A 56,369-nucleotide genomic window follows, 5' to 3' on the forward strand; every position below is an offset into this window, starting at 1 on the left:
GGCGCTCCGGCACCGACAGCTTGAACGCCTTGCGGGATGAAGAGGAAAAGCTGCTCATGTCAGGCCTCCGCGCTGCGCCCCTTGAGCGCGAAAAGTCCCTGCGGCCGCTTCTGGATAAACAGCACGATCAGCACGAGGACGAAGATCTTGGCCAGCACCGCGCCGTAGAACGGCTCGATGAACTTGTTGATGATGCCGAGGCCGAACGCCCCGACGATGGTGCCGGCCAGCTGCCCCACCCCGCCGAGCACCACGACCATGAACGAATCGATGATGTACGCCTGCCCCAGGTCGGGGCCCACATTGCCGATCTGCGACAGCGCGCAGCCGCCCAGCCCGGCGATGCCGGCACCGAAGGCAAACGCGTAGCTGTCCACCTTCCACGTGCGCACGCCCACGCAGGCCGCCATGGTGCGGTTCTGCGTCGTGGCGCGCACGAACAGGCCCAGCCTCGTGCGGTTCAGCACGGCCCACGCCACGGCCACCACGGCCAGCGCGAACAGGATGATGACCACGCGGTTGTACGGGATCACCAGCCCTGCCATGGCATCGAAGCCGCCGCTCATCCACACCGGATTGGCGACTTCCACGTTCTGCGCACCGAAGATCGTGCGCACGGCCTGCATCAGCAGCAGGCTGATACCGAACGTGGCCAGCAGCGTTTCCAGCGGACGTCCATACAGGTGTCGCAGCACGATCCGCTCCAGCGCAAAGCCGACCACGCCGGCCGCCAGGAACGACGCCGGCAGCGCCGCCACCAGGTACCAGTCGAACGCATTCGGGGCATAGGCGCGGAACAGCGTCTGCACCACGTACGTGGCATAGGCGCCGATCATCAGGAATTCACCGTGCGCCATGTTGATGACGCCGATCAGCCCGTATGTGATCGCCAGGCCCAACGCGGCCAGCAGCAGCACGCTGCCCAGGCTCAGGCCCGCAAACAGGTTGCCCAGCAGTTCGGCGCGGCGCTGTTCGCTGCGCAGCTGGTCGATGGCCTTCTGGGCGGCCACGCGCACGTCTTCGTCGGCTTCCTTGTACTTGCCCGCTTCGTCCTTTTCCAGCAGCGGTATCAGCTTCTGGCGCGATTGCGGATTGCTGTCGGCGCCCAGGATGCGGATGGCATCGAGCCGGGCGTCGCGCGTGGCCTCGGTGCCCTGCGCCAGCACGGTATTGGCCCAGATCACGTCCAGGCGCGCCCGCAGCCCGGCGTCGGCCTCGGCCTTGCGGGCGGCTTCCACGGCGTCGCGCGACGCGTTCTCGGGCTGGTCGAACAGCGTGTTGATGGCCTGCGTGCGCACCGCGATATCCGGCGACTGCAGCAGCAGGCTGCTGGCGGCGCTATCCACGATGGTGCGCAGGCTGTTGTTCAGCGTCAGCGCTTCCAGCGCGTCGCTTTTCACGGCGACGGCCTTGCCGCTGATTGCATCGAGATACTTGTCACCGTCCTGACGCACCATGCCGACCGACGGCTCGTACTGCAGCGCATCGTCCTGCAGCGCCTTCAGGATCGGGCCAGCCTGCTCTGCCGGTGCCTGCGTCAGCTTGGTGAGCGCGGCGGTCTTGGCGTCGAAGTCGTCTTCGGCCAGCGGCTTCAGGTCGGCCTGCGTCAGCGGCGTGGCCGCCCAGAGCGGGGCAGCGGCCAGCAGCAACGCGGCAAACGTGGCGCACAGCCATGTTCGGATGGGTCGGTGCATTCAGGAGTCTTGTTTTGGCGCGATGGTTCGCGTCTTTGGATTGTTCGAAGTCACCCATTGTTTGCGCCCCTCTCCCGTGCATCGCGAGAGGGGTTGGGGGAGAGGGCCCGGCACGCCAAACGCTGGCGTCGCATCAGCCAAACGCCTGGCCTCTTCCCCCGCCCTCTTCCCGCAGGCGGGAGAGGGCGTCAAACGGCTTAGTTGCCGCCGACCTTGTCGGCCTTGCCTTCGTTACCCGCGATGAACGGGCTCCACGGTTGTGCGCGGATCGGCTTCGGCGTCTTCCAGACCACGTTGAACTGGCCGTCGCCCTTCACTTCGCCGATCATCACCGGCTTGTACAGGTGATGGTTGTCGCCCATGGTCAGCGTGAAGCCGTCCGGTGCCTTGAAGGTCTGGCCATACATGGCGGCGCGCACCTTGTCCACGTCGGTGGTGCCGGCCTTCTTCACGGCCTGGGCCCACATGTGGATACCCACGTAGGTGGCTTCCATCGGGTCGTTGGTCACGCGCTTGTCGCCGCCGGGCAGGTTGTTGGCCTTGACCCATGCCGCCCATTGCTTCTTGAAGGCGTCGTTCTCGCCGTTCTTGACCGACATGAAGTAGTTCCAGGCGGCCAGGTGGCCCACCAGCGGCTTGGTGTCGATGCCGCGCAGTTCTTCCTCACCCACCGAGAAGGCCACCACGGGCACGTCCTTGGCCTTCAGGCCGGCGTTGCCCAGTTCCTTGTAGAACGGCACGTTGGAATCGCCGTTGATCGTCGAGATCACGGCGGTCTTGCCGCCCTGCGAGAACTTCTTGATATTGGCGACGATGGTCTGGTAGTCGGCATGACCAAACGGGGTGTAGACCTCTTCGATGTCCTTGTCGGCCACGCCCTTGCTCTTCAGGAACGCGCGCAGGATCTTGTTGGTGGTGCGCGGGTACACGTAGTCGGTGCCCAGCAGGAAGAAGCGCTTGGCACCGCCGCCTTCCTTGCTCATCAGGTATTCCACGGCCGGGATGGCCTGCTGGTTCGGCGCGGCGCCCGTGTAGAACACGTTCTTGGACATTTCCTCGCCTTCGTACTGCACCGGGTAGAACAGCAGCGCATTGGTCTCTTCATAGACCGGCAGCACCGACTTGCGCGACACCGACGTCCAGCAGCCAAACGTGACGGCAACCTTGTCCTTGGTGATCAGCTGGCGTGCCTTCTCGGCGAACAGCGGCCAGTTGGAAGCGGGGTCCACCACCACCGGCTCAAGCTTGCGGCCCAGCACGCCGCCGCTCTTGTTGATCTCGTCGATCGTCATCAGCGCCACGTCCTTGAGCGATGTCTCGGAGATGGCCATGGTGCCCGACAGCGAATGCAGGATCCCGACCTTGATCGGTTCCTTCGTCTGCGCCATCAGCGGGCTGGTACCGATCATCGCTGCGGCGGCTACCGCCGACAGCTTCAGCATGTCACGTCGTTTCATTGCAGCTCCCATTTTGTCCAATTTGTCGTATGTGGTCAGGGACTACGCACCCCGGGTAACGCTTCTGCAACTAGCGTGCCAAGAATGGCGATACCCGCAAACCATTGCCAGGCAACGGCTGCGAGACAAATCGGATGGGACGGATGGGGAGCGCACCAGTAAGGTGCCAGGCTTGCGGAGTGCCCGGAACGGGCGTATGCACCGGCGTCGTGCATCGGCCCGATGCGGTGCATGGCGGGAAGGGATCGGTGCGCAGCGCACCAGAGGCAAGATTCCGGACGGGGACGCCGGTTCCCGCCCTCCCCGCCGCCGTCAGGGGGCCGCAGGGGAAAAACGCAATAAAAAACGGGGCCGCTGGCCCCGTTTCTTTCAGATACCGGTGACGACGGTCACTTGCTCATCCACGGCATCATGTTGGCGTTCATGTTGTGCATGATCCAGAGCGAGCCGGCCAGCACGATGAACAGGATCAGGGCCGTGAAGAGCAGAGCCATCACGTTCCACTTCTGGCCTTCCGAGCCGTCCAGGTGCAGGAAGTACTTCAGGTGCACGACGATCTGTACCACGGCCATGCCCAGGATGATCCAGAGCGTGGTGGCGCGGTCCATCGAGCCGTCCATCACGATCTTGAACGGGATCACGGTCAGGATCACCGCCAGCACGAAGCCGATCACATACGACTTGACGCTGCTGTGGCCGTGCGACGCGCCATGGGCGGCGCTTGCGTGTTGCTGTGCCATTTACATTGCTCCCATCAGGTAGACCACGGTGAACACACCGATCCAGACCACGTCCAGGAAGTGCCAGAACAGGCTGAGGCAGTTCAGGCGCTTGGCCACCACCGGGGTCAGGCCCTTCTTCGACAGCTGGTACATCAGCACGAGCATCCAGACCATGCCGCTTGCCACGTGCAGGCCGTGGGTGCCCACGAGCGTGAAGAACGACGACAGGAAGGCGCTGCGGCTCGGGCCGGCACCTTCATGGATCAGGTGCGCGAACTCGTTGATTTCCATCGCCATGAAGCCTGCACCCAGCAGGAACGTCACGGCCAGCCAGAACATCACGCGGCCACGCTGCTGGTTCTGCATCGACACCATGGCAAAGCCGTAGGTGATCGACGAGAACAGCAGGATTGCCGTTTCCACGAGCACGTAGTTGAGCTCGAACAGCTCCTTGCCCGTCGGGCCGCCCGCCACTTCGCCGCGCAGGACGGCGAACGCGGCGAACAGGCACGCGAACAAGATGCAGTCGCTCATCAGGTACAGCCAGAAACCGAAAATGGTGTTCTCGCTGGTGTCGTGATGGGCGTGGTCATGCGCCTCGTCGTGCGAGTGCGCATGCGCGGGGGCTTGCGCCCCAAAGCGGTCAAGAACTTCTGTCGACATCGTTATCAGCCCTGTGCAGCCACACGCTGCTGGTAGCGGGTTTCGATCTGCTCGACCTCGGAGGCCGGCACGTAGTAGTCGATGTGGTCATCGTTGGCGCGGCGGATGAACGCCACCACCATGCCCACCAGGCCAACGGCGGCCAGCCACCAGATATGCCAGGTCAGCGCGAAGCCCAGCGCCAGGCTCCAGGCACCCATGTAGAAGCCGGCAGCCGTGTTCTTCGGCATGTGGATCTGCGCGAAGCCGCTGGTCGGCAGCGTCTCGCCACGAGCCTTCATGTCGGCAAACGCGTCCAGGTCACGCACCACCGGGGTGTGCGCGAAGTTGTAGAACGGCGGCGGCGACGACACGGCCCATTCCAGCGTACGGCCACCCCACGGGTCGCCCGTCACGTCGGCCAGCTTCTTGCGGTCGCGGATCGACACAACGATCTGCAGCACCTGGAAGAAGATGCCCAGCGCCACGAACACCACGCCCACCACGGCCAGATGCAGCCAGGGCGTCCATTCCGGGTTGTTCGTGTGGTTCAGACGACGGGTCATGCCCATCAGGCCCAGCACGTACAGCGGCATGAAGGCGAAGTAGAAGCCAACGATCCAGCACCAGAAGGCGTACTTGCCCAGACGCTCGTTCAGCTTGAAGCCGAACGCCTTCGGCCACCAGTAGGTGATGCCGGCCAGGTAGCCGAACAGCACGCCGCCGATGATCACGTTGTGGAAGTGGGCGATCAGGAACAGGCTGTTATGCAGCACGAAGTCGGCTGCCGGCACGGCCATCAGCACGCCGGTCATGCCGCCGATCACGAACGTGATCATGAAGCCCAGCGTCCACAGCACCGGCGACGTGAACTGCACGCGGCCACGGTACATCGTGAACAGCCAGTTGAAGATCTTCACGCCCGTCGGGATCGAGATGATCATCGTCGTGATGCCGAAGAACGCATTCACGTTGGCGCCGGAGCCCATCGTGAAGAAGTGGTGCAGCCACACGATGAACGACAGCACCATGATCGCGCTCGTTGCGTACACCATCGACTTGTAGCCGAACAGCTTCTTGCCCGAGAACGTGGCGATGATTTCCGAGAAGATACCGAATGCCGGCAGCACCAGGATGTAGACCTCGGGGTGGCCCCAGATCCAGATCAGGTTCACGTACATCATGGCGTTACCGCCACCGTCGTTCGTGAAGAAGTGCATGTCGAAGTAACGGTCCAGACCCAGCAGGGCCAGCGACACCGTCAGCACCGGGAAGGCAGCCACGATCAGCACGTTCGTGCAGAAGATGGTCCACGTGAACACCGGCATGCGCATCAGGGTCATGCCCGGGGCGCGCATCTTCAGGATCGTCACCAGGAAGTTCACGCCGGTCAGCAACGTGCCCAACCCTGATATCTGCAAGGACCAGAGGTAGTAGTCCACCCCCACGCCCGGGCTGTAGTCCAGGCCCGACAGCGGCGGATAGGCCAGCCAGCCGGTACGGGCGAATTCACCAACCCCCAGCGAAACGTTGACCAGCAGTGCGCCGGCCACGAACAGCCAGAAGCTCAGCGTGTTCAGGAACGGGAATGCCACGTCGCGCGCGCCGATCTGCAGCGGCACCACGAGGTTCATCAGGCCCGTCATCAGCGGCATCGCCACGAAGAAGATCATGATCACGCCGTGGGCCGTGAACACCTGGTCATAGTGCTCGGGCGGCAGGAAGCCGGTGGCGCCATTGGTGGCAACCGCCAGCTGGGTACGCATCATGATGGCGTCGGCAAAGCCGCGCAGCAGCATGATCAGCGCCACCAGCGAGTACATCACGCCGATGCGCTTGTGGTCGACCGAGGTAATCCACTCGGACCACAGGTAGTTCCACTTCTTGAAATACGTGATCGCACCAAGCAGCGCCAGCCCGCCAAGGGCCACGCAGCTCAGCGTGATCATGATGATCGGCTCATGAAACGGAATCGCCGACAAACTCAATTTGCCAAACATCATTGCTCCTAGATTTGCGCGCCCACGGCCGGCTTGGCCGGCGTGGTCATGGATACACGCTCTTCGCCAAGCGTGTTACGCGACGTGCAGACCGGACCGCCATCGAAACCTTCGCGGGCCATGGCACGGCCGTCGTGCCCCATGTACTGATGCAGGACGCCGGTGAACAGGCCGTCTTCGACCTTGCCGAAGTAGGTCACCGGTTCTGCTTCGCTCGGCTTGGCCAGGACCTTGTAGTCCTCGGCGGCGAGCTGCTTGCTGGACGCGCGCACCTGCTCCACCCACTTGTCGAACTCGAAGTTCGACATGGCGATGGTCTTGAACTTCATGCCCGAGAAGCCGCCGCCGCTGTAATTGGCGGACATGCCGTCGTACGTACCGGCTTCATTGGCGATGAGGTGCAGCTTGGTCTCCATCCCGGCCATGGCGTACACCTGGCTGCCCAGCTGGGGGATGAAGAACGAATTCATGATCGAATCCGACGTGATCTTGAAGTTCACCGGCGTGTTCACCGGCAGCGCCAGCTGGTTGACCGTCGCGATCTTCAGTTCCGGATAGATGAACAGCCATTTCCAGTTCATTGCCACGGCCTCGACCTGCACCGGCTTGACGTTGGACTCAAGCGGCTTGTAGGGGTCGAGATCGTGCGACGACTTCCAGGTGATGATGCCCAGCGCGATGATGATCAGGCAGGGGATCAGCCAGACCACGACTTCGATCTTGGTCGAGTGCGACCAGTCGGGATCGTAGGTGGCCGACGTGTTGCTGGCGCGATACTTCCACGCGAACACGATCGTCAGGATGATCACGGGCACCACGACCAGCAGCATCAGCCAGGTGGCGATCAGGATGATGCCCTTGATGTCGACGCCGACTTGCCCTTTCGGGTTCATCAGCGCGAAGTCGCAGCCGGCCAGCAGGAGCAGGCCAAGGCAAGGCAGGTACCGCATCAGGCGCGGCATTGTTGATGTGTTCATGTCACGACGGTCTGGTTGCGCCACGCCTGTGCACAAGCGAGGCACTGCCGCCTGCTGCACGGGGCAACGGGCTGGCTGGGCTGGGAAAAACCGGGGACGTGTCCAAAGCTGGCGCAAGCGTTGATGGGGCGAGCAAGCGCCGGCGGACCATGCGGCCGGGCAACGCCATGAGCGCGGCTGGACAGCAACTGACGACTGCGTGCGCGAAACGCCGGGGGCGGAAGCGTGCGCTGAGGTAACCGACTGCCTGAACTGCGATCGTTCCCGGTTCGGAGCAGCCACCGGGACAAGCGTTGTGTCACGATGCTCACGCGATTTCCGCCTGCTTTTGACCCACCCACCAGCGCAGCGAGCACGGTCTCCGAGCGGATATCGCATTACTTAAAACATCGTTGGCCGCGAATGTACCGCAACGCAACATTGCGGGTAAACCCAAACACAACGGAAACACTGTTCTTTTAACCGGACAATGTTTTTGATGTCGCACAAAGGAAACAGATCACGCCGTGAACGTCTTTGTCATGCGATTCTTCTGGACAAAAGAAAGGGGCCGCGTTCTAGCGGCCCCTCCATCCTGCCCCGCCGCCACGCGTTACGAGTAGCGCCGGCTGATCGATTCCGCCACGCAGACCGGACGATCGCTGCCTTCGCGCTCGATCGTGACTTCCCACGTCGATTGCGCACCGACCAGGCCGTTCGGCATCGGGTCCAGGCGCTCGACCTTGAGCAGCTTCACCCGCGCACGCAGCTTGCTGCCGACCGGCACCGGCGAGGTGAACCGTACCCGGTTCAGCCCATAGTTGACGCCCATCTTCACGCCTTCCATATGGATCGCGTTCTGCATGAACTGCGGCAGCAGCGACAGCGTCAGGAAACCATGCGCCACCGGCGCGCCGAACGGCGATTCCCGTTTGGCACGCTCGACGTCGACGTGGATCCACTGGTGATCGCCGGTCGCCTCGGCAAACAGGTTCACCTGCTGCTGCGTGATCTCGGACCAGTCGCTGACGGCCACTTCCTGGCCCTGGAGGGATTCCAGTTCTTCCAGCGATGCAATGGTGCGCATATGACTTGTCTCCTGTTTGGTGTCGTCTGTCTTGTCGTCTGTCTTGTCGTCTTGCTTCGTTCCGTGTTGATCAGGCCGGACGGCGCTTGTACATGCCCATGCCCTTGACCGTGACCACCACCTCGCCCTTCTGGTTCGTGCCGACCCACTGCGTCAGCACCACGCCGCGGTCGGGCTTCGAACCCGAGGGACGCTTCTCCAGTACCTTCAGCACGGCGGTCAGCGTGTCGCCGGCATAGACCGGCTTGATCCAGCGGACTTCGTCCACGCCGGGCGATCCCATGCTGGTCGAGCGGTCGCCCATCGACTGTACCAGCAGGCGCATGATGATGCTGCAGGTCATCCAGCCGCTTGAAATCAGCCCGCCGTAGATGCTGCTTTCCGCGGCGGCCTTGTCGACATGGAACGGCTGGGGGTCGTACTGGCGTGCAAACGCGAGGATCTCCTCCTCGGTGACGTGGTAGCTGCCGAGCGGGATCTCGCTGCCGACGACATAGTCTTCGAAGTACATCTTGCTGGACATCGTGAGCTCCAAAGCAAAAAACCGCGCTCGGGGTCTCCGGCGCGGTTCAGGTCAAACGCTACGATCAGGCGGCTTCCTGGAAGCCCGGCTGGCTCGCGAAGCGGCCCAGGTGATGGTCCACGTCGCCAAACGTCGTGTTGATCAGTGTCAGCCGCTTGAACATGTGCGCGGCCGGCAGTTCGTCGGTCACACCCATGCCGCCGTGGATCTGCACGGCCTCCTGGCCAACCGAGCGAGCCGCCTGGCCCACACGCGCCTTGGCGGCAGACACGTAGCGGCGGCGTTCTTCCGACGTGGATTCCTCGAAGCGGGCAGCAGCCAGCAGCGTGATCGAGCGCGACTGCTCGGCATGGATGAACATCTCCACCATGCGGTGCTGCAGCGCCTGGAAGCGCGCGATGGGTACGCCGAACTGCTGACGCGTCTTGGCGTATTCGAGCGTGGCGGCGTTCAGCATGTCCATGACGCCCACGGCCTCGGCGCACAGCAGCACAGCGGCGTAGTCGGCCGTTGCCTCCAGCACGTCAAAGCCCTTGCCTTCGGCGCCCAGCAGCGTGGCCGGTGCGTCCGCAAACGTCACGTCGGCGGCGCGCAGGTTGTCGATCGTGCGGTAGTCCTTGACGCTGACGCCGGCACCGTTGGTATCGACCAGGAACAGCGAGATGCCGTCGCGATCGGACTGGGCGCCACTGGTGCGGGCCGACACCACCAGCTTGTCAGCCTGGGCGCCGTGGATCGCCACCACCTTGCGGCCGTTGAGCTTGCCGCCCTTGGCCGTCACCGTGACGTTGTTCAGCTCGTAGCGCGCCTGCGGCTCGTTGAACGCCGTGGCCAGCTTGACCTCGCCGCCCGCCACCTGTTCCAGCAGCGCCTCCTGGCCACCGGCCAGCTTCAGCGCATGCGCGGCCACCACGGTGGCGAAGTACGGTTCCACAACCAGGCCGCGGCCCAGTTCCTGCTGCACCACCATCATGTCGACGGCCGTGCCCGAGAAGCCGCCCTGCGCTTCCGGCACCGGCAGCGCGGTCAGGCCCAGTTCCACCAGGGCGCCCCAGGCCTGCTCGCCGTAGCCGGCGTCGGTCTTGATGTTCTTCTTGCGCGATTCGAAGTCGTAGCTCTTCTCGACAAAACGGCGAATCGCGTCGGCCAGTTGCTTCTGTTCGTCGCTGAGATTGAAGTTCATGTTGCGTGTCTCCTCACAGCCCCAGAATCATCTGGCTGATGATGTTCTTTTGAATTTCGTTGGAACCACCGTAGATCGACGTCTTGCGGTAGTTGAAGTAGTACGCGGCCAGCGGCGCGGCATCGTCGTAGCCGGTGACGGCATGGTCGTGCTCGCACTCGAGGTAGGCGGTGTCGAACGGTTGGGCGTACGGGCCCACGGCCTCCACCATCAGCTCGGTCAGCAACTGCTGGATCTCCGTGCCCTTGATCTTGAGCATCGACGCCTCGGGGCCAGGGCCCTTGCCAGCGGCTTCGCTCGACACCACGCGCAGCACCGTGATTTCCAGCGCCATCAGCTCGATTTCCAGCGCGGCCACCTTGGCGCCGAACACCGGATCGGCCAGCAGCGGCTTGCCGTTCTTCTGCTGCTGACGCGCCACGCGCTTCAGGAAGCCCAGTTCGCGCTTGGAATTGCCCACGCGGGCAATGCCGGTACGCTCGTGGCCCAGCAGGTACTTGGCGTAGGTCCAGCCGCGGTTCTCTTCGCCCACGCGGTTCTCGACCGGCACCTGCACGTTGTCGAAGAAGACTTCGTTCACCTCGTGCTCTTCGTCGAGCATGATGATCGGGCGCACGGTGATGCCCGGCGTCTTCATGTCGATCAGCAGGAACGAGATGCCTTCCTGCTTCTTGGCTTCGGGGTCGGTGCGCACCAGGCAGAAGATCATGTCGGCGTGCTGGCCCAGCGTGGTCCAGGTCTTCTGGCCGTTCACGATGTAGTGCTTGCCGTCCGACGTCAGTTCGGCGCGCGTCTTCAGCGACGCCAGGTCGGAACCCGAGCCGGGCTCGGAATAGCCCTGGCACCACCAGTCGGTGCAATCCAGGATACGCGGCAGGTAGTACGACTTCTGCTCGGCGTTGCCGTACTTCATGATCACGGGTGCGACCATCGCCACGCCGAACGGCAGCACGCCAGGCGCGCCGACGCGGGCATTTTCCTCGTCCCAGATATGGCGTTGCGTGGCGTTCCAGCCCGTACCGCCGAACTCCACCGGCCAGTGCGGCACCGACCAGCCCTTGCCGGCCAGGATCTTGTGCCAGCGCACCAGATCGTCGCGGTTGGGGCGGCGGTGATTGAGCACCTTTTCGCTGATTTCCGCCGGCAGGTTGGCTTCGAGCCAGCTGCGCACTTCCTGACGGAAGGCGTTGTCCGCCGCCGAGTAGTTGAGATCCATGCCCGTCTCCATAGGTGGTGCCGGCGGGCGCCGGCCGATTGTTTTACCTGCGCATCGCTGCGCTGGTAAAACCGGGCACAGGATGCTTGTTCAGTGGGCCGTCTGCTTCAATGCATCCGGCACGATGAGCGGAAAGGTGTCGATGCCCTCTTCAGCCAGCGCCTGCACATCCTCGGCGGTGGCCGAACCGCGAATCCCGCGTTCGGGCGCCTCCTCGTAATGCATGCGCCGCGCTTCCTCCACGAAGCGGTCTCCCACGTCCTCGGTCTGTGCCAGCACCTGCCGCACGGCCTTCAGGTAGTGCGCCTGCAGCGCCTGCATCATCTGCCGGGCTTCGGCCTTGCCTGGTTCGCCATCGCGGCCCTGCGTCGGCGCCGGCTTCGCGGTGGCACCCGAAAGGTTCAGGCGCGGCGCGCTGGGCAGGCGGCTGACCGCATGGTCGCCACAGACCGGGCATTGGACGAGGTCGCGTGAAATCTGCGATTGCGCATCTTCCTCCGAGGCAAACCAGCCCTCGAAACGATGGTCTTGCGCACAGCGCAAATCGAGCACCTTCATGATCTTTCCAGCCCGTCGGGGCAATGTTAGCCGTGAATCGAAATTTTGTGAACGGTCGTGCTAATTTTTTTGCAGCCGTTTTTGCCTGGCAGGATGCGTCGGAAACACAATCCGGCCAATGGCAGCCCATTTGGGCGCAGAGCCTTGAAAAATCAAGGGAAAACCCGTGGTCCGCGCCTCGGCAAGCTTAGCAGCAAAGCGGCGTTCTAGCCGGCCGCCCGCGCGCCCGGGAACGGCGGTTCGATCTGCTCGCCGGGTTGCCAGGCGCCGGAGGCGATCTTCTCCAGCCAGAACGCGCCGATGATCGTCTTCACGTCGGTAATGCGGCCCTGCCGCACCCAGTCGATCACCTGCCCGACGGGCGTGACGAACGTCTCCAGGAATTCGCCGTCGTCGAGCTTCGACTCCCCTGCCGTCAGGTCGCGCGCCAGGAACAGGTCGATAAACTCGGTCGAGTAGGAAATCACCGGATGGATGCGCGTCAGGTAGTCCCAGCGCGTGGCGGTATAGCCGGTTTCCTCCAGCAGTTCCCGCTTGCCGCAAACCAGCGCACCCTCTTCCGGGTCGAGCTTGCCGGCCGGGAATTCGAGCATGACTTCGCCCACCGGGTAGCGGAACTGGCGCTCCATCAGCACGGTGCCATCGTCGAACAGCGGAATCATCATGACCGCGCCGGGATGCAGCACGTACTCGCGCCCGGTCTGCTTGCCGTCGGGCAGGCGCACGATGTCTTGCTTGAGGGTCAGGAATTTGCCGCGGTGAATGGTCGCCGAAGCAACCGGCGTTTCGCGGAGATGGTCGTCCGAGACTTCGGATGACTGGGGGGAAGCGGGAGAAATCTTGTCGGTCATGCGCGCTCCGGGGATGACACGGGCCGGAGCAGGCAAGCCCTCAGGCCGTGCGATGTTTGACCAGGTATTGCCAGGTGAAGCCCGGGAAGGCGAACACCAGCATCATGCAGGCAGTGATGGCGTAGAACTGCCAGCCCTGCGGGAATGCGTTGCCAAGGCCCGCTTCCACCGCAAAGCCGGCGATGCCGGCCACCACGTACCAGACGAAGAGTTCCACAACCCGCAGCCACAGCGGCTTGCGGGCCCACTTCAGGCCCACCGCCGCAAACAGGCGCTGGTTGACGAACGGCAGGTTGGCACACACCAGTGCCAGCAGAATGACAAACCAACCGCCCGCCGAGGAACTCATTTCGTCACCTTGTTACGTTACGAAGCCAGCGTGGCGCGGATGGCCTCGAAGCAGAGGTTCATCAGTGCCGCCGGGAACAGGCCCAGCAGGATCACGGCCAGGCCGTTCAGGCTCAGAATCGAACGCACGCCAACCGACGCTTCCAGCGGCTCTTCGCCAGCCGGTGCATCGAAGTACATCAGCTTCACGATGCGCAGGTAGTAGAACGCGCCGATCAGCGAGAACACCACCGCCACCACCGCCAGCCAGCTCATGCCGGCCTTGACCACAGCCGACAGCACGGCCAGCTTGGCGTAGAAGCCGACGGTGGGCGGAATACCGGCCATCGAGAACATCATCACCAGCATCAGCAGTGCAAACCACGGATGACGGCGCGACATGCCCTTCAGGTCGTCCAGCGTCTCGGCCTCGAAGCCCTTGCGCGTGCGGATCAGGATCAGGCCGAACGTGCCGAGCGTGGTCAGCATGTAGGTGATCGAGTAGAACATCGACGCGCTGTAAGCGTTGGCCGCGCCATCCGCCTTGTTCGCCACCACGCCGGACAGCATGCCCAGCAGGATGAAGCCCATGTGCGAGATGGTCGAGTACGCCAGCATCCGCTTCAGGTTTGTCTGCACGATGGCGGTCAGGTTCCCGATCGCCAGCGATACGATCGACAGCACCACCAGCATCATCTGCCAGTCGCCGGCCAGCGGCAGCAGGCCTTCCACCAGCAGGCGCATGATCAGCGCGAACGCGGCAACCTTCGGGCCGGCGGCGATCAGCAGCGTCACTGCAGTCGGCGAACCCTGGTAGATGTCCGGAATCCACATGTGGAACGGTGCAGCGCCAAGCTTGAACGACACGCCCGCAACGATGAACACCACGCCGAAGGCCAGCATCGTCGTGTTGACGCGGCCCGACTCCACCACGCGGAAGACTTCGCCCAGGTTCAGCGAGCCGGTGGCGCCGTACATCATCGACATGCCGTAGAGCAGGAAGCCCGAGGCCAGCGCACCCAGCACGAAGTACTTGATGGCCGATTCCGACGTCACACGCGAATCACGGCGCAGCGCCACCAGTGCATACGACGACAGCGACAGCAGTTCCAGGCCCAGGTACAGGGTCAGGAAGTTGTTGCCGGTGATCATCACGAGCTGGCCGCCAAGCGTGAACAGCGCGAGCATGTAGAACTCGCCCGCGAACATGTCGCGGTTGCTCAGGTAGGTACGCGTGTAGATCAGCGTCAGGAACATGCCCAGCGAGCAGAACGCCGACAGCACGTTGGCCATCGGATCCACGACCACCAGGTTGGCGAACACGTAGTGCGTTTCGCCGTTGGCGGCGTCCAGCGCAAACCAGAAGGTCAGCACCAGCGTCGTCAGCAGTGCCAGCGGGTATGCCACGCTGGTGCGGCCCTTGCCGCGCGCTAGGTCGATCCAGTTGATCGCCGCAATGGCGATCGCCAGGAAAATGATTGGCGCCACCGGGGCCAGGCTAGAGGACGATTGCATGTTGATTTCTCTCCCCCGCTTACAGCTTGGACTGTGCCACGTGGGACAGCAGGTTCACCACCGAGGCGTGCATCACATCGGTGAAGGGTTTCGGGTACAGGCCCATGTACAGCGTCAGGATGGCCAGCAGGCCGAACATCAGGAATTCGCGCTTGTTCAGGTCCACCAGTTCGCGCACATGCTGATGCACGATGTCGCCAAAGATCACGCGCTTGACCATCCACAGCGAGTACGCCGCGCCCAGGATCAGTGCCGTTGCAGCCAGCAGGCCAATCCAGAAGTTGAACTTGACCGAAGCCAGGATGACCATGAACTCGCCGACGAAACCCGAGGTTGCCGGCAGGCCGCAGTTGGCCATGGCGAAGAACACCGAGAACGCGGCGAACTTCGGCATCACGTTCACCACACCGCCGTAATCGGCGATCTGGCGCGAGTGCACGCGGTCGTACAGCACGCCGATGCCAAGGAACATGGCACCCGACACGAAGCCGTGCGAGATCATCTGGATGATGCCGCCTTCAACGCCCATGTCGTTGAAGATGAAGAAGCCCAGCGTCACGAAACCCATGTGGGCAATCGACGAGTACGCCACCAGCTTCTTCATGTCCGACTGGACCAGCGCCACCAGGCCGATGTAGATCACCGCGACCAGCGAGATCGTGATGATGAACGGTGCCATGTAGTGGCTGGCGTCCGGGGCGATCGGCAGCGAGAACCGCAGGAAACCGTAGGCACCCAGCTTCAGCATGATCGCGGCCAGCACGACGGAACCACCGGTCGGTGCTTCCACGTGGGCGTCCGGCAGCCAGGTGTGCACCGGCCACATCGGCACCTTCACGGCAAAGGCCATGAAGAAGGCCACGAAGATCGCGATCTGCTCTTCGAACGACAGCTTGGCCTGGTGCCAGCTCAGGATGTCGAAGGTACCGGTCTTGTTGTACAGGTACAGCAGCGCAACCAGCGTCAGCAGCGAGCCCAGCAGCGTGTAGAGGAAGAACTTGAACGCAGCGTACACGCGGTTCGGGCCGCCCCAGACACCGATGATGATGTACATCGGGATCAGCGTGGCTTCGAAGAACACGTAGAACAGCATGCCGTCCAGCGCGCAGAACACGCCGACCATCAGGCCCGACAGGATCAGGAACGCGGCCATGTACTCGGCCACGCGCTCGGTGATCACTTCCCAGGCCGAGATCACGACGATCACGGTGATGAACGACGTCAGCACGACGAACCACATCGAGATGCCGTCAACACCCAGGTGATAGGCAATGTTGAAGCGCTCGATCCAGTTCGCCTGTTCGACGAACTGCATCGCAGCCGTCGAGGTGTCGAAGTGGAAGACCAGCGGCAGCGTCACGACGAAGCTGGCGATGGCACCGAACAGCGACATCCAGCGCACGAAGCACTTGCTGTTGTCGGAGCCGAACATCAATACCAGCAGGCCGAAGAAGATAGGCAGCCAGATTGCGAGAGACAGAACCATTTCTTTGTTTTCCTTACTCGGTGCCTATCACTTGGTGCCTATCACGCCAGTGATCGTCAGCGTCAAAAGCACCAGCATGCCGATGATCATCGCGAAAGCGTAATGGTAGATGTAACCGGACTGCAGGTAACGGCTGGCCGCGGCGAACGATGCCACCACACGGGCCGAACCATTGACGAACAGGCCGTCGATGAAGCTCTGGTCACCGCCCTTCCACAGGCCGGTACCCAGCAGACGCGCGCCACGGGCAAACACCGCCTCGTTGATCGCATCCATGTAGTACTTGTTCTCGAGCAGGTTGTAGAGACCCGAGAAGCGTTGCTTGATCGCGGCAGGGATGTCCGGGCGCTTCATGTAGAAGAACCACGACAGCACCACACCGGCGATTGCCAGCCACAGCACCGGGGTCGTCAGCGAGTGAATCGCCATGGGCACCCAGCCGTGGAACGCTTCCTTCAGTTCTTCCATGGCGTGGTGGTTCTCGCCGACGAAGATCACGTCCTTGAATGCCAGGCCATGCTTGAAGAAGTCACCGAACAGCATCGGCTCGATGGCGATGGCGCCAACGATCACCGACGGGATGGCCAGCAGCACCAGCGGCAGCGTCACCACCCACGGCGTCTCGTGCGGCTTCTGGCCCGGGGCCAGACCGTGATGGTGGTCGTCGCCGTGCGATTCCTCTTCTTCCTCGTGATGGTCGTGATGCGCGTGCGGCTTGCCGAAACGCTCTTCACCGTGGAACACCAGGAAGTACATGCGGAACGAGTAGAAGGCGGTCACGAACACACCGGCCAGCACCGCGAAGTACGCGAAGCCCGAACCCGCCAGGTGCGACTCGGCCACGGCCTCGATGATCGAGTCCTTGGAATAGAAGCCCGAGAAGAACGGCGTGCCGATCAGCGCCAGCGAACCCACCAGCGACGTGATCCACGTGATCGGCATGTACTTGCGCAGGCCGCCCATGTTGCGGATGTCCTGGTCGTGGTGCATGCCGATGATGACCGAACCGGCGGCCAGGAACAGCAGCGCCTTGAAGAATGCGTGGGTCATCAGGTGGAACACGGCCACCGAGTAGGCAGAGGCACCCAGCGCCACGGTCATGTAGCCCAGCTGCGACAGCGTGGAGTACGCCACCACACGCTTGATGTCGTTCTGGATGATGCCCAGGAAACCCATGAACAGTGCCGTGATCGCGCCGATGATCATCACGAACGACAGTGCCGTATCCGACAGTTCGAACAGCGGCGACATGCGCGACACCATGAAGATGCCGGCGGTCACCATGGTTGCCGCGTGGATCAGCGCCGAGATCGGGGTCGGGCCTTCCATCGAGTCGGGCAGCCACACGTGCAGCGGGAACTGCGCCGACTTGCCCATCGCGCCGATGAACAGGCAGATGCAGGCCACGGTGATCATCAGCCAGTCGGTGCCCGGGAAGATCACGGCTGCCAGTTGCTCGCGCTGCGAGAACACGTCCGTGTAGTTCATGCTGCCGCTGTATGCGAGCAGCAGGCCGATACCGAGGATGAAGCCGAAGTCACCCACGCGGTTGACCAGGAACGCCTTCAGGTTGGCGAAGATCGCGGTCGGACGCGTGTACCAGAAGCCGATCAGCAGGTACGACACCAGGCCCACGGCTTCCCAGCCGAAGAACAGCTGCAGGAAGTTGTTGCTCATCACCAGCATCAGCATCGAGAAGGTGAAAAGCGAGATGTAGGCGAAGAACCGGTTGTAGCCAGGGTCCCCTTCCATGTAGCCGACGGTGTAGATGTGCACCATCAGCGAGACGAAGGTCACCACGACCATCATCATCGCGGTGAGGGAATCGACCAGGAAGCCGACTTCCATCTTCAGCGAGCCGATGGTCATCCACTCGTACACGGTGGCGTTGTAGCCGGCGCCGTTCATGACGTCGAGCAGCACCATCACCGACAGGACGAACGAGACAGCGACACCGAGGATCGTTGCCGAGTGGGCCATGATCCGGCCGCCGCGCGTCTCGGAGGAGAACGTGCCGAAGAACTTGGTACCGAACAGACCGGCTATCGCGGCACCGGCGAGCGGTGCCAGCGCGATCGCCAGCAGCAGGTTGGGGTTGAGCGTGGTTGCCATAGGACGCTTATTGGTGTGCGGTCGGGATGCAGTCTTGGTTCATGTCGTGAGCGTTCATGTCAGCCCTTGAGGGTATCCATGTCGTCCACATTGATCGTGTCCAGGTTACGGAACAGCACGACCAGGATTGCCAGACCGATTGCCGACTCGGCGGCGGCCACCGTAAGGATGAAGAAAACGAAAACCTGTCCGGCCAGGTCGCCCATGTAGTGCGAGAAGGCGACGAAATTCATGTTCACCGCAAGCAGCATCAGTTCGAGCGCCATCAGCAGCACGATGACGTTCTTGCGGTTCAGGAAGATGCCAACGATGCTGATCGCGAACAGGATGGCACCGAGGACGAGAAAGTGAGCGAGAGACAGCACAGCGGGTTCTCCGGGCTTAGTTCTTGTTGGCGGACGCAGCAGCATCCGCTTCGGCCCGGCCCTCGGCCGGCATCTTCACCATGCGCACGCGCTCGTCGCGGCGTACACGCAGCTGGGCACCAACGTCCTGCGCCTTGACGTCCTTGCGGCGGCGCAGCGTCAGGGCCACGGCGGCCACGATCGCCACCAAAAGGATGATGCCGGCCACTTCGAAGGCGTACACGTAGTCGGTGTAGATCAGCTTGCCCAGTGCGGCGGTGTTCGAATAGTTCGGGTCCTGCGCGCCCGGCGGCAGCACGGCGTTGGTGGTGCCGATGAAGTTGCGCACCAGCACGATGGCCATTTCGGCGATGATCAGCGCGCCAACGATCGATGCCATCGGCACGTATGTCCAGAAGTCGCGGCGCAGGTGCTCGATATCGATATCGATCATCATCACCACGAACAGGAACAGCACCATCACGGCGCCTACGTAGACCAGCACTAGCAGGATGGCGAGGAACTCGGCCTTCAGGATCATCCAGATCGCCGCGGCGGTGAAGAACGCCAGGACGAGGAACAGTGCGGAGTGCACCGGGTTCTTTGCCGTGATGACTTTCAGTGCGGAGAGCACCAGCACCAGGGCAAAGGCATAGAAGATGGCTGTCGTGAGTTCCATGGTCCCTATCGGATCCTCTTTGGGCCGCGCCGGTCCGGACTGCCCTTCGGGGCGTCCGCGCCTTGCGCGACTTGCTTCTCTTGGTTGTGCCCCTTGCGGGGCCACTTCAAATTCGTTGCCGGGAGCAGCACACCGCGTGCCCTGCTCCCGTCCCGCCGTGACGCTTAGCGGTACTTCGCGTCCGCGGCCTTGGCTGCGGCGATCTGCGGCTCGTAGCGGTCGCCCACTGCCAGCAGCATGTCCTTGGTGAAGTACAGGTCACCGCGCTTTTCGCCGTGGTATTCGAAGATATGCGTTTCGACGACCGCGTCGACCGGGCAGGCTTCTTCGCAGAAGCCGCAGAAAATGCACTTGGTCAGATCGATGTCGTAGCGCGTGGTACGGCGGGTGCCGTCGTTACGCACATCCGATTCGATCGTGATGGCCAGGGCCGGGCACACCGCTTCGCACAGCTTGCACGCGATGCAGCGCTCTTCCCCGTTCGGGTAGCGGCGCAGTGCGTGCAGGCCGCGGAAACGCGGCGACATCGGCGTCTTCTCTTCCGGGAACTGGACAGTCACCTTCCGGGCGAAGAGATAGCGGCCGGTAAGTGCCATGCCCTTGAAGAGTTCCTTCAGGAGCAGGCTGTTGAAGAAGTCCTTGATGGCGAGCAGCATGACGATTGCTTCCTAAGTATTTCCGCGCGGTGCGCCCTGCCCGTTCGGGCGGCGCACCATCGCCTGGCCTCTTAGTGCCAGATGTTCCACGGCGACTTGATCCAGATCGCCACAATGATCAGCCACGCCACGGTCAGCGGAATGAAGATCTTCCAGCCCAGACGCATGATCTGGTCATACCGGTAACGCGGGAACGACGCACGGATCCAGATGAATACCGACAGCAGCAGGAAAACCTTGATCACCAGCCAGAAGAAGCCCGGGATCGCATTCGTGATCGCGCTCGAGAACGGCGGCGCCCAGCCACCGAGGAACATCAGCGAGGTCATCGTCGAGATGATGATCATGTTGATGTACTCGGCCAGGAAGAACAGCGCGAACGTCATGCCCGAATATTCGATCATGTGACCGGCCACGATTTCCGACTCGCCTTCCACCACGTCGAACGGATGGCGGTTGGTTTCCGCCACGCCCGAGATGAAGTACACGGCGAACATCGGCAGCAGCGGCAGCCAGTTCCACGACAGGATGTTGATGCCCATGTTCGCGAAATAGCCAACGTTCTGGCTGTTCACGATCGTCGACAGGTTCAGGCTGCCGGCCACCATCAGCACGGTCACCAGCGCGAAGCCCATCGCGATTTCATACGACACCATCTGCGCAGCGGCACGCATCGCGCCGATGAACGCATACTTCGAGTTCGATGCCCAGCCTGCCAGGATCACGCCGTACACGCCCACCGAGCTGATGGCCATCACGTACAGCAGACCGGCGTTGACGTCCGCCATCACCACTTCGGGCTGGAACGGGATCACGGCCCAGACGGCCACTGCCGGTACCAGCACCATCAGCGGCGCAACCAGATACATCATCCGGTTGATCTGCGACGGGAACATCACTTCCTTGAGCAGCAGCTTCAGCACGTCGGCGATCGGCTGCAGCAGGCCCAGCGGACCCACGCGGTTCGGGCCGATACGGACGTGCATCCAGCCGATCAGCTTGCGCTCCCACAGAATCAGGTAGGCCACGCACAGGAGCACCGGCACCACAATGACCACGGCACGGATCAGGATCCAGATCAGCGTCCAAGCGCTGCCGAAGATGGCCTGGCCCTGCGAGGTAATGAGATCGATCATGTTGCTATCTCGCTCTTCTTATACGGTGGCCGTTGCGGCGGCACCCTGGCCGGCCGACAGGTCGATGGCTTTCTCAACGGTGACGGTGCCGAACAGCGCGCCCAGCGTTGCAGCGGCCACGGTGGCGGCCGGCACGCGCACGGCGTTGGCCGGCAGCGTCTTTTCCAGCGCCGCGGGCAGCACCACGCTGGCACCGTCCTGCGTCACGCGCACCGGGTCGCCCGCCTGCACGCCCAGCTTGGCGAACAGTTCCGACGACAGGCCCACCGTCATCGCGCGGCGCGCGGCAGCGGTCAGCTGCAGCGAGTCGGCACGACGTACGATCGGGTCGGCGTGGTAGATCGGCACATCGGCGATACGCTCGATACCGTTGGCGGCGGCCGCCGTCACGCGGATCGCGGCGTCGGTGGCGTTGTTCAGCTGATCCGGGGCCAGCTTGACCAGCGCGGCGTCGCGCACGGCTTCAGCGGTCTCGAAGTCGAAGCCCGCCACGTCGAGCAGATTGCCCAGCACGCGCAGCACCTTCCAGCCCGGACGCGACTCACCCAGCGCGCGCACCACGCCGTTGAAGCTCTGGGCACGGCCCTCGGCGTTCACGAACGTGCCGGCAGTCTCGGTGAACGGCGTGATCGGCAGGATCACGTCGGCGTATTGCATGGCGGCTTCCGAGCGGAACGGCGACAGCACCACGACCGTACCAGCCTGCTGCAGCGCGGCCACGGCCTTGCGCGCATCGGCGGTATCGAACTCGACTTCGGCGTTCAGCACGACGTAGGCCTTGCGCGGCGCTTCGAACATCGCCTGGGCATTGGCACCGCCCTGCTGCGGCAGCGCGCCGGCGATGTAGCCGCCGACGGTGTTGGCCGCTTCGGTCAGGAAGCCCAGCGTGGCGCCCGTTTCCGTGGCGATCCACTGAGCCAGCGCATGCAGCGCCGAGAATTGCGGGTGACGCACGGCTTCGTTACCGAGGAACACGGCACGGCGCTCGCCCGACAGCAGCGCATCGGCCACCGTCCTGGCGGCATCGCCACCGTCGAAGCCATCGGTACCGGCCGGAGCGGCCACGCCCTTGGCGGCGGCCACGGCACGGGCCACACCAGCCAGTGCGGCGGTCCAGCCCGAAGGCGCCACGTCGATACGTGCGGCCAGCGGCATCAGCAGGTCTTCACCGCCGGTGCCGATCACGGCCACGCGGGCGCCCTTCTTGACAGCCTGACGCAGGCGCGAAGCCAGCAGCGGCTGGTCCTTGCGCAGCGAGGCGCCAATCACCAGCGCGCGTTGCAGCGTGGTGACGTCGGCAACCGGCATGCCCAGCCACGGCGCGCCCTTCAGCGCGGCCGAAAAATCAGTCTGACGCAGGCGGAAGTCGACGTTGTCGCTACCCAGGCCGCGTACCAGCTTGCCCAGCAGGAACAGTTCTTCCAGCGTGCTGTGCGGGCTGGCGATGGCAGCGATCTGGTCGGCGCCGTGATCACGCTTGATGCTCGCCAGGCCATTGGCCACGTACTCGAGCGCGGTCTGCCAGTCCGTTTCCATCCACTGGCCACCCTGCTTGAGCATCGGGCGGGTCAGACGGTCGGCGCTGTTCACACCTTCGTACGAGAAGCGGTCCTTGTCGGAGATCCAGCACTCGTTGACGTCTTCGTTTTCCAGCGGCACCACGCGCATCACGCGCTGGTTCTTGGTCTGGACCACGAGGTTGGCGCCCACGCCGTCATGCGGCGACACCGACTTGCGGCGGCCCAGTTCCCACGTACGTGCCGAATAACGGAACGGCTTGCTGGTCAGCGCGCCAACCGGGCACAGGTCGATCATGTTGCCGGACAGCTCCGAATCCACGGTCTGGCCGACGAACGTCGTGATTTCCGAGTGCTCGCCGCGGTTCAGCATGCCCAGCTCCATCACGCCGGCCACTTCCTGGCCAAAGCGCACGCAGCGGGTGCAGTGGATGCAGCGGGTCATCTCCTCCATGGAGATCAGCGGGCCCACGTTCTTGTGGAACACCACGCGCTTTTCTTCCTTGTAGCGCGACTCCGATGCACCGTAGCCCACGGCCAGATCCTGCAGCTGGCATTCGCCGCCCTGATCGCAGATCGGGCAGTCGAGCGGGTGATTGATCAGCAGGAATTCCATCACGGACTTCTGGGCCTTGACGGCCTTTTCGGAGTTCGTGAAGACCTTCATGCCGGGCGTCACCGGGGTGGCGCAGGCGGGCAGCGCCTTGGGCGCCTTTTCCACTTCGACCAGGCACATGCGGCAGTTCGCCGCGATGGACAGTTTGCGGTGGTAGCAGAAGTGCGGGATGTAGGTGCCCAGCTTGCGGGCTGCTTCCATCACGAGGCTGCCTTCCGCAACCTCAACCTTCTTGCCGTCGATCTCGAGTTCAACCATGTTCTGCCACGCTTCAGGAATGGGCCGGGACCATGCACTGCTTGTGTTCGACGTGATATTCGAACTCTTTCCAGTAGTGCTTGAGCATGCCGCGTACCGGCATCGCCGCGGCATCGCCGAGCGCGCAAATCGTGCGACCCATGATGTTTTCCGCGACGTTATTGAGCAGGTCCAGATCTTCCTGGCGGCCTTCTCCGTGTTCAATACGATTCACCATGCGGTAGAGCCAGCCGGTGCCTTCACGGCACGGCGTGCACTGGCCGCACGATTCTTCAAAGTAGAAATACGACAGGCGCAGCAGCGACCGCACCATGCAGCGCGTCTCGTCCATGACGATCACGGCGCCCGAGCCCAGCATCGAGCCGGCCTTGGCGATCGAGTCGTAGTCCATGGTCGACGCCATCATCAGGTCGGCCGGCACCACCGGTGCCGACGAACCGCCAGGGATGACCGCCTTGAGCGCCTTGCCACCGCGCATGCCGCCCGCCAGCTCCAGCAGTTCGGAGAACGGCGTGCCCAGCGGGATTTCGTAGTTGCCCGGACGCTGGACGTCGCCAGAGATCGAGAAGATCTTGGTGCCGCCGTTGTTCGGCTTGCCCATCTTCAGGTATTCCTCGGGGCCCACGGCCAGGAGGAACGGCACCGCGGCGAACGTCTCGGTGTTGTTGATCGTGGTCGGCTTGCCGTACAGGCCGAAGCTGGCCGGGAAAGGCGGCTTGAAACGCGGCTGGCCCTTCTTGCCTTCCAGCGATTCCAGCAGCGCGGTTTCCTCGCCGCAGATGTACGCACCGTAGCCGTGGTGGGCATGCAACTGGAAGTTGAAGCCCGATCCCAGGATGTTGTCGCCCAGGAAACCGGCGCGGCGTGCTTCCTCGAGGGCTTCCTCGAAGATCTTGTATTCGTTCCAGATTTCGCCGTGGATGTAGTTGTAGCCCACGGTGATACCCATCGCGTACGCCCCGATAGCCATGCCTTCGATCAGCGCATGCGGGTTGTAGCGGATGATGTCGCGGTCCTTGAACGTGCCCGGCTCGCCTTCGTCGGTATTGCAGACCAGGTACTTCTGGCCCGGGAACGAACGCGGCATGAAGCTCCACTTCAGGCCGGTCGGGAAACCCGCGCCGCCACGGCCACGCAGGCCCGAGGCCTTGACGTCGGCAATCACCTGCTCGGGCGTTACCTTCTGTTCGAGGATACGGCGCAGCTGGGCATAGCCGCCGCGCTTGACGTAGTCCTCGAGGTGCCAGTTCTTGCCGTCCAGGCCGGCCAGGATCAGCGGCTTGATGTGACGGTCGTGCAGAGAGGTCATGTTACTTGTCCCCCTTGGCGGCGGCTTCGGCCTTGAGCTCGTCGACCAGGGCGTCGAGCTTCTGGTCGCTCATGAAGCTGCACATGCGGGTGTTGTTGACGATCATCACCGGTGCGTCGCCGCAAGCGCCCATGCACTCGCCTTCCTTCAGCGTGAAGCAGCCATCAGCGGTGGTTTCGTTGTAGTCGATCCCGAGCTTGCGCTTCAGGTATTCGCCAGCCCGGTCGCCGCCCGACAGCGCGCACGGCAGGTTGGTGCAGACGGTGAGCTTGTACTTGCCCACCGGCTTGGTGTCATACATGTTGTAGAACGTGGCCACCTCTTCCACCCACACGGGCGGCATTTCCAGGTAGCTGGCGACGAACTGCATGACTTCGGGGGAAACCCAGCCCACCTCGCCCTGTGCCACGGCGAGTGCCGCCATCACGGCCGACTGCTTCTGGTCGGTCGGATACTTCGCGATCGCGCGATCGATTTCCTTGAGAGCTTCTGCTGATAGCATGGTCATTGCAGTAATACGGCGAAGCCCAACCCTTTACGCCAGGCTTCGCTGGTTTGCAGCCGTCGCTGCCATGTTCTGCCGGCCCGGAACGCTCCAGCGCATTCCCTGCCGGTCCGTCGCAGGCCTGAGCCTGCCGCCACCATTACCGCCGGGGCCGGCCGAACACGCCCGGATCGTCGTCCGGGCAACGGCCTGTGACGGGATACCTTTCTGCCGGTATCCCTTAGCGGTCGATCTCGCCGAACACGATGTCCTGTGTACCGATGATCGTGACCGCATCCGCAATCATGTGTCCCTTGGCCATCTCGTCGAGCGCGGCCAGGTGGGCAAAGCCCGGGGCACGGATCTTCAGGCGATACGGCTTGTTCGCACCGTCCGAGATCGCATAGATCCCAAACTCGCCCTTCGGGTGTTCCACGGCCGCGTAAGCCTCGCCCGGCGGTACGTGGATGCCTTCCGTGAAGAGCTTGAAATGGTGAATCAGCTCTTCCATGTTGGACTTCATGTCCACGCGCGACGGGGGCGCCACCTTGTGGTTCTCGGAAATCACCGGACCCGGGTTGCGACGCAGCCAGTCGATGCATTGCTTGATGATGCGGTTCGACTGGCGCATTTCTTCCACGCGCACCAGGTAGCGCGAGTAGCAGTCGCCCGCCGTGCCCACCGGGATGTCGAAGTCCATCTTGTCGTACACCTCGTACGGCTGCTTCTTGCGCAGATCCCACTCGATGCCCGAGCCACGCAGCATCGGACCAGTGAAACCCATCTGCAGCGCGCGTTCGGGGGTGACCACGCCGATATCCACCAGACGTTGCTTCCAGATACGGTTATCGGTCAGCAGCGTCTCATATTCATCCACGTACGTCGGAAAACGGTTCGTGAAGTCCTCGATGAAGTCCAGCAGTGAGCCCGAACGGTTTTCGTTCATGACCTTGATGGCCTTCTCGTTGTGGATCTTCGACGCACGGTACTGCGGCATCGTGTCCGGCAGATCGCGGTAGACGCCGCCCGGACGGTAGTAGGCCGCGTGCATGCGCGCACCCGACACCGCCTCGTACATGTCGAACATGTCCTCGCGCTCGCGGAACGCGTACAGGAACACGGCCATCGCGCCAACGTCCAGCGCGTGGGCGCCGATCCACATCAGGTGGTTCAGCAGACGGGTGATCTCGTCGAACATCACACGGATGTACTGCGCGCGGATCGGCACCTCGATGCCAAGCATCCGCTCGATTGCCATCACGTAGGCGTGTTCGTTGACCATCATCGACACGTAGTCGAGACGATCCATGTAGGGAACGCTCTGGATCCAGCTCTTCTGCTCGGCCAGCTTTTCCGTGGCACGGTGCAGCAGGCCGATGTGGGGATCGGCACGCTGGATGACTTCGCCGTCCAGCTCGAGCACCAGGCGCAGCACGCCGTGTGCCGCAGGGTGCTGGGGACCGAAGTTGAGGGTGTAGTTCTTGATATCTGCCATGACGCCGTTCTCAGTGCTTCGTGCCGCCGTAGTTTTCCTCGCGAATCACGCGCGGCGTGATTTCGCGCGGCTCGATCGTCACCGGCTGGTAGATGACCCGCTTCTGCTCGGGGTCGTAACGCATTTCCACGTAGCCCGAGACCGGGAAGTCCTTGCGGAACGGATGGCCGACGAAGCCGTAGTCCGTCAGCAGGCGTCGCAGGTCGGGGTGGCCTTCGAACACGATGCCGTAGAAGTCGAACGCTTCACGCTCGAACCAGTTCAGCGAGTTCCACACATCGATCAGCGACGGCACCACGGGCATGTCGTCATCCGGCGCGAACACGCGCAGGCGCAGGCGCCAGTTGTGCTTGACCGACAGCAGGTGCGTGACAGCCGCGAAGCGCGGGCCGTCCCAGGTGCCTTCGGCATAATCGGAATAGTCGACGCCGCAGAGATCGACCGCCTGCTCGAAATGCAGCGACGGATCGTCGCGCAGCAGGCGTGCAGCGTCGAGGTAGTCGGCGGCCTTGACGATCAGCGTCAGTTCGCCAACGGCCTCGGTCAGGTTCTGCACGCGCTTGCCCAGAACTTTCTCGAGGGTGGCCTTGAGGGTATCGAGGTTCGCCATGTCAGCCCTTGCGCGCGATGGTGTTGGTACGCTTGATCTTGTTCTGGAGCTGGATCACGCCGTAGATCAGCGCTTCCGCCGTCGGCGGGCAGCCCGGAACATAGATGTCGACCGGCACGATCCGGTCGCAGCCACGCACCACCGAATACGAATAGTGGTAGTAGCCGCCGCCGTTGGCGCACGAGCCCATCGAGATCACCCAGCGCGGTTCTGCCATCTGGTCGTAGACCTTGCGCAGCGCGGGGGCCATCTTGTTGCACAGCGTGCCGGCCACGATCATCACGTCGGACTGACGCGGCGACGGGCGGAAGATCACGCCGAAACGGTCCATGTCGTAGCGTGCGGCGCCAGCGTGCATCATTTCCACTGCACAGCAGGCCAGACCGAACGTCATGGGCCACAGGGAACCCGTACGGGTCCAGTTGATCAGCTTGTCAGCGGTCGTCGTGACAAAGCCTTCGTTGAGAACGCCTTCGATTGCCATTTCACATCACTCCCAATCGAGCGCGCCCTTTTTCCAGATGTAGACGAAGCCCACGATGAATTCCAGCAGAAACACGCCCATGGCGATGAATCCCGGCCAACCGATGTCCTTGAGGGCAACGCCCCAGGGAAACAGGAAGGCAGTTTCGAGATCGAACAGGATAAAGAGGATGGCGATGAGGTAGTAGCGCACGTCGAACTTCATGCGCGCATCCTCAAATGCTTCGAAGCCGCACTCGTACGGCGACAGCTTCGCTGCGTCAGGATTGTTGGGACCGAGAATCCGACCAATGGACATCAGCGCTACACCGAGCACGATGCCAAAGAGGATGAAGACGAGGACGGGGAAGTAGGCTTCGAGTGTCAAGGTACGGCCAGCCTTATCTGGAATGTTGTCAACAGCACCAGCTAGCGGCGACCTGTTGCCCACCCCAGGCGCCATCCCGTCTTAGCACGGCGCCGCCTTGCGGACTGCCGGAGAGTCATGTTGCGATCCATGCATGACATGGATGCGACAATGACTTCCGATCAATTGTTTGGTGCCGACGGCGAGACTCGAACTCGCACAGCTTTCGCCACTACCCCCTCAAGATAGCGTGTCTACCAATTTCACCACGTCGGCTGGGGGAGAAACAATATTGCCTTGCGCCGGGTTTTTACACCCTACGAAGCGTTGTCAAAGGAGTCTGTCCTTTGGTTTTCGCCCCGCGCTGGGGAATCGTTTCAAGCCTTGCATTCTAACTCATGATTCCTGATTTGTTCAATGCACAACTACAAATTAAATCAGGAATCCGTGAACACACTGTTCGATTATTGCGCCGATGCCGAAGCTTACTTCGGCACTGCGGGCGCGGCAGGCGCGGAGGCTGCAGCCGCTGCCGGAGCCGATGCGGACGGCGCCGAAGCCTGCGCGGCCTGCGGCTGCTGACCGGCACCCATCACGCCCAGCGAAGCCTGCGGCTTGTAGTTGCCAAGCAACGTCAGGCCCAGCGTGCACGCGAAGAACAGCGCAGCCAGGACGGCTGTGGTACGCGACAGGAAGTTTGCCGAGCCCGATGCACCGAACAGGCTGCCCGATGCGCCGGAACCGAACGCCGCGCCAACATCGGCGCCCTTGCCGTGCTGCAGCAGGACCAGGCCGATCACGCCCAGCGCGGACAGAACCTGCACGACGACCAACAGAGTCTTGAAAATTGCCATTTGGTTAAATTCGTTTCGTACTTGCCTGATCAGACAGTCGCATCCGGCATTCAGGCGTTGCCGATCGCGAGGAAATCATCCGCCTTCAGCGAGGCGCCGCCAATCAGCCCCCCGTCGATATCGGACATGGAAAACAGTTCCGCCGCATTGTCCGGCTTCACGCTGCCACCGTACAGGATGGCAATATTCTGGGCCACGCTCGCATCCTTGCCAGCCACCTGCGCGCGCAGCGCGGCGTGCACGGCCTGGGCCTGCTCGCTGGTGGCCGTCTTGCCGGTGCCGATGGCCCAGACAGGCTCATAGGCCAGGACAATGTGATTCAGTTGCTCGATAGACAGGGCATCAAGCACAGCCTGCAGCTGGCGCCCCACCACTGCCTCGGTCTGCCCTGCCTCGCGCTCGGCCAGCGTTTCGCCGACGCAAACCACGGGGACCAGACCGGATTCCAGTGCGCGCAGCGCCTTGGCAGCCACCGTCGCATCGGTCTCGCCGTGGTAGGTGCGGCGCTCGGAGTGACCCACCAGCACGTAGGCGCAGCCAAACTCAGCCAGCATCGGGGCGGCAACTTCGCCCGTGAAGGCGCCGCGCGCCTCTGCGGACGTGTCCTGGGCACCCCACGACACCTGGGTACCGGTGAGCAGCGACTGGCACTGGGCAAGATAGGGGAACGGTGCGCAGACGGCCAGTTTCGCCTTGGCCGGCGCTGCCTTGATGCCTTCGAGCAGGGCCGCGTTGGCGGCAAGGCTGCCGTGCATCTTCCAATTGCCGATGACCAGCTTTTGTCTCACAAGGGTCCCCTCTCAAATCAAACCGGCTATTGTAGCGTGGTCAAGGGGGTGCCGCCAGCGCACGGCGGACAATTGCGGACACCCAGTGGTCATCGGCCCACAATTGCGCCCGCAATGGCGCAATAGCGGGACCAAGACACCGGATTACCAGGTCAGCACGATCTTGCCGGTGTGCTCGCTCGATTCCATCAGGCGATGGGCATCGGCAGCCTGCGCGGCCGGGAACACCTTGTAGATCACCGGCTTGATCTTGCCCGATGCCAGCAGCGGCCAGACGTTCTGATGCAGCGCCTGCGCGATGGCGCCCTTGAACGACGCCGGGCGCGGACGCAGCGTCGAACCGGTAACGGTGATGCGTCGACGCAGGATATCGCCCAGCGGGATCTCGGCCTTGCCGCCGCCCAGCAACGCGATGATGACGATGCGGCCATCGTCGGCGATGCACGACAGTTCGCGCGCCAGGTACGAGCCGGCCACCATGTCGAGGATCACGTCGACGCCCTTGCCTTCGGTCAACGCCTTGACCTCGGCCGCGAAGTCCTGCGTCTTGTAGTTGATTGCGCGGTCAGCACCCAGGTCTTCGCAAGCCTTGCACTTGTCGTCGCTACCGGCCGTGACGAACACCTTGAAACCCATCGCCTTCGCGATCTGGATCGCCGTGGTGCCGATGCCGCTCGACCCACCCTGGATCAGCAGCGTTTCAGCCGCACCGCGCGGGCCTTTGCCCAGCTGACCGCGGTCGAACACGTTGCTCCACACCGTGAAGAACGTCTCCGGCAGCGCGGCAGCTTCGATATCGCTGAGGCCTTCCGGCACCGGCAGGCATTGCTCGATCGGCGCCGTGCACAGCTCGGCGTATCCGCCGCCCTGCACCAGCGCGCAAACCCGGTCGCCCACCTTCAGCCCGAAGCGATTTGCCGGATTCGACAGGTCGCCGCCCGCCACCACGCCCGCCACCTCAAGGCCGGGCAGATCCGAGGCACCGGGGGGCACCGGATAGTTGCCCGTGCGCTGGAACACATCGGGACGATTGATGCCCGCAGCCGCCACGCGGATCAGGATTTCTCCGGCCTTCGGCTCCGGGTCGGGACGCTGCGTTTCCTGCAGGACTTCAGGGCCGCCGTATTCACGGATTTCGATGGCTTTCATGATCGCTCCTCATCAATGTCGTATGTCGCATCGCGCGCGGCAAGAATGCGCGCGCCAAACGCAGGAAAAAAGACTGACCGGCAGTGTAAACAAAAAAGCGGCTGGACATCGCCAGCCGCTTTTACGGGTACTGCTACAGGTACTGCCTGCCGTTCAGCTTACTGCTGCTGTTCCGGCGAGGTCGGCGCAGCCGGTGCGTCGCCTTGCTGGGCGATCGGGCTGATGCTGCCACCCTCTTCGGCCAGCGCTGCCTTCAGCGACAGACGCAGGCGACCCTTCTCGTCGGCCTGGATCAGCTTCACGCGAACCTGCTGGCCTTCCTTCAGCCAGTCCTTGATGTCCTTGACGCGCTCGTTGACGATCTCGGAGATATGCAGCAGTCCGTCCTTGCCCGGCAGGATGTTCACGATGGCACCGAAGTCCAGCAGCTTCAGCACGGTACCGGCGTAGATCTTGCCCACTTCGGCTTCGGCGGTGATGCCTTCGATGCGGCGCTTGGCTTCGGCCATGCCATCGGTCGACGTCGACGCGATCGTGATCGTGCCGTCTTCCTGGATGTCGATGGTCGTGCCGGTTTCCTTGGTCAGCGCCTGGATGGTCGAACCACCCTTGCCGATCACTTCACGAATCTTGTCCGGATGGATCTTCATCGTGATCATGCGCGGTGCGTGCTCTGACAGCTCGGTGCGGGCGTGGCCCATCGCTTCCTGCATCTTGCCCAGGATGTGCATGCGGCCTTCACGGGCCTGCGCCAGTGCCACCTGCATGATTTCCTTGGTGATGCCCTGCACCTTGATGTCCATCTGCAGCGCCGTGATACCCGAATCGGTACCAGCCACCTTGAAGTCCATGTCGCCCAGGTGATCTTCGTCGCCCAGGATGTCGGTCAGCACGGCAAACTTGTTGCCTTCCAGGATCAGGCCCATGGCCACGCCGGCCACGTGCGCCTTCACCGGAACGCCAGCGTCCATCAGTGCCAGGCAGCCGCCGCACACCGAGGCCATCGACGACGAGCCGTTGGATTCGGTGATTTCCGAAACCAGGCGGATCGTGTAGGCGAATTCGTCTTCCTTCGGCAGCACCGGGATCAGTGCACGCTTGGCCAGACGGCCGTGACCGATTTCACGACGCTTCGGGCTGCCCACGCGACCCGTCTCGCCAGTGGCGAACGGAGGCATGTTGTAGTGGAGCATGAAGCGGTCGCGGTATTCGCCAGCCAGCGCGTCGATGATCTGCTCGTCGCTCTTGGTGCCCAGCGTTGCCACTGCGAGTGCCTGCGTTTCGCCACGCGTGAACAGCGACGAACCGTGGGCGCGCGGCAGCACCGACGAACGGATCTCGATCGGGCGCACCGTGCGCGTGTCGCGGCCGTCGATACGCGGCTCGCCGGCCAGGATCTGACCACGCACGATCTTGGCTTCCAGGTCGAACAGGACGTTGCCGACTTCCACCTTGTCGGCTTCCACGCCAGCTTCGGCCAGCTTGGCCTGCACGGTTGCGTAGACTTCCTTGAGCTTGGCGCTACGGGCCGACTTCTGGCGCAGCTGATACGTTTCCTGCAGCAGCGGCAGGCCCACCTCGCTGACCTTGGCGATCAGTGCCTCGTTCTTGGCGGCAGGCGCCCAGTCCCATTCCGGCTTGCCGCCTTCACGGACCAGTTCGTGGATGGCGTTGATGGCGGTCTGCATCTGCTCGTGGCCGTACACCACTGCGCCCAGCATCACGTCTTCCGACAGCTGGTTGGCTTCCGATTCCACCATCAGCACGGCACGCTCGGTACCGGCGACGACGAGATCCAGTTCCGAAGCGGCGATCTGCGAACGGGTCGGGTTCAGCAGGTACTGGCCGTCCTTGTAGCCAACGCGGGCGGCGCCCACGGGGCCGCTGAACGGGATGCCCGACACGGCCAGCGCGGCCGACGAGGCGATCAGCGCCGGGACGTCTGCCGGCACTTCCGGGTTGATCGACAGCACGTGGATCACCACCTGCACGTCGTTGTAGAAGCCTTCCGGGAACAGCGGACGCAGCGGACGGTCGATCAGGCGCGAGGTCAGCGTCTCGTTTTCCGACGGACGGCCTTCACGCTTGAAGAAGCCACCCGGGATCTTGCCGGCGGCATAGGTCTTTTCGATGTAGTCGACGGTCAGCGGGAAGAAGTCCTGGCCCGCCTTCGGGCTCTTGGCTGCCACCACGGTGGCCAGCACCACGGTGTCTTCCACGTCGACGATCACGGCACCCGATGCCTGACGGGCGATTTCGCCGGTTTCCATGCGGACCGTGTGCTGGCCCCACTGGAATTCCTTGACGATCTTGTTGAACATGGTCATGAGCGTTCCTTGAATCATGCTTGCCTGCCGTAAACAGATACGGCGGGCCGACGCCTGCGCTCGCAGCGGCAGGCGGACTGCCGGAATTTGCCCCGGTCCGCAGTCTCAGGGAAGTGCTATGCCATTCCATCGCGCCACCGTCCGGCCCAGCATGAGGACGATGCGATACGCGATGGAATGACACAAAACCCCGTTTCCTTGGCCGGTTCCGGTGTCAGAAAGAGCGAGGTAACTTACTCCGTCGCACGGCATGGCGCAACGGCGTACGGACAAATTCGCCCGAATTTAATGTGAAACGAACATCACATCAAGTGCAGCCCGGCTGAAAATCGCCGGTGCAGAAAAGCAAAATGCCTGCCCCAGCAGTGCTGGCGCAGGCATCGTGGCCTCACGCGAAATCGTGCTTGAACAACGCTTGCAGGATCCGTGCTGCCATCCGCAGACCTTACTTGCGCAGGCCCAGGGCTTCGATCAGGGCGCGGTAACGGTCAGCGTCGCGGGCCTTGAGGTAGTCCAGCAGGCGACGACGACGGCTCACCATGCGCAGCAGACCGCGGCGGCTGTGGTGATCCTTCATGTTGGCCTTGAAGTGCGGGGTCAGTTCGTTGATGCGGGTGGTCAGCAGAGCGACCTGGACTTCGGGGCTACCCGTGTCGTTGGCGCCGCGGGCGAACTTCTGGATGACTTCGGACTTGTTGGCAATTGCCATGATGTTTTCCTTTCACTTGCGAACGCTGCAGCGCGGAATGCGCCACTTGCGTCGTGCCTTGCTTTGACTCGGCATCTGCCTCCCACAGCCAGGTGGCTTGTGGACGACAGCCGCGCATTATAGCCGAATTCCGCCCGGCGGCGAAGCCCGCCGCCGCGCATTCGCTCAATTCCGGGCCGGGCGCTCCATCCGGCACGTGGTGGGCAGCGTCGTCTGGGCGGTCTTGAGCTTCTTCACGGTGCGGAAGCCGTAACCCGAGCCCTCGTTGTCGAAGCGCACCTGGCCGCCCTGCTTTGCCATCATCGAGACGTAAAGCGGCTGCAGCACCTGATGGTCGTCGGCCCGCACCGTGGCCTCGTGGAATCCGTTCGTGAAACGCATGTTCTCCAGCGCGTAGGCTACCGCCACGGCGTCGGTGCCGCCAGCCTGCTCAATTGCGCGGGCCAGCATTTCCACCATCATCTGCATGCGCAGATGCACGTAGTCGTCGCGCGGATCGGGATAGCGGGCGCGAAAAGCCTCGTAAAAAGCGTCGGACGCCGCGCCACCCACGTTCGGATGCCATTCCGCCACGGCCAGCACCCGGCCCACGCCGGCATCGCCCATCGCGGCAGGCGCACCTAGCCCGTTGCCGTAGAACGTGTAGAAGCGAGCATTGAGCCCACCTTCGCGCGCGGCCTTGACCATCAGCGTCAGGTCGTTGCCCCAGTTGCCGGTGACCACCGCATCGGCACCGCTGGCCTTGATCTTGGCGATATACGGCGCGAAGTCCTTGATCTTGCCGATGGGGTGGAATTCGTCGCCCACGATCTGGATATCGGGCCGCTTGGCCGCCAGCATTTCGCGCGCGGAACGGGAAACCTGGTGGCCGAAACTGTAGTCCTGGTCGATCAGGTAGACCTTGCGCACCGCGTGCTCGCTGCGGATGGCCTCGGTCAGCGCCTGCATCCGCATGTCGGCACTGGCATCAAAGCGGAAATGCCAGAAACTGCAATTTTCGTTGGTCAGCGTGGGATCGACGGCCGAATAGTTCAGGAACAGCACGCGCGTGTCCGGCTGCCGCTGATTCTGTCGATTGATGGCCGCCACCAGCGCACTGGCTACCGCAGAACTGTTTCCCTGCAGGACAAACGGGATGCGCTTGTCGACCAGGCTGCGGAACTGGATCAGGCTTTCATCGACGTTGCCCTTGCTGTCGAACGTCACCAGCTCCAGCGGATGGGCGCCATCGGGCAGCTTCACGCCGCCCCGCGTATTGATGCGCTCGATCGCAATCCGCAGGTTGCGCACCACGGCTTCGCCGGCGTTGGCGAACGGTCCGGACAGCCCGTCGATCATGCCAAGCCGGATCGGCGCGCCCGCTGGCTGCTGAGCTGCCGCAACCGTTGCTACGCAGCACAGCGTTGCCGCCAGCCAGGCCCGCAGCCGGTTCACGCGCCCGCTTGTTCGGATTCCGCTCATTCGAGACTTCCCTTCTTCTGCGCAAAAGCCGGGATGGTACACACATTGCGCCCGCGCCCGCTACACTACGACTAATGCACATTTTTGCAGCAAATCGACGAACATGACGAAATTTCCGCAAGTCGCCCGGCACTGGATCGCCGCTTTGACTCTGGCCACCGGCGCCCTGGCCGGCTGCAGCGGCCTCGGGCCCGCACTGGCCCCCGTCAACACCGGCCTCAAGCTCGTGGGCCAGCCGCAGAGTGCCGTGGAGGCAACGTTCGGCAAGCCTACCGACGTGTACCGGCTAGACGACGGCACCACGCGCTGGTTCTACTCGAAGCAGCCGCTTGGCGAATATTCCTATGCGGCTGATTTCGACCGTGACGGAAAGCTGACCAATTTCCGTCAGATGCTGACCACGACCGAACTGTACAAGGCCAAGATCAACGAGTGGACCAAGAAAGACGTACTGGAACACTTCGGCGCACCGCGCGAGCCCATCGAGTACTACCCGCGCCTGAAACAGGAAGCCTGGAGCTACCGTTTCCTGCACGAAGACCAGTGGTACTCGATGTTCAACTTCATGTTCGACGATGCCGGCGTGCTGCGCCGGACGCTGGTCACGCCCGATCCGCTACGCGACCGCCCGGATCCGCGCTGATCCGCACCGGGCGCACAAACGACAAACCGCCCGGCCCCGCGGGATACGCAGCGGGCCGGGCGGTTCATGACAGTCGGGGCCTTGTGAGCCCCGCCGTCGCATCGCAGGAATCAGGTCAGATAAGGGTCAGATCTGCGGATTGATCTTCTGCACGGCCTTGTCGTGCAGCTTGTTCAGTGCGGCCAGGTAGGCCTTGGCCGATGCGGCAACGATGTCCGGATCGGTCCCCACGCCATTGACGATGCGGCCGGCCTTGGACAGGCGCACAGTCACCTCGCCCTGGGCCTGCGTACCGGCCGTGATGGCGTTCACCGAATACAGCACCAGTTCGGCACCGCTGTTCACGCGGCCCTCGATGGCGTGCAGGGTGGCATCCACCGGGCCATTGCCTTCGGCTTCGCCAGTCTGCTCGGCGCCGTCGATATTGAACACCACACGGGCGTGCGGACGCTCGCCGGTTTCCGAGCGCTGCGACAGCGACACGAAACGATAGTGCTCGTTGGCGTTTTCCTGCTCTTCGTCGGAAACGATCGCCAGGATGTCTTCATCAAAGATCTCGGCCTTCTGGTCGGCCAGTTCCTTGAAGCGGGCAAACGCGGCGTTGATTTCGGCTTCGCTTTCGAGTTCGATGCCCAGTTCCTGCAGGCGCTGCTTGAAGGCGTTGCGACCTGAGAGCTTGCCCAGCACGATCTTGTTGGCGGTCCAGCCCACATCCTCCGCGCGCATGATCTCGTAGGTATCGCGCGCCTTGAGCACGCCATCCTGGTGGATGCCCGAAGCGTGGGCAAATGCGTTGGCGCCTACGACGGCCTTGTTCGGCTGCACCACGAAACCGGTCACCTGCGACACGAGCTTCGATGCCGGCACGATTTGCGTGGTATCGATGCCGACGTCCATGTTGAAGTAGTCGCGGCGCGTCTTCACGGCCATCACCACCTCTTCCAGGCTCGTGTTGCCTGCGCGCTCGCCAAGGCCGTTGATCGTGCATTCGATCTGGCGCGCGCCGCCCAGCTTCACCGCGGCCAGCGAGTTCGCCACAGCCATGCCCAGGTCGTTGTGGCAATGCACCGACCAGACTGCCTTGTCCGAGTTCGGGATACGCTCGCGCACCGAACGGATCAGCTCCGCATAGCCTTCCGGCACAGCATAGCCAACGGTGTCGGGCAGGTTGATCGTGGTCGCGCCTTCGGCGATCACACCTTCGAGCACGCGGCACAGGAAGTCCATGTCCGAACGGCTGCCGTCTTCGGGCGAGAACTCGATGTCGTCGGTGAACTGGCGCGCGAAGCGCACGGCCAGGCGGGCCTGTTCGTAGACCTGGTCCGGCGTCATGCGGAGCTTCTTCTCCATATGCAGCGCCGACGTGGCGATGAACGTGTGGATACGGAACGAGTTGGCGGGCTTCAGCGCCTCGGCGGCACGTGCGATGTCCTTGTCGTTGGCGCGGGCCAGCGAGCAGATCGTCGAATCCTTAACAACCTGGGCAATCGAGCGAATCGCTTCGAAATCGCCATTGGAGCTGGCCGCAAAACCGGCCTCGATCACATCGACCTTCAGGCGTTCCAGCTGACGCGCGATGCGGATCTTCTCTTCGCGGGTCATGGACGCACCGGGCGACTGCTCGCCATCGCGCAAGGTGGTGTCGAAAATGATGAGTTTGTCAGACATTTTGTGGAGCTCCTGGGCTGTGCCTTATGTGCTGGTCCGCCGTCCCGCTATCACGACACCGGGCATTCGGATCGGAATGCAAAACGCCCCGGCGTGCATGAATGCAGGCCGGGGCGTTTTCAAAAATCCTGGTGATTTCCGCGCCAGGGCGGTAACCGAGTCCCTTAGCGCGCGCGCGTCCCGACCTGATGGCCTAGTAGGCCACCTAGGGTGGTGCGGGCGATTAGGGTCTGGTGCGAAATCATGTCGGCGACTATAGCTGGTTTGCTGCGGCGGCGCAACCGGGTTATTTCGGAGGAATGCGCAGTTTTTGGCCCGGGTAGATCTTGTCCGGGTGCGTCAGCATCGGCTTGTTGGCCTCGAAGATCTTGTTGTACTCGGCCCCGTTGCCGTAAGCGGCCTGGGAAATCGCCCACAGCGTGTCGCCCTTCACCACGGTATGCCACTGCGACTCGGCGGTCTCCACGTTGACCGACATCTTGTCCTCCACCGAATCCACCCCCGCCACGTTGCCGCAGCACAGGATGATCTTCTCGCGCGTGGCCTGGTCCGGCGCCACACCGAACACGGTGACCTTGCCCTGCGAGCCGTCCACGGTCACGGTCAGGCCCGTGGCGGACAGCCCCATCTGGGCGATATAGGCCTCGATGGCGTCGCCAGCCGCGCGGTTGGCCGCATCGGCCTTGTCGCTCGCGGACGGATCGGCCGCAGCGGCTTCCTGTGCCGCTTTCGCCTCACCCTTCCCGAACAGCTTCTCTCCCGCTTCCTTGATGAAGTCAAACATGCCCATGACATTCTCCTGAGGTTGTGGAACGGAAAAAACAAAGGGCGCCCGATGAGCGCCCTTTCTTCAAAATCCGGTCAGTCGCCGCTGTCCGAGCCGTTGCCGTTACCGCCGGCACGCGCCTTGGCCACTCCGCCCGACTGGCCATGCATCGCACGCCAGGCCCATAGCAGGTAGCCCGAGATCGCGTAGGCGACGAACAGGCCGAACAACGCCACCGGCGGATCGGACGACACGATCACGAACAGCACCAGAACCAGCACCATCATGCCGAACGGCACGCGATAGCGAACGTCGAGCGCCTTGCCGCTGTAGAACGGCGCATTCGACACCATCGACAGGCCTGCATAGAGTGTGATCGCAAAGGCGACCCACGGCATCCACAGTTCCTTCACGGGCAGCTTGTTGTCGATGGCAAGCCAGACGAAGCCGGCCACCAGTGCGGCCGCTGCCGGGCTTGGCAACCCCTGGAAGAAGCGCTTGTCGACCACGCCGATATTGGCGTTGAAACGCGCCAGCCGCAGCGCGGCGCAGGTGCAATAGACAAAGGCCGCGATCCAGCCCCACTTGCCCAGGTCGTGCAGGATCCACTCGTACATCACCAGCGCCGGCGCCACGCCGAACGATGTCATGTCCGACAGCGAATCGTACTGCTCGCCAAACGCGCTCTGCGTATTGGTGATTCGCGCCACGCGGCCGTCCATGCCATCCAGCACCATGGCCGCGAAGATGGCAATGGCCGCCACATCGAAGCGCATGTTCATGGCCTGCACGATCGCGAAGAAGCCCGCGAACAGCGCCGCCGTGGTGAACGCATTGGGCAGCAGGTAGATGCCGCGCCGGCGCGGACGCACGTATTCGATGTCGTGCTCGTCGGCCTCGTAGGCGGCTTCGTTGCGCAGCTGGTTATGGCGGAACGGACGCAGGTGCGTCACGTTGCCATTGCTCACGCGCTTGTTGCGTCGGTTGAAGGCACCCATGCCAGGTCTCCTGTTGCTGACCGGTCCGGCCTCAGGCCTGCACGTCCAGCTCGGCGAGCACGGTCGACGAAGCCGACACCTTCTCGCCGATCGTCACGCGCGGGCGGGCATCCACGGGCAGATACACGTCGACGCGCGAACCGAAGCGGATGAAGCCATAGCGCTGGCCGCGCGACAGCGTATCGCCCACACGGGTGTAGCAGAGGATCCGGCGCGCCACCAGTCCGGCCACCTGCACCAGCGTGACCAGCTGGCCATCGGCCGCGCGGCGGATCACCACCGCGTTGCGCTCGTTTTCCAGCGATGCCTTGTCCAGGTCCGCGTTGACGAACTTGCCCGGGAAATATTCAAGCTTCTCGACCTTGCCGTCCAGCGACGCGCGGTTCGAATGCACGTTGAACACGTTCATGAACACGCTGATCTTCAGCGCCTCGCGGCCAGCATACGGGTCCTGCGTCTTTTCGACCACCACGATACGGCCGTCGGCCGGGGCCAGGATGGCGTTCGGTGCCGATGGAATTGGCCGCGGCGGGTCGCGGAAGAACTGCAGCACGAAAATCGTGATGATCCACAACGGCAACGCCCACCAGAAGCCCGCGCTGACATGCACCAGCAGCGAGATGATGAAAGCGCCGGCCAGGAACGGCCAGCCTTCACGGGCGATAAGCGGATGAGGATAGTTCATGCAAGCATTGTTCTGTTGTTCGCACAGATTCTGCAAATCCTGTCGACATGCCAGCCCGCAGCGTACCGCGTGCCATGCATTCAGGATATGTCGGCGCGAGAGATAAGAAAAAATTCAGGCCTGCGCCTGAAAAAGTCCGACAAGGATAACAAAAAGCCGCCCAGTCACCGCCGAAATGTCTTGTGCACTCACAAAAGACCGGCGGCCGACTGGGCGGCTGCGGCGCTGGCGGGTCACCTGGCCGCATCGGCCGGGAGACCCGCTTCTGCCCGTACTGCTTAGTTCTTCGACTGGTCGACCAGCTTGTTCTTGGCGATCCACGGCATCATCGCGCGCAGCTTGGCACCCACTTCCTCGATCTGGTGCTCGGCCGTCAGGCGGCGGCGCGAGATCAGCGTCGGGGCGCCGGCCTTGTTTTCCAGCAGGAAGCTCTTGGCGTATTCGCCGGTCTGGATGTCGGTCAGGCACTGCTTCATGGCCTTCTTCGTCTCTTCCGTCACGACGCGCGGACCGGTGACGTACTCGCCATATTCGGCGTTGTTCGAGATCGAGTAGTTCATGTTGGCGATGCCGCCTTCATAGATCAGGTCGACGATCAGCTTCAGCTCGTGCAGGCACTCGAAGTAGGCCATTTCCGGAGCGTAGCCGGCTTCCACCAGCGTCTCGAAGCCAGCCTTGATCAGCTCGACGGTACCGCCGCACAGCACGGCCTGTTCGCCGAACAGGTCGGTTTCGGTTTCTTCGCGGAAGTTCGTCTCGATGATGCCGGCACGGCCGCCGCCGTTGGCGGTGGCGTACGACAGGGCGATGTCACGGGCAGCGCCGGACTTGTTCTGGTGCACGGCGATCAGGTGCGGCACGCCGCCACCTTGCGAGTACGTCGAACGCACCGTGTGGCCCGGGGCCTTCGGGGCGATCATGATCACGTCCAGGTCGGCACGCGGGATCACGGCACCGTAGTGCACGTTGAAACCGTGGGCGAAGGCCAGCGCAGCGCCTTCCTTGATGTTGGCGTGCACTTCGTTCTTGTACACGTCGGCGATCTGCTCGTCCGGCAGCAGGATCATGACCACGTCCGCGCCCTTCACGGCTTCGGCCACTTCCTTGACCTGCAGGCCGGCGTTGGCGGCCTTGTTCCACGACGCGCCGCTCTTGCGCAGACCGACCGTCACGTTCACGCCCGAATCCTTCAGGTTCAGCGCGTGGGCGTGGCCTTGCGAGCCGTAGCCGATGATGGTGACATTCTTGCCCTTGATGAGGGAGAGGTCGGCGTCCTTGTCGTAAAACACTTTCATGATAGTTCCTTCAATTTCTCAAATCTTCGTATTGGGGTGGCGGCGCAACGCCTGACTTTTGGGTCGTCGCGCCGCTTCGGGATACTGCGTGTCGGCTTGTGGCCGTGCTCTGTTGCCGGGGGCGCCGGTCAGACCTTCAGGATGCGCTCGCCACGGCCGATGCCGGAGCCGCCCGTACGGACGGTTTCCAGGATCGCGGTGCGGTCGATGGCATCGAGGAACGCATCCAGCTTGCCGCCGTTGCCGGTCAGCTCGATGGTGTACGTCTTTTCGGTCACATCGATGATGCGGCCACGGAAGATGTCGGCGGTGCGCTTCATTTCCTCGCGCTCCTTGCCGACGGCACGGACCTTGACCAGCATCAGCTCGCGCTCGATATGCGCGCCTTCGGTCAGATCCACCACCTTGACCACTTCCACCAGGCGGTTCAGGTGCTTCGTGATCTGTTCGATCACGTCGTCCGAACCGGTGGTGACGATGGTCATCCGCGACAGCGACGCATCTTCGGTGGGAGCCACCGTCAGCGTCTCGATGTTGTATCCACGGGCCGAGAACAGGCCCACCACGCGCGACAGCGCGCCGGGTTCGTTTTCCAGCAGGACCGAGATGATGTGTCGCATTACAGGTCCTCCGCGCCGAGCAGCATTTCGGAGATTCCCTTGCCGGCCTGGACCATCGGCCACACGTTTTCGGTGGGGTCGGTCTGGAAATCCAGGAACACGGTGCGGTCCTTCAGACGGAATGCCTCGCGCAGGGCCGGCTCAACATCGGAGGACTTCTCGATGCGCATGCCCACGTGGCCATACGATTCAGCCAGCTTCACGAAGTCGGGCAGTGCCTGCATGTAGGAATGCGAGTAACGGTTGTCGTACTCGATTTCCTGCCACTGGCGCACCATGCCCAGGTAGCCGTTGTTCAGCGAGCAGATCTTGACCGGGGTGTCGTACTGCAGGCAGGTCGACAGTTCCTGGATGCACATCTGGATCGAGCCTTCACCGGTGATGGTGACGACTTCCTTGTCCGGGAATGCCTTCTTGATGCCCATCGCGTACGGCAGGCCCACGCCCATCGTGCCCAGGCCACCCGAGTTGATCCAGCGGCGCGGTTCGTCGAACTTGTAGAACTGCGCAGCCCACATCTGGTGCTGGCCGACGTCCGAGCAGATGAACGCATCGCCCTTGGTCAGTTCCCAGATCTTTTCCACCACGTACTGCGGCTTGATGATCTCGGAATTGCGGTCGTACTTGAGGCAGTCCACCGAACGCCATTGCTCGATCTGGTCCCACCACTTCGCCAGCGCCTCGCGCTTGGGCTTGACGTCGCTGGCCTTGATCTGGGCGATCAGTTCCTGCAGCACGTCCTTGACGTTGCCGACGATGGGAATGTCCACCTTGACGCGCTTCGAGATCGACGACGGGTCGATGTCGATGTGGATGATCTTGCGGGCCTGCGCCGTGAAGTGCGAAGGATTGCCGATCACGCGGTCGTCAAAGCGGGCGCCGATGGCGATCAGCACGTCGCAGTTCTGCATGGCCATGTTGGCCTCATACGTGCCGTGCATGCCGAGCATGCCGACGAACTGCTTGTGCGTGCCCGGGAACGCGCCCAGGCCCATCAGCGTGTTGGTCACCGGGTGCCCGGTCAGTGCGGCCAGCTCGCGCAGTTCGTCGCTGGCGTTTGCCAGCACCACGCCGCCGCCCGAATAGATATACGGGCGCTCGGCGCCCTGCAGCAGCGCCACGGCCTTGCGGATCTGACCCGAGTGACCCTTGTTCACCGGGTTGTACGACCGCATGTCGACGGCCTTCGGGTACTCGAACTTGCAGGCGTTGCGCGACACGTCCTTCGGGATGTCGACCACCACGGGGCCCGGTCGGCCGGTGGCGGCAATGAAGAACGCCTTCTTGATCGTCGCGGCCAGGTCGCGCACATCCTTCACGAGGAAGTTGTGCTTGACGATCGGGCGCGTGATGCCGACGGTGTCGCATTCCTGGAACGCATCCTGACCAATGGCGTGGGTCGGCACGTTGCCGGTAATCACCACCATCGGGATCGAATCCAGGTAGGCAGTGGCGATGCCGGTCACGGCGTTGGTCACGCCCGGGCCCGAAGTCACCAGTGCCACGCCCACCTTGCCGGTCGCGCGGGCATAGCCGTCAGCGGCATGCACGGCGGCCTGCTCGTGGCGGACCAGGATGTGTTCGAATTTCTTTTGCTTGTGGAGCTCGTCGTAGATATAGAGCACTGCGCCGCCGGGGTAGCCCCAGACGTACTCGACGCCTTCTTCGGCAAGTGCGTTGACGAGGATTTCCGCTCCGATCATTTCCCGACCGGAGGATGAATTGCTGTCTGCGTGGGAGAATTCCGCGCTGGGCATGTTCATTTCTGTCCTTTGCAATTTTCGGCAAAAAATTGTTTGGATGCTCTCTGCCGGGCTTGTGGCTCGGGTTCAAGCGGTGCGCGTCTGCATGAAGAGACCGCCTTATAAGCGGTCTGATGAGACAACCACTGATGTCGTGAACCGTCGATGATACTGCAATGCACCAGCGCGGTAAATGAATCGACGGAACTTTTTGCACGACCGCACCGGCGCAGGGCAAAGGCGCGACAATCGCACGTTGCGGTATCAAGCCAGCATGTCTGCACTTGAATACAGGAGTGGCAGAAGGCAGCTGTTTTTTGCTAGCATCGCAGACATTTCCGGGGTGCCACAGGACGAGTCCGGCACATTCGGCCTGGCCTGAGCGCCCAACTGCTGTTTTCGCCTGCATGGCCACCGACAAGGAACTCTCAGACTTTCTCGCCAGCGTCGAACGCCGCGCCTTCAAACAGGCCGTGTTCGCCGTGCGTGACGATGAAGCTGCGCTGGACATCGTGCAGGACGCCATGATCAAGCTGGCGGAAAAGTACGGCGACAAGGGCGCCAACGAACTGCCGCCCCTGTTCCAGCGCATCTTGCAGAACACCATCCACGACTGGTTCCGCCGCCAGAAGGTGCGGAACACGTGGGTGACCCTGTTCTCGAACCTGCGCGATGACCGCGACGGCGACGACAGCGACCTGCTGGACACGCTGGAAGCCGAAAGCGGCACAGAAATGGCCGAAAGCAGCGCCGACAAGGTCGAGCGGGCCCAGGTCATGCATATCATCGAGCAGGAAATTCAACGATTGCCCACGCGTCAACGCGAGGCTTTCCTGATGCGTTACTGGGAGGATATGGACGTAGCCGAAACCGCAGCCGTGATGGGCTGTTCGGAAGGCAGCGTCAAGACGCACTGTTCCCGCGCCACGCATACGCTGGCGCAAGCGTTGCGTGCGCGGGGAGTCCGACTATGAGCAGAAACGAACGAGATATCCAGGAACGGCGCTTCGCCCATGAGATCCGCGTGGCACTCGATGCCTCCGCGGAGGCGCTGCCGCGGGACATTTCCGAACGGCTGGCTGCCGCGCGGCGCATGGCGCTGGCCGCCAGGAAGGCGGAAGTGCACGCTCACGTGCCGCAGCTCGCGCTGCCCGGCGCACCGCACGGCTACGCCTTCGACGACGAGGACGACACCCCGCTGCACCGCGCCGGTGCATGGCTGCGCAAGCTGGCGCTGGTGTGGACGCTGGTCGCACTGGGTGCCGGCCTGATGGGCATCTACCACTGGCAACAGCAGAAGCGCGTCGAGGAGCTTGCCGACGTCGATGCTGCAATGCTGCTCGACGACCTGCCCCCGACGGCTTACGCCGACCAGGGCTTCCACGTGTTCCTGAAGCGGGACCGCGACCAATAAGATGGCCCGCGCAATTTCCCGTACCGACGCATTCCGTCGCCGGCTAGCCGCTCTTTGCGCTGCCGGCGCCACCCTGGCCGCACTTTCCATCGATTTCGTGATGGATGAAGCCCACGCGCAGGGACCACAAGCCCAGCCGGCCAGTCAGCCGGCCGCGCGCCCGGTGATCAACGCCCACCCTACCTGGCAGGAACTGTCTGCGTCGCATCGTCAGATTCTGGCGCCGCTGCAGCCGCTCTGGGACACGATTCCGGAACTGAACCGCCGCAAGTGGCAGCGCATTGCCGACCTGTACCCCACGCTCAAGCCCGAGGAGCAGCAGCGCCTGCAGGAGCGGATGACCGAGTGGGTCAGGATGACGCCGCAACAGCGCCGCCTGGCACGCGAGAACTACCAGATCACGCGCCAGCTGCCACCGGAAAAGAAGGCGGAAGCTTGGGATCGTTATCAGCAGCTGCCTGAGGAACAGAAGAAAAAGCTGGCCGCCGCCGAAAAGGTGCCACGCCGTCCGGGCGCCGTCAGCGCATTGCCATCGGGCAAGCGCCCGCCAGCCGATACGAGCCGGCAACTCCATCATCAGGGCCGGCCAGCCAGTGCCCCGGAAGCCACACCGGCTTCGTCGCCTGCGGCGCCAGCCCTGGCGGGTGCCTCGGCGGCTCCCGCCCCGGTGGCTACCGCACCGGCGTCTGCGCCGCCGGTTGCCGCGATGCCGGCGTCGCCCACACAGGCGCCGACACTGTCGCCCCCGGTAACGGGCGAAGCGGCCACTGACTTCAACCAGACCGAAACGCGTCCGTAGTACCTCCCGCGGGCAACCCGGCCCCACGAAAGCACCGCCAGATTGTCCGGCCGGCGCCACCAGCAATCCCCCTGCACGACCGGCAAGCCCCGTGACGCGGCACCCCCGGCATTTCGGCAATCGTCACCCGCGCGCCGTTTGGCATAATGGCCGCTTCCCCGATCTGCCACGCGCCATGCCTGTCGCCACGCCAGCCGCCCCCACCCAGACTCCACTCATGCCGCGCACGCCCACGCTGGGCCGTCGCCTGCTTTGCATGCTCTACGAAGGCGTACTGCTATTTGGCGTGCTGATGCTTGCCAGCGCCGTCTCGGTGCTGGCCCGCCCGGCGCTGCAGCAGCTTGGCCTGAACCACATGTACGTCGACCAGGTATGGATGTTCATCGTGCTCGGCGTCTATTTCTCGTGGTTCTGGCAGCGCAACGGCCAGACGCTGGCGATGCAGACCTGGCGCATCCGCCTGGAAACGGCCGCCGGCCAGCCGCCGGGCTGGCCCAAGGCACTGCTGCGCTATGTGCTGGCCTGGCTGTGGCTGCCGCCCGCGGCTGCCGTGGGCCATGCGATGGGCCTCACGCTGTGGCCGTTCATCGGCGTGCTGACCGCCGGGCTGCTGATCTGGATGTCGCTGGCCTGGCTCGATCCGCGCCGGCAGTTCCTGCATGACCGCCTGGCCGGCACCCGCCTGACCGACCTGCGCCCCCCGCAGCCATGAGCCTGACGGCCGCCGCCCTGCGTCGCGTCGCCGTGCTGGTACAGGCGACGGCCGCGTGCGGATTGGCGGCCTGGCTGGCGCTGGATCACGGCTGGACATGGCCGCCGGCGCTGGCCGCCGGCCTGGCCGCCGTGCTGCTGGCCTTTGGCGCCAGCGTCGCCATGGCATTCGGCGCCACGCTTGGCGGCCTCGGCATTCCGCGTCGGAACCGGCCGCCTCTATCCGATCAAGCCCCAGCACGCCAACGCCTGGGGGTCAGCAGGGCACTGCGCTGCTTCCTGGCCGAATGCCGCGCGGTCTTCCGCATGTTCAACTGGCTTCAGCCGTTCCGCTCGCGACTGGCCCTGGCCCAGCCGCCGCGCCCCTTGCCCGATACCCCTCCCGTACTGCTGGTACACGGTTACGGCTGCAATCATGCGGTCTGGCTCGATATGGCGCCCGCGCTGGCCGACGCCGGCTATCGCTGCGAGGCCATCGACCTGGCACCAGTACTTGGCGACATCGACGACTACGCCCCGCAACTGCTGGCGCGCATGCGCGAGATCCAGGCGCGCTCGGGTCAGGCCCCGCTGCTGGTGTGTCACAGCATGGGCGGGCTGGCCGCTCGCGCCGCACAGGTGCTGGCGGAGCACTCAGGCGGCGGGTTCGCCTGCACGGGCATCGTCACGCTGGGCAGCCCGCATCAAGGCTGCGCACTTGCGCGCTTCGGCAGCGGACGCAACGCCCTGCAGATGCGATGGCAAAGTGCATGGCTGGCGGCACTGGCCGCCGCCGAAACCCCAGAGATGCGCGCGCGCATCGTTTCGGTCTTCAGCTGGCACGACTCCATCGCCGGCCCGGCGGGCACGTCGTGGCTCGACGGTGCGCAGCACGTGGCGCTCGACGGCATAGGCCATGTGTCGCTGCTGCGCGACCCGCGCGCCGTGCAGGCGACGCTCACCGCGTTGACCATGCTCCAGGGGCAGCCAGCCGCCACGGCCCTCAACGCCGCGCACCAGCCATCCGGCGCGCAGCTGCCATCAACCTTCATGTGACATTCATGTTTCCGTCACGGCTCCGTCATGCGGCACTGGCCCAATGCAGCCATCGCCGATACCGGGGCCACCATGGTTCAAGCCATCCGATCTGCACGCGTGAGTTTGTCGAGGGTTGCGCAGCGTCTGCGCGGCAAGCCTGACACGGCGCTTTCGATGCCTGCCGCCTTCGCGGCGTTCATGCCGCCGCAAGCCGATCTGTCCCCTGCCCGCGCCACACCCCTGCACGACACCACCGATTCCGGCACCCGTCCCGTAGCCGCCGCGGAGCCTTCCGCGCACCGCTACCGTGCCATCTGGCTGTCCGATATCCACCTGGGCACGCCGGGCTGCCAGGCCACCTACCTGCTCGACTTCCTCAAGCACAACGATTCGGACGTGCTTTATCTGGTTGGCGACATCATCGATGGCTGGCAACTGCGTCGTGGCTGGTACTGGCCGCAGAGCCACAACGACGTGGTGCAGAAGCTGCTGCGCAAGGCGCGCAAGGGTACCGAGGTGATCTACATCCCCGGCAATCACGACGAAGGCGCGCGCCAGTTCGACGGCCTGGCCTTCGGCGACGTCAGCGTGCGCGAGGACGCCGTGCACGTGACGGCCACCGGCAAGCGGCTGTGGGTCGTGCATGGCGACCTGTTCGACGGCGTGGTCCAGCATGCCAAATGGCTGGCCTACCTGGGCGATTCGCTCTACACGATGATCCTGGCGCTGAACCGCCACTTCAACCGCGTGCGTGCCCGACTGGGATTCGACTACTGGTCGCTGTCGCAATACCTGAAGCACCAGGTCAAGAACGCGGTGAGCTACATCAACTCGTTCGAACACGCGATGGTGGACGAGGCGCGCCGCCGCGGCTGCGATGGCGTGGTCTGTGGCCACATCCACAAGGCCGAGATCCGCGAGGTGGACGGCCAGCTCTACTGCAACGACGGCGACTGGGTGGAGAGCCTTTCGGCGCTGGTGGAGACCATGGAAGGCGAGTTGAAGATCGTCTACTGGACCACGCTGATCGATCCGCCGGTGCCGGCCACCCGCCGGCGCCGCCGCACTGACGAGATCGCGGCCTGACAAGGGTCCGGTCACGGCCCGGTCACGCACGCGCGCGACCGCCAATCTGCTGCGCCCCGCGCCGGCCTGTCCGGCGCGGACCCGCCACCCCACAACACCACGGCGCTGCCGCCCCAAGGAGCCTCAATGAGAGTCATGATTGTCACCGACGCATGGGAACCGCAGGTCAACGGCGTGGTTCGCACGCTGAAGTCGACCCGCCGCGAACTCGAAGCCATGGGTCACACGGTGGATCTGCTCACCCCGCTGGAATTCCGCACGGTGCCGTGCCCGACCTACCCCGAGATCCGCCTGTCGATCCTGCCGTCCACCAAGGTCCGGCGCCGTATCGACACGTTTCGCCCGGACGCCCTGCATATTGCCACCGAAGGCCCGCTGGGCCTGGCTGCCCGCGCCTATGCGATCAAGCACAAGCTGCCGTTCACCACGGCCTATCACACGCGGTTTCCGGAGTACGTGCAGGCGCGCTTCGGCATGCCGCTGGCCTGGACGTATCGCTTCCTGCGCTGGTTCCACGGCCCCGCACGTGCCGTCATGGCGCCCACCCCGGTGGTGCTGAAGGACCTGCACGACTACGGCATCACGCACGGCGTGCTCTGGACGCGCGGCGTGGACCTGGACGTATTCACCGCCCAGCGAGCGAACGTTTTAAACACCGCCCATCCGATCTTCCTCTACGTGGGCCGCGTGGCTGTGGAAAAGAACGTCGAGGCCTTCCTGCAGCTCGACCTGCCGGGCTCGAAGTGGGTGGTGGGCGATGGTCCGGCGCTGGCGGCCCTGAAGGCGCGCTATCCCACGGCCAATTACCTCGGGGTGCTCAAGCAGCCCGAACTCGCGAAGGTGTATGCTTCGGCAGACGTCTTCGTGTTTCCCAGCAAGACCGATACCTTCGGGCTGGTCCTGCTGGAAGCACTGGCCAGTGGGCTGCCCGTGGCGGCGTACCCGGTGACGGGTCCGATCGATGTGCTCGGTGACAGCCCGGCCGGCGTGATGCACGAAGACTTGCGGGAGGCCTGCCTGGAGGCGTTGCGCATCGACCGCGCAACCGCACGCGCCCATGCCGAGAAATTCTCGTGGCGGGCGGCATCCGAGCAGTTCCTTGCGCATCTGCGTCCGCTGCCCAGCACGGCGGGCGGATCCGACCATCCGGAATCTTCCGTCGCACCCGATCATGGCCAAGCCCCAACCCACGCTACCGCCCGATCCGTCGCTGCACCGGCCAACCGCCACCCGGGTGGCGGCTGAAGTGGAAACCGAATACTCGATCGCCAACAATCCGCACAAGGGCAACCGCGGCCTGACGCGCGCCTGGCACGCGGCAATCAACTCGCTGTCGGGGCTGCGCTACGCGGTGCTGGAGGAAAGCGCGTTTCGCCAGGAACTGACACTGGTGGTCATCCTGACGCCCTGCGCGTTCATCCTGCCGGTGTCCGTGGTCGAACGCGTGATGCTGCTGGGCACGCTGTTGCTGGTGCTGATCGTGGAACTGCTCAATTCGAGCGTGGAAGCGGCCATCGACCGGATCTCGCTGGAACGCCACAGCCTGTCCAAGCGCGCCAAGGACTTCGGCAGCGCGGCGGTGATGCTGGCGCTGATCCTGTGTGGCGGAACATGGATCGCGATTGGCGGCCCGCACGTGGTGCGCTGGATCGGGATGCTGTCGAGCTAGGCGCCGGCCCGTGAACTAGCTGTTTCGCCAGAAAGCAGAACGCCGCCATCGCTGGCGGCGTTTTCTCTTTGCGGCGGGCATTCCCTTGCACGCTTACGTCTTCTCGCGCCCTTCCTGCCACTTGTCCACGCGCACGCGCGGTGCGGCGGCCAGCTGGCCCAGCAGATCCTGCGGCGATGCCGATACGTGCAGCATGTCGGCGTGTACCTGTTTCAGGAACCCTTCGCCCACGGCGTGCTTCAGGAACGCCAGCATGCCGTCGTAGAAGCCGGCCACGTTGAGCAGGCCCACCGGTTTGTCGTGGTAGCCAAGCTGCGCCCACGTGAACGTCTCGAACAGTTCCTCGAACGTGCCCACGCCGCCGGGCATGGCGATGAACGCGTCCGACCGGTCGGCCATCATCTGCTTGCGCTCGTGCATGTTGCGCACCACGTGCAGTTCGGTCAGGCCGCGATGGCCCACTTCCTTCTGCATCAGCGCGTCGGGGATCACGCCGATGGCCGTGCCGCCGTGCGCCAGGACGCTGTCGGCCACGATGCCCATCAGCCCGACCTTGCCGCCACCGTAGACCAGCGCCAGGCCCTGTTCGGCCATGGTCTGGCCCAGTGCCTTCGCCGCTTCGGCATATTCCGGCCGGAAGCCGGGACTGGAACCGCAATACACGCAAACCGATTTCACTTTTTGTCCTTTTCGGCCTTGGCCGCCTCGGCAGCCGCCTTTTCAGCGGCGTATTCGCGCGCCAGCTGGTCGAATGCCTCGCGCGCCTTGCCGCGCAGGTACGGCGCCAGGATCGAGAAGATGTGATAGCTCGACCCGTGCAGGTAGCCGCGGATCTGCTCGGGATCGTTGTACTGGCGCGGATGCTGCACGAACTGGAACGACAGCCAGTACGTGGCAATTACAACAATATTGGTACACACCGCATCGACCTGTTCGGGCGTGGCCTCCATGTCGCCGTCCTCCTGGAACTGGCGGCAGATTTCCAGCGCAAAGCGCTTCTTCTGGTCGACGATGCGCTTGAAGTTGGTCTCCAGCATCCGGTTGCGCGCCAGCAGATCGTTGATGTCGCGATACAGGAAGCGGTAGTTCCACAGGAACTCGGACATGTACTGCAGATAGCCCCAGCTCTCGCCCAGCGTGGCCTTGTGGTCTTCCGGCATCTTCAGGCGGCGCTCCATCTCCTGCTCGAAGCGCACGAAGATCGAGTTGATGATGTCGTCCTTGTTGCGGAAGTGGTAGTACAGGTTGCCAGGGCTGATTTCCATGGCTTCCGCAATCGTCGTGGTGGTGACGTTGGGCTCGCCGAGTTCATTGAACAGGCGCAGCGACACGTCGAGGATGCGGTCTCGGGTACGGCGCGGACCGGCTTGCGGTTTGGCTTCCATGGGTATCGGAAAGACTGTGAATCGGCAGGATTGGGATTATAAGCACACCGGGCCCCGGCACTCCGCCATGCGGCGTCCAAGGCACAGGCTCGGGCAGCAAGAATCGTCCGTCCGGCCTGCACGCCTTGCCCGACGGCGCGCCTAGAAGCGCGATCCGGGCTGCTTGAGGAAGGCCAGTTCTTCCGCGCTGCTGTCGCGGCCCAGCACCGCGTTGCGGTGCGGGAAGCGGCCGAAACGCGCGATGATTTCCTGGTGCTTGACGGCCCACTCCAGCACATCGACCCGGCCCGCCGTGTCCTGGCGCAGCGCGGTGGTTTCGCGCACGGAGATCTCCTGGTCGGCCAGGGACTCGGCATGCTCGAACGGCAGATAGCAGAACACGCGATGCCAGGGCGTCGGCAACTGCCGGTCCCAGCCTTCGGCCAGCATGCGCCGCGCCACGGCCAGCGCCTGCGCATCGGTGGCAAAGCTGCGCGCCTCGCCACGGAACATGTTGCGCGGGAACTGGTCCAGCAGCACGATGCGCGCGCAGGCGCCCTCGGGCGTCACAGACCAGTCGTCGTTTGCATCGTCATGCGCAGCCTGCCAGACCGGCAGGAATTGCTCGCGGATCCTGGCATCGAAATCGTCCGATTTGGCAAACCACTCGCGCCGCGACACATCCCATCCGGGCGATCCGGGCAGGCCGAACCAGAACGCCAGCACGGCCTGTGCGTCGGCGGGCAGCGGCCTAGCGCTGGACATTGCGCATCCAGTCGGCGGTCTGGAACAGCGCCTGCATCAGACGCATCTGCAGAGACTCCGGCAGCCCCACATCCTGCATCGCCAGCGCCATGCAGCGCATCCACTGGTCACGCTCGCTGGTGCCGATTTCGAACGGCAGGTGGCGCGCCCGCAGGCGCGGGTGGCCAAAGCGCTCGATAAAGTAGTTCGGGCCGCCCAGCCAGCCGCACAGGAACCAGAACAGCTTGTCGCGGGAGCCGTCCAGCGACGGCGGATGCAACGCGCGCAGTCCGGCGAACTCGGTTTCCAGGTCCATCAGGTCATAAAAACGGTCGACCAGTTCGCGTACGCGCCCTTCGCCGCCAATCAGTTCATAGGCGGTGATTTCTTCGCGATTGTCTTCGGGTTCTGCAGGTTCGGTAATCATGGCCAATCAATTCACATCGCGCAGCGTGGCAAGCGCCGGCTGCCGCAGCACCTCGCGCAAGCCGAGCCAGCCGCCGGCAAAAGCGCACAGCATGCCAGAAACCACGCCGACCGGCACAATCCACGCATTGAAGCGATACGGGAAGTCGAACACGAACTGCGACAGTCCCCAGCCTACGGCAATCGCGCCCAGGCTTGCCAGAAAGCCCGCCAGCCCCCCCACCACAAGGAATTCAGCGTACTGGGTCTGCCGCACCAGCGACGCCGGCGCGCCAAGCGCCTTGAGCAGGCCGGCATCGCGCTTGCGTTCGTCGCGCGCCCCGGACAGTGCGGCATAGAGCACTGTCACACCGGCCAGCAACGTGAAGACGAACAGGAATTCCACCGCCGCGATCACCTGGTCCAGCACGTTCTGGATCTGGCGCAGGATCAGGTCGGTATTGACCACCGTGATGTTCGGGAAGGCGGCCGTCAGCCGGTTGCCCAGCGCCGCCTTGGCCGGCGGCAGGTAGAACGACGTGATAAACGTCTCGGGCAGGCCCTGCATCTTGGCAACCGGCAGGATCACGAAGAAGTTGACGCGCATCGAGCCCCATTCGAGCTTGCGCAACGATGTCACCGGCGCCTCGACGATCTGGCCCGCCACATCGAAACGCAGCGTATCGCCCAGCCGGATATGCAGCGTCCTGGCGATGCCCTCCTCCACCGACGCCCCGCCTTCCCAACGGCCAGCCACCACTTCGTTGCCGTCGGGCATCTTGTCCATGTACGACAGGTTGAATTCGCGCTCCACCAGGTTGCGCGCACGGCCGTCCGGGTAGCTGCTGGCCTGCACCGGCCGGTCGCCGATCTGGATCAGGCGCCCGCGCACCATCGGAAACAGCAGGTCATCGACCCCGCTCGTCGCCAGCATGGCGCGCAGCGGCTCGCGCTGGTCGGGCTGGATATTGATGATGAATCGGTTCGGCGCGTCGGCCGGCGTGGCATTGCGCCAGGAATCGATCAGGTCGTTACGGGTCATGCCCAGCAGCAGCAACGCCATCAGCCCCACCGCCAGCGCCACGGTCTGCAGCACGGTCACGCCGCGGCGCCGCTCCAGCACCGCCAGCGCAAAGCGCCACCCCACGCTGCCGCGGGCACGGCCGCGCATGGTGCGTGACAGCGCCATCAGCAGGCCCAGCGCCAGCAGCGCGAACACCACCCCGGCGCCAGCGAAGCCGCCTGCCGTGGTCAGGCCAAGCTTGAGGTCGCGCGCCGCCACCATCAGCAGCGCCACGAACGCGCCCAGGCCCAGCGCATAGGCCACCCAGGCGGAAATCGGCGGCACGCCCACGTCGCGCCGCAACACGCGCAGCGGCGCAATGCGCGTCAGCGCCAGCAGCGGCGGCAACGCAAACCCGGTCAGCAACACCAGCCCGGCTGCCACGCCAACCATGGCCGGCACCCACGAAGGATGGGGCAGCGACACCTGCAGCAGGCCTCCCAGCGACATCAGCAGGCCGTAGTGCGCCGCGTAGCCCAGCGCCACGCCCACGATGGCGCCGCCCAGGCCCAGCAACAGGAATTCGATACCGAACGCTGCCAGGATCTGGCCGCGCGACAGGCCCATGCACTTGTACACGGCGCAGGCATCGGTATGGCGCTGCATGTAGCGGCGCGCGGACATCGCAATGGCAACCGCCGCGATCATCGACGACAGCACCGCCACCAGCGACAGGAACCGCTCGGCGCGATCCAGCGTCGCGCGCATCTGGGGCTGCCCGGACTCCAGCGATTCCACGCGCGTATTGCGCAGATGACGCTGCTCGATCTCGGCAACGGCCCATTTGCGATAGGCCTCGCCGGCGGCATCGGGGCCCGCCACCAGCAGGCGATAGGTCACGCGGCTGCCCCAGCCGATCAGCTTCGTGGCTTCGAGGTCCGACATCGGCAGCAGCACGCGCGGGGCGAAGTTCATGAAGCCGGCGCCACGATCCAGTTCCTGCGTGATGATGCGGTCGATGCGGAACGTCTTGCTGCCAAGCTGCAGTCCGTCACCGACCCGCAGGTTCAGGGCGATCAGCAGTGCCTCGTCCACCCAAACGGTACCGGGCGCCGGAATGCCTTCGGCGTTCGATTCCGGCCCGCCGGGTGTCTGCGTGACCTTGAGCCGGCCGCGCAACGGATAGCCGTCGGTCACGGCCTTCAGCGCGCCAAGCTGGCTGGGTGCCTCGCCCTGCGCCGGCGCGCCGTTGGCACGTGCCGTCGCCATGCTCGGAAAGGTAACGGTCTGGGCCACCTGCAGGCCGTCGCGCCTGGCACGGTCACTGAACGCGGCGTCGAACGGCTGATCGGAGATCAGCAGCACATCGGCGGCAATCATCTGCCGCGCGTCGCGCTCCAGCCCCAGGCGCATGCGGTCTGCCAGGAAGCCCACGCTGGTCAGCGCGGCCACGGCCAGCACCAGGGCGAACAGCAGCAGCGTCAGCTCGCCGGCCAGCCAGTCGCGGCGCGCCATGCGCAGGGCCTGGCGCCAGGGGGAAAACCTTGCTTGGGGAACCACGGAATCGGAGGCAGTCGACATGTTCGGCTGACAGTTGGAAAGAAGGATTCAGGGACGATGCGGCGGCTGCTTTGCCGGCGGCGTGGATGCCTGCGCCTTGTCGCGCAGGCTGGCATGCAGGCGCCGTGCGCCGCGCCACAGCTTGGGCACCAGCCACGCGGCCAGCACCAGGAACAGCACCAGCAGGATCAGGAATACGACCGGCAGGAAGAACGCCAGCAGCAGCCCGCCGACCGTGCCGATATCCTCGGTAAATGAGGCCACCCAGTTCGAAAAAGGTTCGGGCGACACATTGATCAGCGCCCGTGTACCAGCCTTGGCGGCATGGGCGGTGCCGGCCAGCGTGCCGCCAATCAGGCCGGCCGCCACGGTCCACTGCGGGTCCATGTGGCCGAACGCGGCCGCCGCCAGGATCGCCCCGGCCGGAATGCGGATAAAGGTCTGGATGCCGTCCCAGACGGTGTCGAACCCGGGCACCTTGTCGGCCACGAACTCCGCCACGGTCATCGCCGCGGCCACCCCGATCACCCACCAGGACGACAGCACCTGCAGGCCCGACGGCAGGTCAAGCCAGCCCAGGCGGGCCAGCACGCCCGCCGTCAGCACGGCCAGGTACAGGCGCAGGCCACT

General features: G+C 63.8%; 55 protein-coding genes and 1 tRNA gene (1 of these 56 running past the window's edge). 9 read left to right on the plus strand and 47 right to left on the minus strand.

The genetic code is table 11. The annotated features are described in order from the left end of the window. Positions 1 to 59: 59 nt before the first annotated feature. From urtB to A9J21_RS20420, 34 genes are all read right to left on the minus strand, one after another. Positions 60 to 1,694: an urea ABC transporter permease subunit UrtB gene (urtB, locus tag A9J21_RS20255; RefSeq protein WP_066738961.1), complete on the minus strand. Its 1,635-nt coding sequence runs from the start codon at positions 1,692 to 1,694 to the stop codon at positions 60 to 62. A gap of 197 nt (positions 1,695 to 1,891) precedes the next feature. Further along, positions 1,892 to 3,151 (minus strand): urea ABC transporter substrate-binding protein, encoded by a 1,260-nt coding sequence (gene urtA / locus A9J21_RS20260; protein WP_066738962.1) that lies wholly within the window; start codon positions 3,149 to 3,151, stop codon positions 1,892 to 1,894. 389 nt (positions 3,152 to 3,540) lie between these two features. Next, entirely contained in the window at positions 3,541 to 3,891 is a 351-nt protein-coding gene (gene cyoD, locus A9J21_RS20265; RefSeq protein WP_066738963.1) for a cytochrome o ubiquinol oxidase subunit IV, read from the minus strand. After that, the gene (gene cyoC, locus A9J21_RS20270; RefSeq protein ID WP_066738964.1) at positions 3,892 to 4,536 is read right to left on the minus strand and encodes a cytochrome o ubiquinol oxidase subunit III; all 645 of its coding nucleotides are present in this window, start codon (positions 4,534 to 4,536) and stop codon (positions 3,892 to 3,894) included. 5 nt (positions 4,537 to 4,541) lie between these two features. Further along, positions 4,542 to 6,515: a cytochrome o ubiquinol oxidase subunit I gene (gene cyoB, locus A9J21_RS20275; RefSeq protein ID WP_066739032.1), complete on the minus strand. Its 1,974-nt coding sequence runs from the start codon at positions 6,513 to 6,515 to the stop codon at positions 4,542 to 4,544. Between the two features lie 8 nt (positions 6,516 to 6,523). Continuing rightward, positions 6,524 to 7,492 carry a ubiquinol oxidase subunit II gene (gene cyoA, locus A9J21_RS20280; protein ID WP_082926532.1) on the minus strand — a complete coding sequence of 323 codons (969 nt, stop codon included), beginning with the start codon at positions 7,490 to 7,492 and terminating at the stop codon, positions 6,524 to 6,526. A gap of 592 nt (positions 7,493 to 8,084) precedes the next feature. Next, the gene (locus A9J21_RS20285; RefSeq protein ID WP_066738966.1) at positions 8,085 to 8,558 is read right to left on the minus strand and encodes a MaoC family dehydratase; all 474 of its coding nucleotides are present in this window, start codon (positions 8,556 to 8,558) and stop codon (positions 8,085 to 8,087) included. A 70-nt stretch (positions 8,559 to 8,628) separates the two neighbouring features. After that, entirely contained in the window at positions 8,629 to 9,081 is a 453-nt protein-coding gene (locus A9J21_RS20290) for a MaoC family dehydratase (RefSeq protein WP_066738967.1), read from the minus strand. A gap of 64 nt (positions 9,082 to 9,145) precedes the next feature. Further along, on the minus strand, positions 9,146 to 10,264 hold the full coding sequence (locus A9J21_RS20295) for an acyl-CoA dehydrogenase family protein (protein ID WP_066738968.1): 1,119 nt from the start codon (positions 10,262 to 10,264) through the stop codon (positions 9,146 to 9,148). Positions 10,265 to 10,277: 13 nt separating this feature from the next. Further along, on the minus strand, positions 10,278 to 11,480 hold the full coding sequence (locus A9J21_RS20300; protein WP_066739033.1) for an acyl-CoA dehydrogenase family protein: 1,203 nt from the start codon (positions 11,478 to 11,480) through the stop codon (positions 10,278 to 10,280). A 90-nt stretch (positions 11,481 to 11,570) separates the two neighbouring features. Then, positions 11,571 to 12,038: a DUF1178 family protein gene (locus tag A9J21_RS20305; protein ID WP_066738969.1), complete on the minus strand. Its 468-nt coding sequence runs from the start codon at positions 12,036 to 12,038 to the stop codon at positions 11,571 to 11,573. 206 nt (positions 12,039 to 12,244) lie between these two features. After that, a complete protein-coding gene (locus A9J21_RS20310; RefSeq protein WP_066738970.1) occupies positions 12,245 to 12,889 on the minus strand; it encodes an NUDIX domain-containing protein in 645 nt (214 codons plus the stop codon). Positions 12,890 to 12,929: 40 nt separating this feature from the next. After that, a complete protein-coding gene (locus A9J21_RS20315) occupies positions 12,930 to 13,238 on the minus strand; it encodes a DUF2818 family protein (RefSeq protein WP_066738971.1) in 309 nt (102 codons plus the stop codon). 17 nt (positions 13,239 to 13,255) lie between these two features. Next, positions 13,256 to 14,731, minus strand: coding sequence for an NADH-quinone oxidoreductase subunit NuoN (gene nuoN, locus A9J21_RS20320; RefSeq protein WP_066738972.1), 1,476 nt, complete (start codon positions 14,729 to 14,731; stop codon positions 13,256 to 13,258). Positions 14,732 to 14,750: 19 nt separating this feature from the next. Beyond that, complete coding sequence (locus A9J21_RS20325; RefSeq protein WP_066738973.1) at positions 14,751 to 16,217, minus strand: NADH-quinone oxidoreductase subunit M; 1,467 nt, start codon at positions 16,215 to 16,217, stop codon at positions 14,751 to 14,753. 27 nt (positions 16,218 to 16,244) lie between these two features. After that, entirely contained in the window at positions 16,245 to 18,329 is a 2,085-nt protein-coding gene (gene nuoL / locus A9J21_RS20330) for an NADH-quinone oxidoreductase subunit L (RefSeq protein WP_066738974.1), read from the minus strand. 59 nt (positions 18,330 to 18,388) lie between these two features. Then, the gene (gene nuoK / locus A9J21_RS20335; protein ID WP_029050842.1) at positions 18,389 to 18,694 is read right to left on the minus strand and encodes an NADH-quinone oxidoreductase subunit NuoK; all 306 of its coding nucleotides are present in this window, start codon (positions 18,692 to 18,694) and stop codon (positions 18,389 to 18,391) included. Positions 18,695 to 18,710: 16 nt separating this feature from the next. Then, positions 18,711 to 19,352, minus strand: a complete 642-nt coding sequence (locus A9J21_RS20340) for an NADH-quinone oxidoreductase subunit J (protein WP_066738975.1) — start codon at positions 19,350 to 19,352, stop codon at positions 18,711 to 18,713. Positions 19,353 to 19,516: 164 nt separating this feature from the next. After that, on the minus strand, positions 19,517 to 20,008 hold the full coding sequence (gene nuoI / locus A9J21_RS20345; protein WP_066738976.1) for an NADH-quinone oxidoreductase subunit NuoI: 492 nt from the start codon (positions 20,006 to 20,008) through the stop codon (positions 19,517 to 19,519). 71 nt (positions 20,009 to 20,079) lie between these two features. After that, entirely contained in the window at positions 20,080 to 21,144 is a 1,065-nt protein-coding gene (gene nuoH / locus A9J21_RS20350) for an NADH-quinone oxidoreductase subunit NuoH (RefSeq protein WP_066738977.1), read from the minus strand. A gap of 18 nt (positions 21,145 to 21,162) precedes the next feature. Then, a complete protein-coding gene (gene nuoG / locus A9J21_RS20355) occupies positions 21,163 to 23,535 on the minus strand; it encodes an NADH-quinone oxidoreductase subunit NuoG (protein ID WP_066738978.1) in 2,373 nt (790 codons plus the stop codon). 13 nt (positions 23,536 to 23,548) lie between these two features. Beyond that, positions 23,549 to 24,844, minus strand: coding sequence for an NADH-quinone oxidoreductase subunit NuoF (nuoF, locus tag A9J21_RS20360; RefSeq protein ID WP_066738979.1), 1,296 nt, complete (start codon positions 24,842 to 24,844; stop codon positions 23,549 to 23,551). Position 24,845: 1 nt separating this feature from the next. After that, on the minus strand, positions 24,846 to 25,346 hold the full coding sequence (nuoE, locus tag A9J21_RS20365; RefSeq protein WP_066739034.1) for an NADH-quinone oxidoreductase subunit NuoE: 501 nt from the start codon (positions 25,344 to 25,346) through the stop codon (positions 24,846 to 24,848). 223 nt (positions 25,347 to 25,569) lie between these two features. Further along, positions 25,570 to 26,823, minus strand: coding sequence for an NADH-quinone oxidoreductase subunit D (locus A9J21_RS20370; protein ID WP_066738980.1), 1,254 nt, complete (start codon positions 26,821 to 26,823; stop codon positions 25,570 to 25,572). Between the two features lie 10 nt (positions 26,824 to 26,833). Beyond that, positions 26,834 to 27,433 (minus strand): NADH-quinone oxidoreductase subunit C, encoded by a 600-nt coding sequence (locus A9J21_RS20375; protein WP_066738981.1) that lies wholly within the window; start codon positions 27,431 to 27,433, stop codon positions 26,834 to 26,836. Between the two features lies 1 nt (position 27,434). Next, on the minus strand, positions 27,435 to 27,917 hold the full coding sequence (locus tag A9J21_RS20380) for an NADH-quinone oxidoreductase subunit B family protein (RefSeq protein WP_008643342.1): 483 nt from the start codon (positions 27,915 to 27,917) through the stop codon (positions 27,435 to 27,437). A 6-nt stretch (positions 27,918 to 27,923) separates the two neighbouring features. Continuing rightward, positions 27,924 to 28,283: an NADH-quinone oxidoreductase subunit A gene (locus tag A9J21_RS20385; RefSeq protein WP_029050851.1), complete on the minus strand. Its 360-nt coding sequence runs from the start codon at positions 28,281 to 28,283 to the stop codon at positions 27,924 to 27,926. Positions 28,284 to 28,453: 170 nt separating this feature from the next. Then, positions 28,454 to 28,538: transfer RNA gene (locus tag A9J21_RS20390), tRNA-Leu, on the minus strand. Between the two features lie 209 nt (positions 28,539 to 28,747). Next, positions 28,748 to 29,116 (minus strand): preprotein translocase subunit SecG, encoded by a 369-nt coding sequence (gene secG, locus A9J21_RS20395; protein ID WP_066738982.1) that lies wholly within the window; start codon positions 29,114 to 29,116, stop codon positions 28,748 to 28,750. A 50-nt stretch (positions 29,117 to 29,166) separates the two neighbouring features. Then, positions 29,167 to 29,904: a triose-phosphate isomerase gene (gene tpiA, locus A9J21_RS20400; protein ID WP_082926534.1), complete on the minus strand. Its 738-nt coding sequence runs from the start codon at positions 29,902 to 29,904 to the stop codon at positions 29,167 to 29,169. Between the two features lie 144 nt (positions 29,905 to 30,048). Further along, positions 30,049 to 31,053, minus strand: a complete 1,005-nt coding sequence (locus tag A9J21_RS20405) for an NAD(P)H-quinone oxidoreductase (protein WP_066738984.1) — start codon at positions 31,051 to 31,053, stop codon at positions 30,049 to 30,051. A 158-nt stretch (positions 31,054 to 31,211) separates the two neighbouring features. Beyond that, positions 31,212 to 33,380 carry a polyribonucleotide nucleotidyltransferase gene (gene pnp / locus A9J21_RS20410; RefSeq protein WP_066738985.1) on the minus strand — a complete coding sequence of 723 codons (2,169 nt, stop codon included), beginning with the start codon at positions 33,378 to 33,380 and terminating at the stop codon, positions 31,212 to 31,214. Between the two features lie 445 nt (positions 33,381 to 33,825). After that, positions 33,826 to 34,089 carry a 30S ribosomal protein S15 gene (gene rpsO / locus A9J21_RS20415; RefSeq protein WP_066738986.1) on the minus strand — a complete coding sequence of 88 codons (264 nt, stop codon included), beginning with the start codon at positions 34,087 to 34,089 and terminating at the stop codon, positions 33,826 to 33,828. A gap of 165 nt (positions 34,090 to 34,254) precedes the next feature. Continuing rightward, positions 34,255 to 35,550, minus strand: coding sequence for a branched-chain amino acid ABC transporter substrate-binding protein (locus A9J21_RS20420; RefSeq protein WP_197497536.1), 1,296 nt, complete (start codon positions 35,548 to 35,550; stop codon positions 34,255 to 34,257). Between the two features lie 103 nt (positions 35,551 to 35,653). Here A9J21_RS20420 and A9J21_RS20425 point away from each other — a divergent pair, with 103 nt between their 5' ends. Beyond that, positions 35,654 to 36,193 (plus strand): hypothetical protein, encoded by a 540-nt coding sequence (locus A9J21_RS20425; RefSeq protein WP_156546041.1) that lies wholly within the window; start codon positions 35,654 to 35,656, stop codon positions 36,191 to 36,193. A gap of 126 nt (positions 36,194 to 36,319) precedes the next feature. Here A9J21_RS20425 and A9J21_RS20430 read toward each other — a convergent pair whose 3' ends face one another. From A9J21_RS20430 to A9J21_RS20460, 7 genes are all read right to left on the minus strand, one after another. Then, on the minus strand, positions 36,320 to 37,861 hold the full coding sequence (locus tag A9J21_RS20430) for a 2-isopropylmalate synthase (protein ID WP_066738987.1): 1,542 nt from the start codon (positions 37,859 to 37,861) through the stop codon (positions 36,320 to 36,322). 286 nt (positions 37,862 to 38,147) lie between these two features. Continuing rightward, positions 38,148 to 38,651 carry a peptidoglycan-binding protein LysM gene (gene lysM / locus A9J21_RS20435; RefSeq protein WP_066738988.1) on the minus strand — a complete coding sequence of 168 codons (504 nt, stop codon included), beginning with the start codon at positions 38,649 to 38,651 and terminating at the stop codon, positions 38,148 to 38,150. A 71-nt stretch (positions 38,652 to 38,722) separates the two neighbouring features. Continuing rightward, positions 38,723 to 39,625 carry a CDP-diacylglycerol--serine O-phosphatidyltransferase gene (pssA, locus tag A9J21_RS20440; protein ID WP_066738989.1) on the minus strand — a complete coding sequence of 301 codons (903 nt, stop codon included), beginning with the start codon at positions 39,623 to 39,625 and terminating at the stop codon, positions 38,723 to 38,725. A gap of 31 nt (positions 39,626 to 39,656) precedes the next feature. Next, a complete protein-coding gene (locus A9J21_RS20445; protein WP_066738990.1) occupies positions 39,657 to 40,310 on the minus strand; it encodes a phosphatidylserine decarboxylase in 654 nt (217 codons plus the stop codon). 278 nt (positions 40,311 to 40,588) lie between these two features. Further along, the gene (ilvC, locus tag A9J21_RS20450; protein WP_066738991.1) at positions 40,589 to 41,605 is read right to left on the minus strand and encodes a ketol-acid reductoisomerase; all 1,017 of its coding nucleotides are present in this window, start codon (positions 41,603 to 41,605) and stop codon (positions 40,589 to 40,591) included. A gap of 128 nt (positions 41,606 to 41,733) precedes the next feature. Beyond that, complete coding sequence (gene ilvN / locus A9J21_RS20455; RefSeq protein WP_008643328.1) at positions 41,734 to 42,225, minus strand: acetolactate synthase small subunit; 492 nt, start codon at positions 42,223 to 42,225, stop codon at positions 41,734 to 41,736. Continuing rightward, positions 42,225 to 43,988, minus strand: a complete 1,764-nt coding sequence (locus A9J21_RS20460; RefSeq protein ID WP_066738992.1) for an acetolactate synthase 3 catalytic subunit — start codon at positions 43,986 to 43,988, stop codon at positions 42,225 to 42,227. The genes ilvN and A9J21_RS20460 overlap by 1 nt, the downstream gene beginning before the upstream one ends. Before the next feature lie 386 nt (positions 43,989 to 44,374). On the opposite strand from A9J21_RS20460, the gene A9J21_RS20465 reads away from it, so the two are divergent. From A9J21_RS20465 to A9J21_RS20500, 8 genes are all read left to right on the plus strand, one after another. Continuing rightward, on the plus strand, positions 44,375 to 44,941 hold the full coding sequence (locus A9J21_RS20465; protein ID WP_066738993.1) for an RNA polymerase sigma factor: 567 nt from the start codon (positions 44,375 to 44,377) through the stop codon (positions 44,939 to 44,941). Then, on the plus strand, positions 44,938 to 45,381 hold the full coding sequence (locus tag A9J21_RS20470) for a DUF3619 family protein (RefSeq protein WP_066738994.1): 444 nt from the start codon (positions 44,938 to 44,940) through the stop codon (positions 45,379 to 45,381). The genes A9J21_RS20465 and A9J21_RS20470 overlap by 4 nt, the downstream gene beginning before the upstream one ends. A gap of 1 nt (position 45,382) precedes the next feature. Next, positions 45,383 to 46,180 (plus strand): DUF3106 domain-containing protein, encoded by a 798-nt coding sequence (locus A9J21_RS20475; RefSeq protein ID WP_066738995.1) that lies wholly within the window; start codon positions 45,383 to 45,385, stop codon positions 46,178 to 46,180. 175 nt (positions 46,181 to 46,355) lie between these two features. Further along, on the plus strand, positions 46,356 to 46,892 hold the full coding sequence (locus A9J21_RS20480) for an RDD family protein (protein ID WP_066738996.1): 537 nt from the start codon (positions 46,356 to 46,358) through the stop codon (positions 46,890 to 46,892). Next, positions 46,889 to 47,926 (plus strand): triacylglycerol lipase, encoded by a 1,038-nt coding sequence (locus tag A9J21_RS20485; RefSeq protein ID WP_066738997.1) that lies wholly within the window; start codon positions 46,889 to 46,891, stop codon positions 47,924 to 47,926. Before A9J21_RS20480 ends, A9J21_RS20485 begins: the two co-directional genes overlap by 4 nt. A 156-nt stretch (positions 47,927 to 48,082) precedes the next feature. Further along, on the plus strand, positions 48,083 to 48,994 hold the full coding sequence (locus A9J21_RS20490; RefSeq protein WP_404851401.1) for a UDP-2,3-diacylglucosamine diphosphatase: 912 nt from the start codon (positions 48,083 to 48,085) through the stop codon (positions 48,992 to 48,994). 126 nt (positions 48,995 to 49,120) lie between these two features. Then, positions 49,121 to 50,239 (plus strand): glycosyltransferase family 1 protein, encoded by a 1,119-nt coding sequence (locus tag A9J21_RS20495; protein ID WP_066738998.1) that lies wholly within the window; start codon positions 49,121 to 49,123, stop codon positions 50,237 to 50,239. Next, positions 50,166 to 50,663: a diacylglycerol kinase gene (locus tag A9J21_RS20500; protein WP_082926535.1), complete on the plus strand. Its 498-nt coding sequence runs from the start codon at positions 50,166 to 50,168 to the stop codon at positions 50,661 to 50,663. Before A9J21_RS20495 ends, A9J21_RS20500 begins: the two co-directional genes overlap by 74 nt. A gap of 93 nt (positions 50,664 to 50,756) precedes the next feature. On the opposite strand, the gene A9J21_RS20505 is transcribed toward A9J21_RS20500, so the two are convergent. From A9J21_RS20505 to A9J21_RS20530, 6 genes are all read right to left on the minus strand, one after another. Then, entirely contained in the window at positions 50,757 to 51,341 is a 585-nt protein-coding gene (locus tag A9J21_RS20505; protein ID WP_066738999.1) for a TIGR00730 family Rossman fold protein, read from the minus strand. Beyond that, positions 51,338 to 52,048 carry a TetR/AcrR family transcriptional regulator gene (locus A9J21_RS20510; protein WP_029050993.1) on the minus strand — a complete coding sequence of 237 codons (711 nt, stop codon included), beginning with the start codon at positions 52,046 to 52,048 and terminating at the stop codon, positions 51,338 to 51,340. The genes A9J21_RS20505 and A9J21_RS20510 overlap by 4 nt, the downstream gene beginning before the upstream one ends. Positions 52,049 to 52,189: 141 nt before the next feature. Beyond that, positions 52,190 to 52,792 carry a DUF924 family protein gene (locus A9J21_RS20515; RefSeq protein WP_066739000.1) on the minus strand — a complete coding sequence of 201 codons (603 nt, stop codon included), beginning with the start codon at positions 52,790 to 52,792 and terminating at the stop codon, positions 52,190 to 52,192. Beyond that, positions 52,779 to 53,198 (minus strand): group II truncated hemoglobin, encoded by a 420-nt coding sequence (locus A9J21_RS20520; protein WP_066739038.1) that lies wholly within the window; start codon positions 53,196 to 53,198, stop codon positions 52,779 to 52,781. Before A9J21_RS20520 ends, A9J21_RS20515 begins: the two co-directional genes overlap by 14 nt. Positions 53,199 to 53,204: 6 nt before the next feature. Next, positions 53,205 to 55,760, minus strand: coding sequence for an ABC transporter permease (locus tag A9J21_RS20525; RefSeq protein ID WP_066739001.1), 2,556 nt, complete (start codon positions 55,758 to 55,760; stop codon positions 53,205 to 53,207). Between the two features lie 27 nt (positions 55,761 to 55,787). Then, on the minus strand, positions 55,788 to 56,369 hold the 3' portion of the coding sequence (locus A9J21_RS20530; protein WP_066739002.1) for a DUF4126 domain-containing protein. 42 nt of this gene lie beyond the right edge of the window; the window shows 582 of its 624 coding nt (coding positions 43–624); its start codon lies off the right edge, out of view; it ends in the stop codon at positions 55,788 to 55,790.

Origin of the sequence: Cupriavidus sp. D384 (genome assembly GCF_001652915.1) — a bacterium.
GTDB lineage: Bacteria > Pseudomonadota > Gammaproteobacteria > Burkholderiales > Burkholderiaceae > Cupriavidus.

What these genes read in the sequence shown, in the direction of transcription:
- urtB (WP_066738961.1), bottom strand. Translation starts at nt 1,694, where the DNA reads ATGCACCGACCCATCCGAACATGGCTGTGCGCCACGTTTGCCGCGTTG.
- urtA (WP_066738962.1), bottom strand. Translation starts at nt 3,151, where the DNA reads ATGAAACGACGTGACATGCTGAAGCTGTCGGCGGTAGCCGCCGCAGCG.
- cyoD (WP_066738963.1), bottom strand. Translation starts at nt 3,891, where the DNA reads ATGGCACAGCAACACGCAAGCGCCGCCCATGGCGCGTCGCACGGCCAC.
- cyoC (WP_066738964.1), bottom strand. Translation starts at nt 4,536, where the DNA reads ATGTCGACAGAAGTTCTTGACCGCTTTGGGGCGCAAGCCCCCGCGCAT.
- cyoB (WP_066739032.1), bottom strand. Translation starts at nt 6,515, where the DNA reads ATGTTTGGCAAATTGAGTTTGTCGGCGATTCCGTTTCATGAGCCGATC.
- cyoA (WP_082926532.1), bottom strand. Translation starts at nt 7,492, where the DNA reads ATGAACACATCAACAATGCCGCGCCTGATGCGGTACCTGCCTTGCCTT.
- A9J21_RS20285 (WP_066738966.1), bottom strand. Translation starts at nt 8,558, where the DNA reads ATGCGCACCATTGCATCGCTGGAAGAACTGGAATCCCTCCAGGGCCAG.
- A9J21_RS20290 (WP_066738967.1), bottom strand. Translation starts at nt 9,081, where the DNA reads ATGTCCAGCAAGATGTACTTCGAAGACTATGTCGTCGGCAGCGAGATC.
- A9J21_RS20295 (WP_066738968.1), bottom strand. Translation starts at nt 10,264, where the DNA reads ATGAACTTCAATCTCAGCGACGAACAGAAGCAACTGGCCGACGCGATT.
- A9J21_RS20300 (WP_066739033.1), bottom strand. Translation starts at nt 11,480, where the DNA reads ATGGATCTCAACTACTCGGCGGCGGACAACGCCTTCCGTCAGGAAGTG.
- A9J21_RS20305 (WP_066738969.1), bottom strand. Translation starts at nt 12,038, where the DNA reads ATGAAGGTGCTCGATTTGCGCTGTGCGCAAGACCATCGTTTCGAGGGC.
- A9J21_RS20310 (WP_066738970.1), bottom strand. Translation starts at nt 12,889, where the DNA reads ATGACCGACAAGATTTCTCCCGCTTCCCCCCAGTCATCCGAAGTCTCG.
- A9J21_RS20315 (WP_066738971.1), bottom strand. Translation starts at nt 13,238, where the DNA reads ATGAGTTCCTCGGCGGGCGGTTGGTTTGTCATTCTGCTGGCACTGGTG.
- nuoN (WP_066738972.1), bottom strand. Translation starts at nt 14,731, where the DNA reads ATGCAATCGTCCTCTAGCCTGGCCCCGGTGGCGCCAATCATTTTCCTG.
- A9J21_RS20325 (WP_066738973.1), bottom strand. Translation starts at nt 16,217, where the DNA reads ATGGTTCTGTCTCTCGCAATCTGGCTGCCTATCTTCTTCGGCCTGCTG.
- nuoL (WP_066738974.1), bottom strand. Translation starts at nt 18,329, where the DNA reads ATGGCAACCACGCTCAACCCCAACCTGCTGCTGGCGATCGCGCTGGCA.
- A9J21_RS20340 (WP_066738975.1), bottom strand. Translation starts at nt 19,352, where the DNA reads ATGGAACTCACGACAGCCATCTTCTATGCCTTTGCCCTGGTGCTGGTG.
- nuoI (WP_066738976.1), bottom strand. Translation starts at nt 20,008, where the DNA reads ATGCTGCTCGCCATCAAGGACTTCTTCAACAGCCTGCTCCTGAAGGAA.
- nuoH (WP_066738977.1), bottom strand. Translation starts at nt 21,144, where the DNA reads ATGATCGATCTCATTACCTCGCAGGGCCAGGCCATCTTCGGCAGCGCT.
- nuoG (WP_066738978.1), bottom strand. Translation starts at nt 23,535, where the DNA reads ATGGTTGAACTCGAGATCGACGGCAAGAAGGTTGAGGTTGCGGAAGGC.
- nuoF (WP_066738979.1), bottom strand. Translation starts at nt 24,844, where the DNA reads ATGACCTCTCTGCACGACCGTCACATCAAGCCGCTGATCCTGGCCGGC.
- nuoE (WP_066739034.1), bottom strand. Translation starts at nt 25,346, where the DNA reads ATGCTATCAGCAGAAGCTCTCAAGGAAATCGATCGCGCGATCGCGAAG.
- A9J21_RS20370 (WP_066738980.1), bottom strand. Translation starts at nt 26,823, where the DNA reads ATGGCAGATATCAAGAACTACACCCTCAACTTCGGTCCCCAGCACCCT.
- A9J21_RS20375 (WP_066738981.1), bottom strand. Translation starts at nt 27,433, where the DNA reads ATGGCGAACCTCGATACCCTCAAGGCCACCCTCGAGAAAGTTCTGGGC.
- A9J21_RS20380 (WP_008643342.1), bottom strand. Translation starts at nt 27,917, where the DNA reads ATGGCAATCGAAGGCGTTCTCAACGAAGGCTTTGTCACGACGACCGCT.
- secG (WP_066738982.1), bottom strand. Translation starts at nt 29,116, where the DNA reads ATGGCAATTTTCAAGACTCTGTTGGTCGTCGTGCAGGTTCTGTCCGCG.
- A9J21_RS20405 (WP_066738984.1), bottom strand. Translation starts at nt 31,053, where the DNA reads ATGAAAGCCATCGAAATCCGTGAATACGGCGGCCCTGAAGTCCTGCAG.
- pnp (WP_066738985.1), bottom strand. Translation starts at nt 33,380, where the DNA reads ATGACCATGTTCAACAAGATCGTCAAGGAATTCCAGTGGGGCCAGCAC.
- rpsO (WP_066738986.1), bottom strand. Translation starts at nt 34,089, where the DNA reads ATGGCAATTGCCAACAAGTCCGAAGTCATCCAGAAGTTCGCCCGCGGC.
- A9J21_RS20420 (WP_197497536.1), bottom strand. Translation starts at nt 35,550, where the DNA reads ATGAGCGGAATCCGAACAAGCGGGCGCGTGAACCGGCTGCGGGCCTGG.
- A9J21_RS20425 (WP_156546041.1), top strand. Translation starts at nt 35,654, where the DNA reads ATGACGAAATTTCCGCAAGTCGCCCGGCACTGGATCGCCGCTTTGACT.
- A9J21_RS20430 (WP_066738987.1), bottom strand. Translation starts at nt 37,861, where the DNA reads ATGTCTGACAAACTCATCATTTTCGACACCACCTTGCGCGATGGCGAG.
- lysM (WP_066738988.1), bottom strand. Translation starts at nt 38,651, where the DNA reads ATGGGCATGTTTGACTTCATCAAGGAAGCGGGAGAGAAGCTGTTCGGG.
- pssA (WP_066738989.1), bottom strand. Translation starts at nt 39,625, where the DNA reads ATGGGTGCCTTCAACCGACGCAACAAGCGCGTGAGCAATGGCAACGTG.
- A9J21_RS20445 (WP_066738990.1), bottom strand. Translation starts at nt 40,310, where the DNA reads ATGAACTATCCTCATCCGCTTATCGCCCGTGAAGGCTGGCCGTTCCTG.
- ilvC (WP_066738991.1), bottom strand. Translation starts at nt 41,605, where the DNA reads ATGAAAGTGTTTTACGACAAGGACGCCGACCTCTCCCTCATCAAGGGC.
- ilvN (WP_008643328.1), bottom strand. Translation starts at nt 42,225, where the DNA reads ATGCGACACATCATCTCGGTCCTGCTGGAAAACGAACCCGGCGCGCTG.
- A9J21_RS20460 (WP_066738992.1), bottom strand. Translation starts at nt 43,988, where the DNA reads ATGAACATGCCCAGCGCGGAATTCTCCCACGCAGACAGCAATTCATCC.
- A9J21_RS20465 (WP_066738993.1), top strand. Translation starts at nt 44,375, where the DNA reads ATGGCCACCGACAAGGAACTCTCAGACTTTCTCGCCAGCGTCGAACGC.
- A9J21_RS20470 (WP_066738994.1), top strand. Translation starts at nt 44,938, where the DNA reads ATGAGCAGAAACGAACGAGATATCCAGGAACGGCGCTTCGCCCATGAG.
- A9J21_RS20475 (WP_066738995.1), top strand. Translation starts at nt 45,383, where the DNA reads ATGGCCCGCGCAATTTCCCGTACCGACGCATTCCGTCGCCGGCTAGCC.
- A9J21_RS20480 (WP_066738996.1), top strand. Translation starts at nt 46,356, where the DNA reads ATGCCTGTCGCCACGCCAGCCGCCCCCACCCAGACTCCACTCATGCCG.
- A9J21_RS20485 (WP_066738997.1), top strand. Translation starts at nt 46,889, where the DNA reads ATGAGCCTGACGGCCGCCGCCCTGCGTCGCGTCGCCGTGCTGGTACAG.
- A9J21_RS20490 (WP_404851401.1), top strand. Translation starts at nt 48,083, where the DNA reads ATGCCTGCCGCCTTCGCGGCGTTCATGCCGCCGCAAGCCGATCTGTCC.
- A9J21_RS20495 (WP_066738998.1), top strand. Translation starts at nt 49,121, where the DNA reads ATGAGAGTCATGATTGTCACCGACGCATGGGAACCGCAGGTCAACGGC.
- A9J21_RS20500 (WP_082926535.1), top strand. Translation starts at nt 50,166, where the DNA reads ATGGCCAAGCCCCAACCCACGCTACCGCCCGATCCGTCGCTGCACCGG.
- A9J21_RS20510 (WP_029050993.1), bottom strand. Translation starts at nt 52,048, where the DNA reads ATGGAAGCCAAACCGCAAGCCGGTCCGCGCCGTACCCGAGACCGCATC.
- A9J21_RS20515 (WP_066739000.1), bottom strand. Translation starts at nt 52,792, where the DNA reads ATGTCCAGCGCTAGGCCGCTGCCCGCCGACGCACAGGCCGTGCTGGCG.
- A9J21_RS20520 (WP_066739038.1), bottom strand. Translation starts at nt 53,198, where the DNA reads ATGATTACCGAACCTGCAGAACCCGAAGACAATCGCGAAGAAATCACC.
- A9J21_RS20525 (WP_066739001.1), bottom strand. Translation starts at nt 55,760, where the DNA reads ATGTCGACTGCCTCCGATTCCGTGGTTCCCCAAGCAAGGTTTTCCCCC.